General features: G+C 70.2%; 43 protein-coding genes and 2 pseudogenes (2 of these 45 cut by a window edge). 28 read left to right on the forward strand and 17 right to left on the reverse strand.

The window, feature by feature from the left end; genetic code table 11:
- From ACQEVM_RS36330 to ACQEVM_RS36345, 4 genes and pseudogenes are all read right to left on the reverse strand, one after another.
- A protein-coding gene (locus ACQEVM_RS36330) for a COG1470 family protein (RefSeq protein ID WP_433086595.1) crosses the window boundary here: on the reverse strand, nt 1-149 show its 5' portion. Its footprint begins 832 nt before the window's first position; the window shows 149 of its 981 coding nt (coding positions 1-149); it begins with the start codon at nt 147-149; the stop codon falls past the left edge of the window.
- Between the two features lie 60 nt (nt 150-209).
- Nucleotides 210-2,159, reverse strand: coding sequence for an RICIN domain-containing protein (locus tag ACQEVM_RS36335; RefSeq protein WP_433086597.1), 1,950 nt, complete (start codon nt 2,157-2,159; stop codon nt 210-212).
- Nucleotides 2,160-2,513: 354 nt separating this feature from the next.
- Nucleotides 2,514-3,527, reverse strand: a complete 1,014-nt coding sequence (locus ACQEVM_RS36340) for a metallophosphoesterase family protein (RefSeq protein ID WP_433086976.1) — start codon at nt 3,525-3,527, stop codon at nt 2,514-2,516.
- Nucleotides 3,528-3,659: 132 nt separating this feature from the next.
- A pseudogene (locus ACQEVM_RS36345) lies at nt 3,660-4,070 on the reverse strand (RICIN domain-containing protein); the annotation flags it as partial.
- A gap of 287 nt (nt 4,071-4,357) precedes the next feature.
- Between ACQEVM_RS36345 and ACQEVM_RS36350 the strand changes: the two are divergent.
- Nucleotides 4,358-5,353: a LacI family DNA-binding transcriptional regulator gene (locus ACQEVM_RS36350; RefSeq protein ID WP_433086599.1), complete on the forward strand. Its 996-nt coding sequence runs from the start codon at nt 4,358-4,360 to the stop codon at nt 5,351-5,353.
- A 17-nt stretch (nt 5,354-5,370) separates the two neighbouring features.
- Here ACQEVM_RS36350 and ACQEVM_RS36355 read toward each other — a convergent pair whose 3' ends face one another.
- The gene (locus ACQEVM_RS36355; protein WP_433086601.1) at nt 5,371-6,621 is read right to left on the reverse strand and encodes an ROK family protein; all 1,251 of its coding nucleotides are present in this window, start codon (nt 6,619-6,621) and stop codon (nt 5,371-5,373) included.
- Between the two features lie 137 nt (nt 6,622-6,758).
- Here ACQEVM_RS36355 and ACQEVM_RS36360 point away from each other — a divergent pair, with 137 nt between their 5' ends.
- From ACQEVM_RS36360 to dgoD, 5 genes are read left to right on the forward strand one after another with little or no spacing between them, the layout of a single operon-like run.
- A complete protein-coding gene (locus ACQEVM_RS36360; RefSeq protein WP_433086603.1) occupies nt 6,759-7,724 on the forward strand; it encodes an SMP-30/gluconolactonase/LRE family protein in 966 nt (321 codons plus the stop codon).
- Nucleotides 7,721-8,347, forward strand: a complete 627-nt coding sequence (locus ACQEVM_RS36365) for a bifunctional 4-hydroxy-2-oxoglutarate aldolase/2-dehydro-3-deoxy-phosphogluconate aldolase (RefSeq protein ID WP_433086605.1) — start codon at nt 7,721-7,723, stop codon at nt 8,345-8,347. The genes ACQEVM_RS36360 and ACQEVM_RS36365 overlap by 4 nt, the downstream gene beginning before the upstream one ends.
- A complete protein-coding gene (locus ACQEVM_RS36370; RefSeq protein ID WP_433086607.1) occupies nt 8,344-9,285 on the forward strand; it encodes a sugar kinase in 942 nt (313 codons plus the stop codon). Before ACQEVM_RS36365 ends, ACQEVM_RS36370 begins: the two co-directional genes overlap by 4 nt.
- A 51-nt stretch (nt 9,286-9,336) precedes the next feature.
- Nucleotides 9,337-10,089, forward strand: a complete 753-nt coding sequence (locus ACQEVM_RS36375; RefSeq protein WP_433086609.1) for an SDR family NAD(P)-dependent oxidoreductase — start codon at nt 9,337-9,339, stop codon at nt 10,087-10,089.
- On the forward strand, nt 10,086-11,231 hold the full coding sequence (dgoD, locus tag ACQEVM_RS36380; protein ID WP_433086611.1) for a galactonate dehydratase: 1,146 nt from the start codon (nt 10,086-10,088) through the stop codon (nt 11,229-11,231). The genes ACQEVM_RS36375 and dgoD overlap by 4 nt, the downstream gene beginning before the upstream one ends.
- A gap of 99 nt (nt 11,232-11,330) precedes the next feature.
- Here dgoD and ACQEVM_RS36385 read toward each other — a convergent pair whose 3' ends face one another.
- The gene (locus ACQEVM_RS36385; protein ID WP_433086613.1) at nt 11,331-12,236 is read right to left on the reverse strand and encodes a peptidoglycan-binding protein; all 906 of its coding nucleotides are present in this window, start codon (nt 12,234-12,236) and stop codon (nt 11,331-11,333) included.
- Between the two features lie 1,846 nt (nt 12,237-14,082).
- Here ACQEVM_RS36385 and ACQEVM_RS36390 point away from each other — a divergent pair.
- From ACQEVM_RS36390 to ACQEVM_RS36430, 9 genes are all read left to right on the forward strand, one after another.
- Nucleotides 14,083-15,132: a substrate-binding domain-containing protein gene (locus ACQEVM_RS36390; protein ID WP_433086615.1), complete on the forward strand. Its 1,050-nt coding sequence runs from the start codon at nt 14,083-14,085 to the stop codon at nt 15,130-15,132.
- Between the two features lie 125 nt (nt 15,133-15,257).
- Complete coding sequence (locus tag ACQEVM_RS36395) at nt 15,258-16,856, forward strand: sugar ABC transporter ATP-binding protein (RefSeq protein WP_433086617.1); 1,599 nt, start codon at nt 15,258-15,260, stop codon at nt 16,854-16,856.
- Nucleotides 16,853-17,884, forward strand: coding sequence for an ABC transporter permease (locus ACQEVM_RS36400; protein ID WP_433086619.1), 1,032 nt, complete (start codon nt 16,853-16,855; stop codon nt 17,882-17,884). Before ACQEVM_RS36395 ends, ACQEVM_RS36400 begins: the two co-directional genes overlap by 4 nt.
- Nucleotides 17,885-18,290: 406 nt before the next feature.
- A complete protein-coding gene (locus ACQEVM_RS36405) occupies nt 18,291-19,100 on the forward strand; it encodes a DeoR/GlpR family DNA-binding transcription regulator (protein ID WP_433086621.1) in 810 nt (269 codons plus the stop codon).
- A 349-nt stretch (nt 19,101-19,449) separates the two neighbouring features.
- Nucleotides 19,450-20,499, forward strand: coding sequence for a galactose-1-phosphate uridylyltransferase (galT, locus tag ACQEVM_RS36410; protein WP_433086623.1), 1,050 nt, complete (start codon nt 19,450-19,452; stop codon nt 20,497-20,499).
- Nucleotides 20,496-21,455, forward strand: coding sequence for a UDP-glucose 4-epimerase GalE (galE, locus tag ACQEVM_RS36415; protein ID WP_433086624.1), 960 nt, complete (start codon nt 20,496-20,498; stop codon nt 21,453-21,455). Before galT ends, galE begins: the two co-directional genes overlap by 4 nt.
- Nucleotides 21,452-22,585, forward strand: a complete 1,134-nt coding sequence (gene galK, locus ACQEVM_RS36420) for a galactokinase (protein WP_433086626.1) — start codon at nt 21,452-21,454, stop codon at nt 22,583-22,585. The genes galE and galK overlap by 4 nt, the downstream gene beginning before the upstream one ends.
- A 108-nt stretch (nt 22,586-22,693) precedes the next feature.
- Nucleotides 22,694-23,500 carry a DeoR/GlpR family DNA-binding transcription regulator gene (locus ACQEVM_RS36425; protein ID WP_433086628.1) on the forward strand — a complete coding sequence of 269 codons (807 nt, stop codon included), beginning with the start codon at nt 22,694-22,696 and terminating at the stop codon, nt 23,498-23,500.
- Nucleotides 23,501-23,773: 273 nt separating this feature from the next.
- Nucleotides 23,774-25,525 carry a glycoside hydrolase family 35 protein gene (locus ACQEVM_RS36430; protein ID WP_433086630.1) on the forward strand — a complete coding sequence of 584 codons (1,752 nt, stop codon included), beginning with the start codon at nt 23,774-23,776 and terminating at the stop codon, nt 25,523-25,525.
- Nucleotides 25,526-25,609: 84 nt separating this feature from the next.
- Here ACQEVM_RS36430 and ACQEVM_RS36435 read toward each other — a convergent pair whose 3' ends face one another.
- Nucleotides 25,610-27,064 carry an RICIN domain-containing protein gene (locus ACQEVM_RS36435; RefSeq protein WP_433086632.1) on the reverse strand — a complete coding sequence of 485 codons (1,455 nt, stop codon included), beginning with the start codon at nt 27,062-27,064 and terminating at the stop codon, nt 25,610-25,612.
- Between the two features lie 419 nt (nt 27,065-27,483).
- Here ACQEVM_RS36435 and ACQEVM_RS36440 point away from each other — a divergent pair, with 419 nt between their 5' ends.
- The 5 genes from ACQEVM_RS36440 to ACQEVM_RS36460 all read left to right on the forward strand — a co-directional run bounded on the left by ACQEVM_RS36440 (nt 27,484) and on the right by ACQEVM_RS36460 (nt 35,344).
- A complete protein-coding gene (locus tag ACQEVM_RS36440) occupies nt 27,484-28,413 on the forward strand; it encodes a carbohydrate ABC transporter permease (RefSeq protein WP_433086634.1) in 930 nt (309 codons plus the stop codon).
- 4 nt (nt 28,414-28,417) lie between these two features.
- Nucleotides 28,418-29,416, forward strand: a complete 999-nt coding sequence (locus tag ACQEVM_RS36445) for a carbohydrate ABC transporter permease (RefSeq protein WP_433086636.1) — start codon at nt 28,418-28,420, stop codon at nt 29,414-29,416.
- A 64-nt stretch (nt 29,417-29,480) separates the two neighbouring features.
- Complete coding sequence (locus ACQEVM_RS36450) at nt 29,481-30,812, forward strand: ABC transporter substrate-binding protein (RefSeq protein ID WP_433086638.1); 1,332 nt, start codon at nt 29,481-29,483, stop codon at nt 30,810-30,812.
- A gap of 803 nt (nt 30,813-31,615) precedes the next feature.
- Entirely contained in the window at nt 31,616-32,470 is an 855-nt protein-coding gene (locus ACQEVM_RS36455) for an FHA domain-containing protein (RefSeq protein WP_433086978.1), read from the forward strand.
- A 480-nt stretch (nt 32,471-32,950) separates the two neighbouring features.
- Nucleotides 32,951-35,344, forward strand: coding sequence for a M4 family metallopeptidase (locus ACQEVM_RS36460; protein WP_433086640.1), 2,394 nt, complete (start codon nt 32,951-32,953; stop codon nt 35,342-35,344).
- A gap of 101 nt (nt 35,345-35,445) precedes the next feature.
- Here ACQEVM_RS36460 and ACQEVM_RS36465 read toward each other — a convergent pair whose 3' ends face one another.
- Nucleotides 35,446-36,555: a heparin lyase I family protein gene (locus tag ACQEVM_RS36465; RefSeq protein ID WP_433086642.1), complete on the reverse strand. Its 1,110-nt coding sequence runs from the start codon at nt 36,553-36,555 to the stop codon at nt 35,446-35,448.
- Between the two features lie 233 nt (nt 36,556-36,788).
- On the opposite strand from ACQEVM_RS36465, the gene ACQEVM_RS36470 reads away from it, so the two are divergent.
- The 5 genes from ACQEVM_RS36470 to ACQEVM_RS36490 all read left to right on the forward strand — a co-directional run bounded on the left by ACQEVM_RS36470 (nt 36,789) and on the right by ACQEVM_RS36490 (nt 44,298).
- On the forward strand, nt 36,789-36,977 hold the full coding sequence (locus ACQEVM_RS36470) for a hypothetical protein (RefSeq protein WP_433086644.1): 189 nt from the start codon (nt 36,789-36,791) through the stop codon (nt 36,975-36,977).
- A 117-nt stretch (nt 36,978-37,094) separates the two neighbouring features.
- Nucleotides 37,095-38,468 (forward strand): glycoside hydrolase family 27 protein, encoded by a 1,374-nt coding sequence (locus ACQEVM_RS36475; RefSeq protein WP_433086646.1) that lies wholly within the window; start codon nt 37,095-37,097, stop codon nt 38,466-38,468.
- Nucleotides 38,469-38,690: 222 nt separating this feature from the next.
- Entirely contained in the window at nt 38,691-39,422 is a 732-nt protein-coding gene (locus ACQEVM_RS36480) for a hypothetical protein (RefSeq protein ID WP_433086648.1), read from the forward strand.
- A 435-nt stretch (nt 39,423-39,857) separates the two neighbouring features.
- On the forward strand, nt 39,858-43,781 hold the full coding sequence (locus ACQEVM_RS36485) for a hypothetical protein (RefSeq protein ID WP_433086650.1): 3,924 nt from the start codon (nt 39,858-39,860) through the stop codon (nt 43,779-43,781).
- Nucleotides 43,782-43,944: 163 nt separating this feature from the next.
- Nucleotides 43,945-44,298, forward strand: a complete 354-nt coding sequence (locus ACQEVM_RS36490; protein WP_433086652.1) for a hypothetical protein — start codon at nt 43,945-43,947, stop codon at nt 44,296-44,298.
- A gap of 296 nt (nt 44,299-44,594) precedes the next feature.
- On the opposite strand, the gene ACQEVM_RS36495 is transcribed toward ACQEVM_RS36490, so the two are convergent.
- Nucleotides 44,595-45,845: an esterase/lipase family protein gene (locus tag ACQEVM_RS36495; RefSeq protein WP_433086654.1), complete on the reverse strand. Its 1,251-nt coding sequence runs from the start codon at nt 45,843-45,845 to the stop codon at nt 44,595-44,597.
- A gap of 524 nt (nt 45,846-46,369) precedes the next feature.
- Nucleotides 46,370-46,531, reverse strand: coding sequence for a carbohydrate-binding protein (locus ACQEVM_RS36500; RefSeq protein WP_433086656.1), 162 nt, complete (start codon nt 46,529-46,531; stop codon nt 46,370-46,372).
- Between the two features lie 286 nt (nt 46,532-46,817).
- Here ACQEVM_RS36500 and ACQEVM_RS36505 point away from each other — a divergent pair, with 286 nt between their 5' ends.
- From ACQEVM_RS36505 to ACQEVM_RS36515, 3 genes are all read left to right on the forward strand, one after another.
- Nucleotides 46,818-48,071, forward strand: a complete 1,254-nt coding sequence (locus tag ACQEVM_RS36505; RefSeq protein WP_433086658.1) for a serine hydrolase domain-containing protein — start codon at nt 46,818-46,820, stop codon at nt 48,069-48,071.
- Between the two features lie 434 nt (nt 48,072-48,505).
- Nucleotides 48,506-49,159, forward strand: coding sequence for a hypothetical protein (locus ACQEVM_RS36510; RefSeq protein ID WP_433086660.1), 654 nt, complete (start codon nt 48,506-48,508; stop codon nt 49,157-49,159).
- A 72-nt stretch (nt 49,160-49,231) separates the two neighbouring features.
- A complete protein-coding gene (locus tag ACQEVM_RS36515) occupies nt 49,232-50,494 on the forward strand; it encodes a DUF6357 family protein (RefSeq protein WP_433086662.1) in 1,263 nt (420 codons plus the stop codon).
- A gap of 455 nt (nt 50,495-50,949) precedes the next feature.
- Here the strand turns inward: ACQEVM_RS36515 and ACQEVM_RS36520 are convergent, their stop codons facing one another.
- The 7 genes and pseudogenes from ACQEVM_RS36520 to ACQEVM_RS36550 all read right to left on the reverse strand — a co-directional run.
- Entirely contained in the window at nt 50,950-52,056 is a 1,107-nt protein-coding gene (locus ACQEVM_RS36520) for a cytochrome P450 (RefSeq protein ID WP_433086664.1), read from the reverse strand.
- Between the two features lie 534 nt (nt 52,057-52,590).
- Nucleotides 52,591-53,412 (reverse strand): DUF6042 family protein, encoded by an 822-nt coding sequence (locus ACQEVM_RS36525; RefSeq protein ID WP_433086666.1) that lies wholly within the window; start codon nt 53,410-53,412, stop codon nt 52,591-52,593.
- Nucleotides 53,413-53,576: 164 nt separating this feature from the next.
- The gene (locus ACQEVM_RS36530; RefSeq protein ID WP_433086668.1) at nt 53,577-53,831 is read right to left on the reverse strand and encodes a hypothetical protein; all 255 of its coding nucleotides are present in this window, start codon (nt 53,829-53,831) and stop codon (nt 53,577-53,579) included.
- Nucleotides 53,832-54,171: 340 nt separating this feature from the next.
- A complete protein-coding gene (locus tag ACQEVM_RS36535; protein WP_433086670.1) occupies nt 54,172-55,923 on the reverse strand; it encodes a hypothetical protein in 1,752 nt (583 codons plus the stop codon).
- A 140-nt stretch (nt 55,924-56,063) separates the two neighbouring features.
- Nucleotides 56,064-56,412 (reverse strand): annotated as a pseudogene (locus ACQEVM_RS36540) (hypothetical protein); the annotation flags it as partial.
- A 135-nt stretch (nt 56,413-56,547) separates the two neighbouring features.
- Entirely contained in the window at nt 56,548-57,087 is a 540-nt protein-coding gene (locus ACQEVM_RS36545) for a hypothetical protein (RefSeq protein ID WP_433086672.1), read from the reverse strand.
- Nucleotides 57,088-57,458: 371 nt separating this feature from the next.
- Nucleotides 57,459-57,671 carry the end of a hypothetical protein gene (locus tag ACQEVM_RS36550; protein ID WP_433086674.1) on the reverse strand. Its footprint extends 417 nt past the window's final position, so the window shows 213 of its 630 coding nt (coding positions 418-630); its start codon lies off the right edge, out of view — the gene reads right to left on this strand; the stop codon is at nt 57,459-57,461.

Here is a 57,671-nt window from a genome sequence, read left to right on the forward strand (position 1 = left end):
GGGCGTGCCGGGAGTTCGAACGCCGACCGCGGCGTGATCGTGGAATCGGCGGGCTTGACCGACCATTCGCCGTTGTCCGCCGCGCCGGCCGGTGCGGGGGAGAGGGCTGTCAGGACGAGGAGGAGGAGGACGACGGGGGCTGCGCGCATGCGACTTCCGCTTTCTGGGCGTCGCGTGCCGGACGCGTGGCGCCCGGCACGCGGGCGCGGTCAGAGGAGGGTGAGGGTGAGCGTTCCGACGTAGTCGCCGACGGGCGTGTACTTCGGGACGTTCAGGGAGACGGCGGCGTCCGCGGTGAACTCTCCGCCGGTCCGGTCACCGTCGGGGGCGGAAGCCAGGGTCGCCCCGTCCTTTCCGACCTTTCCGGGACTTCCCGCCGAGCAGGTGCCGGGGCTGTCGGCCTTGGTGGTGCACGTGGGTGTCCAGGTGAGGAGGTCGGCGTCAATCTTTCCGCGCGCCCCGGCGAAGTCGGTGACCTTGCCGGTGAGCGACCAGCCGGCCTTGCCACCGCGGAAGTCCTTCACGGCCACGGGGTTGAGGTGACCGGACGAGGCGCCGCCCGAGCCGAAGGCGACCGGGGGGAGCCGAACGGGGTCCGCCGTGGTGGACATGGTGAGCACACCGGCGCTGACCGAGGTGACGAGCCGCTGGTCGGCCGTGCCGGGAGCCGGGGGATCGGTGGGGTCGGTGGGGTGGGTCGGATCTGCGGCGGCGTCGACCTTCCACGCCTGACCGGCTGATCCGTTGCACTCCGACTGGACGATTCCGGCCCCGTCGGCGGTGGACCCGCCCTGGACGTCGAGGCACTTGCCGCTGTGCCGGGCGACGACGCGGACGTACCCGTCGGGGAGGGTTTCGAAGCGCCAGCGCTGGTTGTCCCCCGATCCGCAGTCGTACTGCTTGACCTCGGCCCCGTCGGCGGTCGACTTGTCCGCGACGTCGAGGCACTTGCCGCTGTGCTGGGCGAGGATGCGGACGTGGCCGTCGTTGTTGTCCGTGAATCGCCACTGGCTGTTCAGGCCACCGGCGCACTTCTCCTGGGTCACCGGCGCCTGGTTGTCGGAGACGCTCCCGGGCACGGTCACACAGTCGCCGCTCCGCCGGCCGGTGATCGTGTGGAGGGGATCGCCCCCGGCACCGGAGACCCGGCCGGTCGCCGTGTCGATCGAGACCTGGGGATACCAGGGAAGAGCCATTGTCGTGGCCGTCGGGAACTCCAACGGGAGCCACACGTACGTCGAGTCGTTGACGCGCCTGGGGTCGGCCCCCACCCCCGCCCACCGGTCACCCATGTAGAGGAAGGAGGTGGTCTCGCTGCCCTCCACCGGCAGGACGAATGCCGTCTGTGAGTGGTGACCGTCGTGGTTTCCGACGTCCTTCATCGGCGACCACGGTCCGGCGAGGTCGGTGGCGGTGGCGTACTTCTGCTGGTTCGGGTTCCAGTAGCTGGTCCCCGAGGTGAGCATGAAGTACACGTTTCCGCGCTTGAACAGGGCCGGGGACTCCCGGTGTTGGCCGGGCCAGGGGTTCGCCACGAGCCGTTTCACCTGCGTGTAGTCGTCGGTGAGTTCGTAGACGTGCAGATCGGCGTTCTGGTTGGCGGCGGAGATCATGTAGGCCTTGCCGGCGGCCTTGTCCTCGTACACCGTGATGTCACGGGACATGTGCTCGGCCCCGGACTCGTCCTTCGGTCGGAAGGAGCCCTTCCATGCGTACGGGCCGTCCACCGTGGACGAGACCGCCACCGCGGCCCGCGCCTCGCCGTAGGAGTCGTCGGCCTCCTTGTGCATCCACATGACGAACTGTTTGGTCTTCTCGTTGTAGAGGACCTTGGGGCGTTCGATCACCGCCGAACGGACCTCGGGGTCGGCGTCCTGGGTCAGGACATGACCGCGGGGCTCCCAGTTCTTCAGGTCCTTGGAGCGGTAGGCCGACACGTAACGGAACTTGTTGTCCTCGCCCCGATCCTCGCCGAACCAGTAGTAGAACTCGCCGACTTGAAGCACGCCCCCGCCGTGCGCCTGCACCCCTTGCCCCATGGTGTCCGGGAACTGGGTGCCGGCTTCGTTGGTGACGGGTGCGGCCAGCGCCGCGGGCGCCCCGCCCAGAACCGGGAGGAGCAGGCTCAGGCCCACGAGGATGGATCTCACTCTTCGCATGCAGATCCTCGATGTCGCCGCGCATCGTGCCCGGTGTGAGTGATGGGTCCCGCCTTCACTCACACAGGAACAAACATTTCTGCGCGTGAATCAACAATTGTGCCCAGAGAGTGGCCCACGTATTGGCTGGATGTCAACGACTTGTGCACACATGTGACGGTTCGTGGATGACCCCGGGGCGGAGAGTCACCATCCCCGGGTGAGTCGTCGCGCGCGCGTGACCCTGATCCAAGTCGGCTCCACGGCAAGGAGGTTCGGCTTTCCACGAGTGATGCCGGTGGTTGGGCCCGCGGTGCCCGACGGGAGAGATGCGCGTGCGCGCCCGACGGTTGCCCGGCGACCGCGCACACTTCGTCAGATCCTGGTGGCAAGCGGTACGGAGACCTGCTTCAGCCAGCGTCCCGCCGCGAAGTCGCGGGCCTTGACGACGACACGGTCCCGATGGACCTCGACCTGGAGCCCCTGGTTGAAGACGCCGGGAACCGTGTTCTCGCCGCCCTGACCGTTGTCGGTGAAGCCGGTCTGCACGGCCCCGGTGTTGAACACGGGGAACCCGTCCAGGTTCGCGGTGCCCGGCACCACCCGGCGTACGTGCCAGTCGGACAGGGCCAGGTTCCAGTGCGTGTGCCCACTGAAGAGGAACACGTCACGGTGGCGGCCCAGCAGACCGAGCAACGCGTCGGCCTGGAGGTAGTCGCCCGTGTAGAGCTTGTTGCGCGTACCCGAGACCGTGTTCGGCAGCGGGTGGTGGGTGATCACCATGACCGGCCTGCGACGTCCGGACCAGTACCGCAGGCGCTCTTCCAGCCACCGCAACTGCGCCTCGCTCAGCCATACCTCGTCCCAGAGCTCGGGGTCGTGATAGTGCATGTAGCGCTCGGTTCCGATGCTGAGGACCGGTATGCCGCCGAACGTCGTCTCGTCGTACACCGTGCCGCGCCCCGCGAACCGGTGGAAGCTGCGGAACAGGGAGTCCTCGGTGGTGCCGTTGGGCCAGGTCGACAGGGCGAGTGTCTGCGGATCGGCGTACTTGGGGACGTAGAACTCGTGGTTGCCGATGGCCCAGGCGACCTGGCGCGGGCGTGGACCGCGCTCCAGTACCTGTCGCACCGCCGCGTACTCGAAGTCGTAGCCGCGCGGGGTGATGTCACCGGCGACGGCCAGTCCCGCGCTGTCGGGGGCGGTGGCCGCGATGTCCTTCAGGGCGACGGTCAAGTCACCCAAATCCCCCTGGATGTCGCTGATGACGTTGAAGGTGCTGAGTGGTGAGGCAGCCCGGTCGGGTGTCCGCGCTTCGGCGGCCACCGGCGCTGCCGCGCCGAGGGCGACGGCTCCGGCCGTCGCGGTGAGCAGAGACCTGCGCTTCATGGGGTGGGCCCTTCCGCAGTGATGTGACGCGGGTCGGACAGACCCGCGAGGGGTCCGCACCCGGATATGTTTACGCAACCAAGAAGGCCGTGGGGTGAATGCCGCGCAACGCGAGAGCGCACCGGTCGCACTGTTGACCAGGGTGAAGTGCCCTTTGTCGGTGGTGGACAGCATCCATTGCCGGTGTGGGGGCGACCCCGGAGGGGCCAGGGCGAGCGAGTCGCCCGCGACGGCGAGGACCTCGCCGGTTCTGACGTTCGTCAGCCGGTTGGTGGCCGTACTGCTCCGGTCGGAGGGCCGCGACTTGGTGAGCACCCACTGCTGTGCGCCGTCGAGGCCGTCGGGCGCGCGCTGGACGAGGCAGTCCTCTCCTGCGGTCGTGACGGCTGTCAGCGCCAATCCGCTGTGATCGTTTGACGAGGAGGCGGGGAGGCGGGGAGGCGGGAAGGCGGGGAGGCGGGGAGCCGCGGAGGGAACGGCCGTCGCCCCGGGATCCACGCCGGACGTGCCGGCGGATCGACAGCGTGATGTTTGCGTGAACATCACATGTCGGGGCGAGTGTCGAAGCGGTGGGACGCCATGTCAAGGGAACCGGCGAGTAACGGTGCGAGGCTCCTGACGGGTCCGGGGCCTCGCCCGGGGACCCGCCGGTGGCCGTCATCCGCCGGCTGAACCGCCGGTGGCCTGCTCGTTCCCGGCTGTCCGGCGCTAACATCCGTACGGAGTGCACGCAGTCCCCTTGGAAGCCCCGGTTCGGAGGTCCGGTTCACATGCCGCGCGAAGTCGGATCACGATCACCCAGGTCACGCCCGCTGCGCCAGTCGCCCTCCATGGCCGATGTGGCCGCCATGGCGGGGGTCTCCTCGCAGACGGTCTCCCGTGTGGCCAACAACCGGGAGAACGTGGACGCGTCCACGCGCGAACGGGTGCTGGCCGCGATGAACATGCTCGGCTACCGGCCCAACACGGCCGCGCGGGCGCTGGTCACCGGAAGATTCGGGACGCTGGGCGTCATCAGTTTCGACATCAGCGCCTACGGCAACGCCAGGACCTTCGCCGCCATCACCGACGCCGCTCGCGAAGCCGACCTCTTCGTGAACTTCATGGGGGCCCGTGCCCAGACCGGCGCCGCCGTACGCCAGGCGTTCCGGCAACTGATGGTGCAGTCCGTGGACGGCATCATCCTGATCGAGTCGCAGATCCTCGACACCCCCGAACTTCGGCTGCCGTCGGCCGTGCCCGTGGTCTTCGCCGACGGGGACACCGGCCACCGCTACGCGAACGTGGACATCGACCAGGCCGAGGGGACCCGCAGCGTCGTCGCGCACCTGCTGGGCCTCGGTCACCGCACCGTCTGGCACGTCGCGGGCCCGCGCGACTCCTACGCGGCGCGCCGCCGGGCCGAGGCGTGGCACCGCTCGCTCAAGGACGCGGGCGCCGTCGTCCCGCCGCTGCTGTACGGGGACTGGTCCGCGGCCTCCGGTTACAGCGCCGGACGTGAACTGGCCGCCCGACCGGAGGTGACGGCGATCTTCGCCGCCAACGACCAGATGGCGCTCGGCGTCATGCGCGCCCTGCACGAGGCCGGGCGACGCGTGCCCGAGGACGTCAGCGTGACCGGATTCGACGACGTCCCCGAGGCCGCGTTCTTCCCGGCCCCCCTCACCACGGTCCGGCAGGACTTCGACGCCGTGGGCCGGCACTGCGTCGCGCTGCTCCTGGAGCAGATCGGCGGGGAGACCGGCGGGGAGACCGGCTCTCGGCGCCAGGCGTCGGTGGCGCCCGTCCTGGTGGTGCGCGAGAGTACGGCGGCCCCGGCCGGCTGAGTCGCCGGGCGGCCGTCTCAGGGGGTTCGCGCCTTCGCCTCCCTCGCGGCGCGACGCCCCGCCGCCACGGTGCCGAAGGTGTCGCGGTCGTCGAGGAAACCCTCCAGAGCGAACGTGGCGGCGCCGAGGCTCACGGGGTTGTCCGGCACGGTGCTGAGTCGGCAGGTGAGCGCCTGCAGCGTGGCCGGCAGGGCGTGTTCCGCGATGACGTCACGGGTCTGTCGCAGCAGCGGCTCGCCGAGCCGCTCCGCCACCCGGCCGCCGAGCACGAGGACCTGGGGATTGAACAGGTTGAGGAGGGCGGCCGCAGCCGTCCCCAGGTGGTGGGCGGTCCGTGTCACGGTCTCGACGGCCACGGTGTCCCCCTCCGCCGAGGCGCGGGCGACCTTCGCGACGACGGCGTCCTCGTCGGCGTCCAGGAGGGGGCTGTTCTCGTCCAACTCCCGCACGGTTCGGGCGATGCCCCGCGTGCTGACGTAGGCCTCCACGCATCCGAGCCTGCCGCACCGGCATTCCCGGCCGCCGGGGACCAGGCAGGTGTGACCCCACTCCCCGGCGCTGTTGGTCGCGCCCCGGTACAGCGCTCCGTCGACCGCGATGCCCGCGCCGACGCCGGCCCGGAGGGTCACCACGACGAGGTCGTCGAACTCGCGTCCGGCTCCGAACCACATCTCCGCGACGGTTCCGGCCTTGAGCGGGTTGTCCAGGTACAGCGGCATCGTGAGGCGCTCGGCGAGGAGTGAGCGCAGCGGTACGTCGCGCCAGGACCAGTACGGCGAGAAGACCGACACGCCACCCTCGCGCTCCACGTGGCCGGGGACGCTGACGCCCGCTCCGAGGATGCGGGCGGGCGTGCCCGCGACGTCCGTCAGAGCCTCGACCCCGGCCGCGATGGCGTCGACCACGTCCTGCGGCCGGACATCGGACTGCGGCAGGGGCAGCCGTACGCTCCGCACCACCGTGAGCGCCAGATCGAACAGCTCGACCTGAACGGACGTCTCCGCGACGTCGATCCCGATCAGGGTCCCGCGCTCCGCGTTGACGGCGAGGCGCGCCCGCGGGCGCCCGCCCCTCGAATCCTCGTGACCGGCCTCCGCCAGGACTCCGGCCTCCAGCAGCTCCGCGACGAGGTTGGCCACGGTCGCGAAGGAGAGTCCGGTCGCCGCGGCGATCTCCTGCCGGCTGACCGGGCCCGGGGCGGCGAAGACGCACCGCAGTGCGTCGAAGCGGTTGCGGCGGCGGATGTCCTGCGCCGTGCGTTTGGTCATGGGTGCGTCCTCTCACTCTGCCGGCGGCAGAGACGGTCGTGCTGATGGCAGAGCTTATTCCAGACGTTGGACGATCACTATGTACATGGGTTAGAAGAAGTCTTAGAGTTTCGCCGTCGGAAGTGAGGAGCGACATCATGCAACTGACCGCACTACCGTGCGCACCCGTCCCGGGACGGCTGACCGAAGGACCGGTCTGGCATGCCGGGCGCGGTGACCTGCTGTGGGTGGACATCACCGCGGGCCTTGTCCACCGGGCTCCGTTGGTGGCCCGCGACGACGACAGCGGCCTGCCCGATCTGGGGCCGAGAACCACCCTGAGCCTCGACCGGCCCGTCGGAGCGGTCGCGGTCCGCGCCTGCGGCGGGCTCCTCGTGGCAGCCGGAACGACCTTCCTGACCGTCGACGACACCGGGGTGGCCACGGAGTTCGCCGCTCCGGACGTACCTGACGACGGAACGCCGCGACGGATGAACGACGCCAAGTGCGACCCCGCCGGACGGCTGCTCGCCGGCACCATGGCCGACGACGGAACACCCGGCGCGGGCAGCCTCTACCGCCTCGACCCCGACGGCACCGTGACGACCCTGCTCGACTCGGTCAGCATCTCCAACGGCCTCGGCTGGAGCCCGGACGGCCGGCTGCTGTACTACGCGGACAGCCCGACCCGCCGCGTCGACGTCTTCGACCACGACCCCGTCACCGGCGCCCTCACGGGCCGCCGCCCCCTGGTCGACACCGGCCCCGCCGGCGTCCCGGACGGCCTGGCGGTCGACACCGGGGGCCGGATCTGGGTGGCGGTGTGGGGAGCCGGACAGGTCCGTGCGTACACCCCCGACGGCACGCTCCACGCCGTCGTGACGGTCCCCGCCTCACAGGTGTCCAGCTGCGCCTTCATCGGCCTCGACCTGGACCTTCTGGTGATCACCACCGCGACCGACGGTCTGAGCCCGCAACAGCTCTCGGCCGAGCCGCTCGCCGGCCGGCTCTTCATCTGCCGGCCCGGGGTCACCGGTCTGCCCGTCCCGCCCTTCGCCGACGACCCGGCGCGGATTCCCGCGTCCTCCACCACCCCTCACGAGCCCCGAGGATCCGCATCATGACCGACCTGGCCTCCGCACTCGCCGCCGCCCCCGCGATAGCCATCCTGCGCTCGCGCTCGCCCCGCCACTTCGCCGCCACCGCCGAAGCCCTCCACGACGCGGGCATCCGAGCAGTCGAGTTCACGCTCACCACACCGGGCGTCCTGGACGCGCTGCGCGAGTACGCCCGGTCCAAGCCGGCCGGACTGGCCCTCGGAGCGGGAACCGTCATGACACCGTTCGACGCACAGCGCGCCGTGGAGGCGGGCGCCACCTACCTCATCACTCCGGCCACGTGTCCGGACGTCATCAGGGAAGGACGCCGTCTCGGCGTTCCCGTCCTGCCCGGCGCCCTGACGCCCAGCGAGATCGCCGCCGCCTGGCAGGACGGCGCCACCATGGTCAAGCTCTTCCCCGCCTCCTTGGGCGGCCCGGACTACCTGCGGGCCGTCCGGGCGCCCCTTCCGGACATCCCGCTGGTGCCGACCGGCGGCATCGCGCTGGAGGAAGCCGCCGCCTACCTGGCGGCCGGGGCCACCGCCCTGGGCATGGGGAGCCCCCTGGTCGGAGACGCCTGCGAGGGCGGCGACCTGGACGCGCTCCGCGAACGGGCGGCCACACTGCTGGACGGCATCCGCCCGTGACCGCGCTCGTCACGCTCGGGGAGGCCATGGCCGTCCTGGCCGCCGACCGGCCCGGCCCGCTCGCCTCCGGCGCCTCGCTCCGCCTGGCGTTCGCGGGTGCGGAAGCCACGGTCGCCGTCGGCGTCAGCCGCCTCGGACACCAGGCGTCCTGGACCGGCCGGGTCGGTGCCGACAGCGCCGGCACGATGATCCTCGACGGACTGCGCGGCGAAGGCGTGGACGTCACCCGCGCCCGCGTCGACCACACCGCACCGACCGGACTCATGCTGCGCGAACGCCGCACACCGGACCACACCCGCGTCACTTACTACCGACGCGGACTCGCCGGCTCCCGCCTCGCTCCCGAGGACGTGGACCCGGAACTCGTCACCCGCGCCCGCGTACTGCACGTCACGGGCATCACCCCCGCCCTCGGCGACGCCCCCCGCGCCGCGGTCAGACGGGCCGTCGACCTCGCCCGCGCCGCCGGCGTCACCGTCTCCCTGGACCTCAACTACCGCGCCCGGCTGTGGTCCCGGCAGGACGCCGCGTCCGAACTGCACGAACTCGTCACCCGCGCCGACATCGTCTTCGCCGGACCCGACGAAGCCTCCCTCGTCGTTCCCGAGGCCGAGCCCGCCACCATGGCGCGCACGCTGCTCGGACTCGGCCCCCGCGAGGCCGTCATGAAACTCGGCGCCCGGGGAGCACTCGCGGCCACGGGTGACGGGGACGCCGTCCAGGACATCGTGCCGGTCACCCTGGTCGATCCCATCGGCGCGGGGGACGCCTTCGTCGCCGGATACCTCGGCGGACTCCTCGACGGCGCACCCCTCCCCGCCCGCCTCCGGCTCGCCGCGACATGCGGGGCCTTCGCCGTGGCGTCGCCCGGTGACTGGGAGGGCCTGCCCCGACGCGCCGAACTGGACCTCCTCCACGGCGAAGACGTCACCCGCTGACCGGGTGTGCCCCGGCACTCCGCACCACGACCACACAGGGAAAGACACACCATGAACCGATTCACGGGACGAACCGCCGTCGTCACCGGCGCCTCGTCCGGCATCGGCGCCGCGAGCGCGGTGCGCCTGGCCGCCGAAGGAGCCGCCGTCGTCCTCGCCGACATCGCCGACGAAGCCGGCGCCGCACTCGCGCAGAGGATCCGCGACACCGGCGGACGCGCCGCGTTCGTGCGGTGCGACGTCTCCTCCGAGCAGGACTGGAGCCACCTGAGGGACCGCGCCCGGACCCTGTTCGGCCCGATCGCCCTGGTACACAGCAATGCCTTCACCCACACCCACGCGCCCGCCCACGAGGTGACCGCGAGCGACTGGGACCGCGAGCTGGCCGTCAACCTCAAGGCGCCCTATCTCGCCGTGCGGACGTTCATCGACGACCTGCGCACCACCCGCGGTTCCTTCGTCGCCACCTCCAGCGTGCACGCGCTGTGCAGCCTGCCGGGCTACCCGGCCTACGCGGCGGCCAAGGGCGGCATCTGCGCACTCATCCGGCAACTCGCGGTCGAGTACGGGCCCGAGGTGCGGTTCAACTCCGTGCTCCCCGGACCCATCCTCACCGAGAACTGGGAGGACGTGGACGAGGAGGGCCGCCTGCTCTCCGCCCGGGCCACGGCCCTGGGACGCCTGGGTCACCCCGACGAAGTGGCGGCCGCCGTCGCCTTCCTCGCGTCCGACGACGCCTCGTACATCACCGGCACGAACCTGACCGTGGACGGCGGCTGGGCCGTGAAGAAGGAGTCCAAGTGAAGATCACATCCCTGCGCACCTACCTGGTGGCCCCCCGCTGGTGCTTCCTGCGCGTGGACACCGACGAGGGCATCACCGGCTGGGGCGAACCGGTCGTCGAGGGCCGTGCGCACACCGTCGCGGCCGCGGTCGAAGAACTCTCCGACTACCTCGTCGGCCAGGACCCGATGCGCATCGAGGACCACTGGCAGGTCCTCACCAAGGGCGGCTTCTACCGCGGTGGCCCCGTGCTGTCGAGCGCCGTCGCCGGCATCGACCAGGCGTTGTGGGACATCGCGGGCAAGGCCCTGGGAGTCCCCGTGTGGCAGCTGCTCGGTGGCAATGTCCGGGACCGGGCACGGGTGTACAGCTGGATCGGCGGAGACCGCCCGAACGATGTCGCGCAGCAGGCCGCGGCCCGCAAGGCGGAGGGCTTCACGGCCATCAAGATGAACGCCTCGCCCCAGTTGGAGCTGATCGACACGCCCCGAGCCGTCCGTGACATCGTCGAACGGGTGGAGAGCGTCCGTACGGAGGTCGGTGACGAGTTCGACATCGCCGTGGACTTCCACGGACGGCTCACCCTCCCCATGGCGCGCCGGGTGCTGCCGCTGCTGGAGCCGTACCTGCCGTTCTTCGTCGAGGAACCCGTGGTCCCCGAGATGAGCGCCCACATCGGCGAGGTCGTGCGTTCCACCAGCATCCCCATCGCCACCGGGGAACGGCTCTACTCCCGTTGGGACTTCAAGCAGGTGCTGGACCAGGGGATCGCCGTGGCCCAGCCCGACCTCTCGCACGCCGGCGGGATCTCCGAGGTACGGCGGATCGCGGCGATGGCGGAGGCCCACGACGTCTCCCTGGCCCCGCACTGCCCGCTCGGGCCGATCGCACTGGCGGCCTGCCTCCAGGTCGGCTTCGCCACGCCCAACCTGCTCATCCAGGAGCAGAGTCTCGGGATCCACTACAACGCCGGGTCGGACCTGTTGGACTACCTCACCGACCGTTCCGTCTTCCGGTACGAGGACGGGCACGTCGGCCTGCTCACCGCACCCGGACTCGGCATCGACGTCGACGTGAAGGCCGTCGAGCGGGCCGCCGAGACGGGCCATCGGTGGCGCAACCCGGTGTGGCGCAGGGCGGACGGCTCCCTCGCCGAATGGTGACCGGCGCGGGAGACGCCGCGGCGTCGGTCGCCGGGCACCTGCCGAGGGCGACCGGTTCCCCGTGATCGGACGGGTGCCCTGCCGATCGCTCGGCGTTCTTCAGGGCGTGAGGTACTCCAGCAGCCGTCGCGTGGCCGGTCCGTAGACACCGGGCGGGTCGCCGTGCACGCCGTGCGCCGCCTGGAACCGGGCGACCGCGTTGCGCAGGTTCTGGTCGTATTGGCCCCGCTTGGGCAGGTCCCACGCTCCGATCCGCGCGAGACGCCGCTGCAGGTCCACGACCTCGGGCCCCGAGTCACGTCGGCGCAGCGTCGGCTTCTCGACGGGAGTCGTCGACGTCGCGGGGGAGGGGGTCGCGCCGGCGTCGTCCTCCTCGCGGCCGGTGGACGGTGCGGGACTCGCAGGTGAGGCGGTGGACGTGGGCGTGGAGGGCGCGGGCCGGGCTGCCGAGGGCGCGGTACTCGGCAGGCTGCGCGCGACGGACGGCGCTCCCGGGCGCCCGCTGCCCGGGAGCGAGGCCGGGGGCCGGGGCGGTTCGGGTGTCGCGTCGTGCGTCTCGCCCTCGTCGACCATGTCGAGCCTGCTCGCGGGAGGGGGCGCCGTCACGTCCCGGCTGTCCTGGTCCCGCCCGAGCACGTACGTGCCCGCGAGGGCCGCGGAGCCGATCAGGGTGGCGAGCGCCGCGGTCAGGGGGAGCCGTCGACGCCGACGCGCGGGTTTGTGTGCCCGGTGGGATCCCGGCCTGACCAGGACCACGGGTGGGCCGAACCTCTCGCTGCCGGGCGGGAGTTCGCTCTCGTGGACCATCTGCGGGACGACCCATGCCACCGTGGTCGGGGCCGGCCCGTCGGTCGGCGCCGGTTCGTGCAGGGAGAGGTACGGCCGCACCCATTCCTGGTCGAACTGTGCCGAAGCGCCGGCCCGGCCTGCGGCTGCCATGTCGTGGGCGGCGATGCAGGCGCACTGCAGGACGTCACCGCATCGAGGGCAGAAGGGGGTGCTCACGGGACTCCAGTCGGATTTCCGGGACATGCCGCACGGCCCCTCGGCGCGTGGCGCCGTGCAACTCGGGATGTGTCGGCTCTGCGTCGGGGCGGGAAACCCGACGTCGCGTTTTCTGTGGGACGACCGTGCGGCGAGGGAGGGGAGTGAATGGTGAACCTACTGTGTGTGAAGCGCGAAGATCCAGCCCCATCGGGACCTCAGTTGATAACGATCGGCTAAACGCACCTCAGGGGTCATCCGGGCCTCGTCGCCCGGGAATTGGACCCTGGGCGGGAGTCCGGGAAGGAGGTGTTCCGGGAGCAGGTCGCGGATGGGTCGGTGGTACGTGTGGGCTCGGTGCGATGTGACACGGGGCGATGCCCCGCGTGCTGAAGTGCGCGATCCGCCGTGCGAAAAGCGGCTGTGCCAGGATTTGCCTGTTGACTTCCTTGCATGTGTGTCTGATTCTGTTCGGTGTGAGGTTGCCGCCGGGTGGCTCCGGGCCATCCGGCCGGGGTGCGCCCGACCGTCCTCTGCGGGCAGCCTGCCCGCCCTCCGAGACGCGGCGCTGAAATGTACGGGGGATCCACGTCATTCGACATCCGATCGTTCGGGCATTGCGTGCGTGGTGGAACTCATGGAACCGGAACCTCGGCTTGAGGAATTCCGGCGATTCGCTCTGCGCGTGAAGAGAAACGCAGAAGATGCGAACCGCATTACTGCGGTGCGGATATCGAGATTCTCGACGGAAAGAACTATCGGTCAGGGCGTCCTGTCCTGAACAATGGGGCGACTTTCCACTTCCCACCCAGGACGTTCCCCACGTGTCGACGAATCATCACTCCGCCGTGAGTCGGATGACCGACCGGCAACCGTGCGACGCCATCCGCATCGCGGACCGGGCCGCGCCCCCGGCGGAGGCCGAGCCGCGACGGCGTCACTCGTCCGGCTCGGGAACCTCCGGCTGCCGGTGCGGCGCCGGCGGCCCCGCCGCGACCGTACGCCGACGCCGGCAGGGGCGCCGTGGCACGGGCACCGTCCCCGCCGCGTCGGTGGAGAGCACGGGTTGTCCCCGGCGGCCACCGCCGAGTCTCTGCAGCCTTTTCGCGCCTCGGAGCACGTCCCGGCCGTCCATTCCGCCACCGGTCCGTGTCCGGAGGCGCAGGAGCCCCCTCTCGTCGAGCCGCCACTGCTGCGCCGGCGCTCCGTCGTGACAGCCGGTGGTGATCACGTCGACGCCGTTCGCGAAGGCACCGCGGCGGCCGGCCGGATCGAGCCCGTAGCGCACCGGGCCACGCCGTGACCTCAGGCGCCCTCGGGGCTCCTGTCGTCCTCGTTCGCACAGCCGGCTGCCGGGCAGCGCTGGAACCGATCCTCCGCGCGAACCACGCACGGGAAGCAGTAGACAAACAGAGTCGAACATGAAGCAGCGGATATCAACATGCGTCAGACGTTGGTCAGCGTCCTGTTGGCGAGGGCCACGTCCGACTCGACCCGCTGCTTTCGGGGAGGTCAAAGGACCGCAGTTCAAGGGGTGGAAGGGTTGTGGGCCGAGTGAGTCGCGAAAGGTCACGGGGGCGCATCGATCAGAAACCCAAGGTTCACACTGTTGACTTATGAAGGAAACAGCGCTTTTCTCTGTTGCATCAAGTTTGAAAGAGACCGACTGTGAAGGATTCCTCGTGCGGGAGTCGGTCTCTCCATCGGTTCATCGTCGAGCGAGGCCGGAACGGCTCTCTCTCGAACAACCTCGTCCGGCCCCACAACCTCCGGGTGGCGAACGCAACGAGGACCGACCCCTTCTCCACCCCCACGCACGTGCCCCACTGGTCGCCCCTGTGCGACCCGTCCAAGCAAAGGGAACGACATGCTCACTCACCACCACCGCCGACCGGTAGTCGTACTGGCTCTGGGTCTGGCCTCCGTGCTCGCCCTGTCCGCGTGCTCCAGTGGCCAGGAGACGACGGGCGGGAGCACGGACGTGGGGAAGGTCGACGGGAAGCTCTCCCTGACCTATCTGCAGAAGCAGGGCGACCAGGAGTACTTCATCGGCGAAGCCGCCGGTGCGCAGGCGAAGGCGGCTCAGCTCGGCATCGATCTGAAGATCGTGAATCTCGGCAACGATGCGAACAAGACCGTGAGCGAGGCCCAGGCGGCCATCTCGCAGAAGAGCAACGGGCTGATCGTCGTCGTCCCCGACCCGGCCGTCGGGCCGCAGGTGGTGCAGCTGGCGAAGGACGCCAAGGTGGCGCTGCTGACGTCGGACGACCAGATCTGCAGCACCGGCCCCGACCCGTCCGCCTGTGGCGCCGACGCCCTGGTGCCCCGCATCGGCTTCAGCGGGCAGCAGATGGGTGGCGAGGTCGGCAAGCGGGCGGCCGAGGAATTCAAGAAGTCCGGGTGGAACCCGGCGGAGACCCGGACGATCTCGGCCTGGAAGCAGGACGTCACCGTGTGCACCGACCGCGTGAACGCCTCGAAGAAGGCGTTCACCGAGGGCGCCGGCGCACCGGTCCAGAACATCGACGTGCCCACGGACAACTCTCCGACCGGCGCGCAGGACAAGATCGCCGCGACGATCACCGCGAACCCCTCCGTGAAGAACTGGGTGGTGTGGGGCTGCAACGACGAGAACGTCCAGGGCGGAGTCACCGCGCTGGAGAACGCGGGCTTCAAGGCGGACAACGTGATCGGCGTGGGCCTCGGCGCCTACCTCGCCTGCAAGAACTGGAGCTCGGGCAAGCCCTCCGGGATGAAGGCGGCGCTCTTCATCAACGGCAAGGACGTCGGCGCCCTGGCCGTGCAGACGATGTACCACAAGCTGAAGGACGGCAAGGAGTTCCCCAAGGAAGCCTTCGCCCCGACCAGGATGGTCGACGCCTCCAACTGGAAGGAAGCGGGAGTCACCTGCGGCTGAGGCCGCCCCCGGCCAGTGTGGGTACGGCCCCGCCGCGGCGGCGCCGTACCCGCCACCCGTCCCCACCACCGCCGACCAGCAGCGCCGCTGGACCGGCACACGTTCCCCCAGCTTGCGAGGCCCCCATGACCACAGCCGGCACAGAGCCACCGACTGCCGCCGCCTCCGCCCAGGACCGCGGCGAAGAGATCGCCGTGGAGAACATCACCAAACGCTTCGGTCCGGTACAGGCGCTCAGTGGCGTCACGCTGACCTTCCCCCGGGGTCAGGTGACCGCCCTCATGGGCGAGAACGGCGCGGGCAAGTCGACCCTGTTGAAGATCCTCACCGGTGACCACCAGCCCACCGAGGGCACCATCCTGTGGGACGGACGGCCGCGGACCCTGTCCTCCCCGCAGGAGGCCCACAAGGCCGGGATCCGCATCATCCCGCAGGAACCCGAGATCATTCCGCACGTCTCGGTCGCCGAGAACGTGTACGCCGGCGCCCTGCCGCGCGGCGCCGGACGCCGTCTCGATCGGGCCGAGCTGCGCCGCCGCATCACCGCCGACCTGATCCGACTCGGATTCGAGAAGGTCATCCACCCCGATCAGCTGGGCTCCGAACTCACCGCCGCGCAACGCCAGCTGGTGGAGATCCTGCGGGCGCTGACCGGCGACGCGAAGGTCATGGCCTTCGACGAACCCACCTCCTCGCTCTCCGAGAACGAGGTCGAGGCGCTCTTCGCCCTGATCGGCCGGCTGCGTGACCAGGGCATCGCCGTCATCTACGTCTCCCACCGCATGAAGGAGATCTTCCACCTCGCCGATCGCATAGCCGTTCTGCGCGACGGCGCCGTCGCCGGTGTGCTGGAGGCCCGCAACACGAACGAGGGGGAGGTCGTCCGCCTGATGGTCGGCCGTGACCTCTCCGCCCTCTTCGTGCGCCAGGACGTCGCCCGCGACGAGGTGGTACTGCGCCTGGAAGGCGTCACCACGGACGACGTCGCCGACATCGACCTCGACCTTCGTGCCGGAGAAGTGGTCGCCCTGGCCGGCCTCATGGGAGCCGGACGGTCCGAGTTGGCCCTCGCCCTCGCCGGCGACCAGCCCATCCGGTCGGGTCGGATCTCCGTGAACGGTCGGCCGCTGCGGCTGCGCAGCCCCAAGGACGCGATCCGCGCCGGCATCGGGCTCGCCCCCGAGGAGCGCAAGGCCCAGGCGCTTTTCCTCCACCGCTCCATCCGCGACAACATGTCCCTGGTGAGTTTGGACCGCCTGCGTCGCCGGCGCTTCGTCCAGAGCCGTCAGGAGAAGACACTGGCGCAGGAATTCTCCGACCGGCTGCGGGTGCGCACGCCCTCCATCGAGCACGAAGTGCGCAAACTGTCGGGCGGCAACCAGCAGAAGGTCGTCCTCGCCCGATGGCTGCTGCGCAAGCCGAAGGTCCTCATCCTCGACGAACCCACGCGCGGCATCGACATCGGGGCCAAGGCCGAGATCTACCGCATCATCGCCGACCTCGCCCGGGAAGGGGTCGCCCTGCTGGTGATCTCCTCCGAACTGCCGGAGGTCCTGGGGCTGGCCGACCGGATCGTCGTGATGCAGAACGGCCGCATCACGGGCGAACTCGACCGCTCGCAAGCCACCGAGGAAGCCATCCTCAATCTCGCCATGGCCGACGACCTGGCTCCCGTCGCATCCGACCGACCGCTCACAGACTCCGCCGATGGAGACGCTCGATGACCACCACCCAGACGCCGGCCACCACCGAGAACATCCCCGCTCCGGCGCGGAAGACCACGGGAGCGCTGCTCTCCTCACTCGGCGGTCAGAACCTCAGCCTGATCGGCGCCCTCGTCCTCGTCCTCGCCCTGTTCGGGTTCCTCAACGACAACTACCTCAGCCTCTCCAACATCCAGGTCATCGGAGAAGCGGCGACGATCACCGGTCTGCTCGCCATCGTGCAGACCGTCGTGATCATCTGCGGGGGGCTCGACATCTCCGTCGGGTCCCAGGCCGGCCTGGCCTCCGTCGTGAGCGCCATGGTCTTCACGTCCGCCGGATCCAATCCCTACCTCGGCATGGCCGCGGCGATCGGCGTCGGAATACTCGTCGGCGTCGTCAACGGCGTCGCCATCGTCTACGGACGCGTCAACCCCACGATCGCCACCCTCGCCGGCCTGGCCGCCTACAAGGGCGTCGCGCAACTCGTCTCCGGGGGCCGCGCGCAGGGTTACGTCCTCAACGATCCCTTCTTCGTGTTCCTCGGCCGCGGCAAGATCGCCGGCATACCGGTCATGATCTGGATCCTGGTGGTCGTGGCACTGGCCGTGCACGTCCTGCTCAAGTACACGGACATCGGCCGCAACATCTACGCGATCGGCGGCAACGACACCGCGGCGCGCCTCGCGGGCATCAACATCAACAAGTACCTGGTCGCGGTCTACGCGCTCATCGGTGTGGTCGCCGCGGTCGCGGGCATCCTCCTGACCGCGCGCACCGGTTCCGGGCAGCCCGTCTCCGGCAGCGAGGGACTGGAGCTGAAGGCCATCACGGCGGCGGCTCTGGGCGGCTGCGCGCTCAAGGGCGGCAAGGGCGGCATCGGCGGAACCCTGTTGGCCGTCGCGCTGCTCGGCGCCCTGGAGAACGGCCTGACCGTCCAGGGGATCAACACCTTCTGGCAGAACGTCGCCCAGGGCGCCCTCCTCGTCGCGGCCGTCGTCATCCAGCAGCGCCGCAGCGGTGAACGCGCCGTCGGGTTGCCCCACTGACCCTGACCCGACCCACGACGAGGCTCGCTCCGTTAAGGGGTCGGGCCTCGTCGCGCATCCCGCCCACGGATGGTGGAGGGAGAAAGGGGACGGCGGACTGCCTTTCCCTATCGAAACGCAATCAACCACACGAGGTGCAGGAGAGGACCGGTGGTTGCATTTCGGTACCGTCGGGTCCTTTCCTCGCCATAAAGCACAAGTGACGGAACGAAAGTGCGGGGAACGGCCCCGGGAAGTACCTCGCCCGGCCCTGTTGGGGCAGCTCAAGCGGGTGCGCGAGCGGCAGTTCCGGCCTGCGGTGTGAAAGTTCTGCGCAGTCCGGCCGACAACCCCTTGCCCAGCCTTATTGTATGCAGTGTACAATTGATCTCCGTCCGGAATTCGCTAGAGATCATCGGGTGGGATTGTGGCAGAGTCGGCACCGCTGGCGGCCCAACGGAGGGAACTGATCCTCGACACCGTGCGCCGGAAGGGGGCGGTGCGCGTCGCCGCGCTCGTCGACCAGCTCGGCGTCTCCGACATGACCATTCGTCGGGACCTGGACGTGCTGGCCAAGGCCGGATCGGTCGAGAAGGTCCACGGCGGGGCGGTGAGGACGTCCGGCACCACGGGCGACGAGCCCGGCTTCGAAACGAAGTTCACCCTCAAGTCCGCGGCCAAGGCGGCGGTCGCGGACGCGGCCGCCCAACTGGTCCGGCCCGGCAGTGTCGTGGCGCTCTCCGGAGGAACGACGACGTATGCCGTCGCCCACCGTCTGCGGGACATCGCGGGGCTGACCGTGGTGACCAATTCCCTCCCCGTGGCGGACCTGCTGCGGCCGACCGGGACGGACGACGGGTCCGCCGGGCCGACCCTGCTGGTCACGGGCGGTGCGCCCACGAAGTCCGCGTCACTCGTCGGACCGCTGGCGGATCAGGCGATCCGTTCCCTCCAGGTCGACCTCCTGATCGTCGGTGCCCACGGCGTCTCCGAACGCGCCGGCGTGACCACTCCGAACCTCGCCGAAGCGGAGACCAACCGCACCCTGATCTCCGCCGCCACGCGGCTGGCCGTGGTGGCCGACCACAGCAAGTGGGGCGTCGTCGGCCTGAGCCGATTCGCCGAACTGTCCGACATCGACTACTTCGTGTCCGACGACGGCCTCGGCGAGCAGGCGCGCACCGCCCTCGGCGAGCAGGTCGGCCGTCTGATCCTGGCGGACACCCGGGGGGCGTGACCGCGCCCCCACACGCACGGGGGGACATCCGCCGCGGCCCCGTAGCCGGGCCGGCGCGACATCGCCCTTTCCGTGTTCACACGCCGACGTTCCGAACGGCTCCCACGCGGCCGTCGTGGGCTCCACATCGGGGTGCTCGTCAACCGTGCACCCCGCCGCGCGCGCACGCCGTCATGCGGTCGGCGTTCACCATGGCCCACAGTGACCCCTTTCTCCGCTCGCGCCGAGCGACACGCGCGCCTCGCACAAATAAACAACAGCATTCAATGTTGACTTGCGTTGAGTCGTGTTTATTCTTGTGTGCGTGTGGCTCTGAGGGCCGCCGTACTTCGAGAGACGGGCACGTTCGGTGAAGAGAACCACGACGAAGCTCGCGGACGGCCGCGAGCTGATCTACTACGACCGCGACGGCAGCGCCGATCGCGACACGGTCGACCTGCGCCCGCTGGAGCCGGTCGACAGTCGGCCGGAGCTACGGCTGGACCTGGCGACCGGCGACTGGGTCACGATCGCCTCGCACCGCCAGGGACGCGTCCACCACCCGCCGTCCGACGCGTGTCCGCTGTGCCCCTCCTGGGACGGGCACCACAGCGAGATCCCGGCGGCCCGGTACGAGGTCGCCGTGTTCGAGAACCGCTTCCCCTCCCTGGCGGGACGCATGGGGCGCTGTGAAGTCGTCTGCTTCACTCCGGAGCACGGGGCGAGCTTCGCCGATCTCACCGAGGACCGGGCCCGTCTCGTACTCGATGCCTGGACCGACCGCACCGAGAATCTGTCGGCCCTGCCCGGCGTCGAGCAGGTGTACTGCTTCGAGAACCGCGGCGCGGAGATCGGCGTCACCCTCGCCCACCCCCACGGGCAGGTCTACGCCTTCCCCTTCGTACCGCCGCGTACCGCCAAGATGGTCGCCGTCGCGGACACGCATCGGCGCGTCACCGGCGGAAACCTCTTCGAGGACCTGCTCGCCGAGGCCCGCGCCGCCGCCTCACGGGTGGTCCTGGCCGGAAAGCACTGGACGGCGTTCGTCCCGTACGCCGCCCGCTGGCCCTACGAAGTGCACGTCTACCCCCATCGCCGGGTCCCGGACCTCACCCACCTCACCGAGGCGGAACGCGCGGAGTTCCCCGGCATGTACCTCGAACTGCTGCGCAGGTTCGACCGGTTGTTCCACCGGCAGGAAGACGCCTCGCCGCCTCCTCCCACCCCGTACATCTCCGCCTGGCACCAGGCACCGAAGACCGGAGGGCAGGAACTGGCCCTGCATCTCGAACTGTTCACGGTGCGACGGTCGGCGAGCAGGCTCAAGTTCCTCGCCGGGGTCGAATCCGGCATGGAGTCCTTCGTCAACGACGTCGCCCCGGAGTACGCGGCCCGGCGGCTGCGGGAGGTCGCTTCGTGAGCAAGTACCTCGTCACCGGCGGCGCCGGATACATCGGCAGCGTGGTCGCGGCACGTCTCCTCGCGGCCGGCCACCGCGTCACGGTGCTCGACGACCTCACCACCGGCGTGTCGGAGGCCGTCCCCGAGGGTGCCGACTTCGTACGCGGCTCGGTCGCGCAGGCCGCCACCCTTCTGGACCCCGGGTACGCGGGGGTGCTTCACTTCGCCGCGTCCTCACAGGTGGCCGAGTCCGTGCGCGACCCGGAGAAGTACTGGCGCAACAACGTGGCCGCTTCACTGGAGCTGATCGCCGCCATGCGCCGCGCCGACGTACGCACCCTCGTCTTCTCCTCCACCGCGGCCGTCTACGGCGAACCCGAACGGGTGCCGATCACCGAGGACGCCCGGACCACACCGACCAGCCCCTACGGCGCCACCAAACTCGCCGTCGACCACCTGATCACGGGAGAGGCCGTCGCCCACGGTCTGGCCGCGGCGTCACTGCGGTACTTCAACGTCGCCGGCGCCCATGCGGGCCACGGCGAACGCCACGACCCCGAAACGCACCTCATCCCGCTCGTCCTCCAAGTGGCCCGGGGCCGGCGCCCGCACGTCGACGTGTACGGCGACGACTACCCCACCCGCGACGGCACCTGCGTACGCGACTACATCCACGTCGCCGACCTCGCCGAGGCCCACCTCCTGGCCCTGGCCGCGGCCCGCACCGGCGAGCACCTGGTCTGCAACCTGGGCAACGGCGAGGGCTTCACGGTCCGGGAGGTGATCGACTCCGTCCGGCGGGTGACGGGCCGCGCGATTCCCGCGCTCGTGCGCCCCCGCCGTCCCGGTGACCCCGCGGTGCTCGTCGCCTCCGCCGCCCTCGCGCGCGAGCGCCTCGGCTGGCGACCGCGCCGCACCGATCTGGATGCCATCATTGCCGACGCCTGGTCCTTCGCTCAGGAGGAGACCCCGTGAAAGAGGCCTTCCGACACATCCACGGGGCCTCACCGGACGGGATCTGGGCAGCACCGGGCCGCGTCAACCTGATCGGCGAGCACACCGACTACAACGACGGCTTCGCCCTGCCCATCGCCATCCCCCAGAACACCCTGGTCGCGGCGCGACGCCGCGACGACGGACGGCTGCGGCTGCACAGCGCCCAGGGCGACGGCCCCGTCATCGACCTCGATGTCGCCGACCTGAACCCCGGAGCCGTCACCACGTGGGGCGCGTACCCGGCGGGAGTCGTCTGGGCACTGCGCGAAGCGGGACACGAGGTCGGGGGCGCCGACCTCCACGTCGACAGCACCGTGCCCACCGGCGCGGGCCTGTCGTCGTCCGCCGCCCTCGAATGCGCGGTCGCCCTCGCCTACAACGACCTGTACGGACTCGGCCTCGACGCGCCGACGCTCGCCCGGATCTCACAGAGGGCGGAGAACGGCTTCGCCGGTGTGCCGTGCGGCGTCATGGACCAGATGGCCTCGGCCTGTTGCACCGCCGGCGCGGCCCTTCACCTGGACATCCGCGCCGGGACCCACGAACAGGTGCCGTTCGCCCCGGAGCTGGAGGGGTTGCGCCTGCTCGTCGTGGACACCCGCGTCAAGCACGACCTCGGCGACGGTGCCTACGCCGCCCTGCGGGCCGGGTGCGAGCAGGCCGCCCGCCTGCTCGGTGTCGCGGCACTGCGAGACGTCTCCCCGACGGACCTGCCCTCCACCCACAGGGTGCTCCCCGCGAGCCTGGTGCCCTTGGTCCAGCACATCGTGACCGAGAACGCGCGCGTCGCGGAATCGATCTCCCACCTCCGGGCGGGACGCGTCACGGAGCTGGGTCCGATCCTCTCGGCGGGACACGCCTCACTGCGTGACGACTTTCGGATCTCGTGCGCCGAGAGCGACCTCGTGGTCGACACGGCCCTCGCACAGGGAGCGCTCGGAGCGCGCATGACCGGCGGTGGCTTCGGCGGCTCCGTCATCGTGCTCGTGGACGAGAGCCGTGCGCAGGCGGTGGGCGCCGCCGTCACCGCGGCGTTCCGTTCCGCCGGGTACCGGGATCCGCACCTCTTCCCGGTGTCCCCGGCCTCCGGTGCCCGGCGCATCGAATGAGAACCGGTGGAGCCCGGGACCCCTCGACGTAGACTGTTCGTTTGTGAGGATTGCCGTGTGTCCTTGACACCACACACGGACGGCGCGCAGAGGAGCGGGGACGACAACGTGACGGAATCAGCACCCCTTGCACCCCATCGGAGGGCCCTGATCCTCGACATCGTGCGCCGCGACGGGGCCGTGCGCGTCGCCGAACTCGTCGAACAACTGGGCGTTTCCGACATGACCATCCGCCGGGACCTCGACGTGCTCGCCCGCAGCGGCTCACTGTCGAAGGTGCACGGCGGGGCGATCCGGGCCTCCGTCACGACCGGGGACGAGCCGGCCTTCGAGACCAAGGCCGGTCTGGAGTCACGGGCCAAGGCGGCGGTGGCCGAGGCGGCCTCCGCCCTCGTCAAGCCGGGAAGCGTCGTCGCCATCTCCGGAGGGACGACGTCCTACGCGGTGGCCACCCGACTCCGGGACATGCCCGGCCTGACCGTCGTCACCAACTCCCTGCCGGTCGCAGAACTCCTTCGACCCACGGGGGCGGAGCCCGGCGCCACGGACCACACGCTGCTCCTGACGGGCGGCTCTCCCACGAGGTCGGCCTCCCTGGTCGGTCCCCTGGCGGACCAGGCGATCCGCTCCCTCCAGGTGGACCTGCTCATCATCGGCGCCCACGGCGTCTCCGAACGCGCCGGCGCCACCACCCCGAACCTCGCGGAAGCCCAGACCAACCGCGCGCTGATCGAATGCGCCACTCAGATCGCCGTGGTCGCGGACCACACCAAATGGGGAGTCGTGGGCCTGAGCAGGTTCGCCACCCTCTCGGAGATCGACTACTTCGTGTCGGACGACGGTCTCGACGCCGAGGCACGTGACGTCCTGAGCGACGCGGTGGGCCGGTTGATCCTGGGAACCACCCAGCCGTAGCCCGGTCGGCAGCCGGAGCCGGAGCCGGAGCCGGAGCCGGAGCCGGAGTCCAGTCCGTAGCCGTAGCCGGACCCGCGCCGGACGCCCCCGCCGCGGGTCGGGCCGCGTGCCGGTACGCCCCCTTTGCCCAAGCCCCGACGCACTCGTGCGGGCCGCCCTCAAGATCACGCGTCGGGGGGACTTGTCACGCCCGGCATGTTTACGCAAACATTCAGGGGTGGCGAGAGCCCACGGCGCGAGTCCCGCGCACCCGTTCAGCCGAGGAGCACGCGCATGCCTCTTCTCCAGATCGACGACGACGGATTCCGGCTCGACGAAGAGCCCTTCCGCATCCTCTCCGGCGGCCTCCACTACTTCCGCGTCCATCCCGACCACTGGCGCGACCGGCTGCGCAAGGCCCGTCTCATGGGGCTCAACACGGTGGAGACCTACGTGCCGTGGAACCTCCACCAGCCGCGCCCCGACGAGTTCCGCATGGAGGGCGGCCTCGACCTGCCGGCCTTCCTCGATCTCGCCTCCGCCGAGGGACTGTACGTACTCCTGCGTCCCGGCCCGTACATCTGCGCCGAGTGGGAGGGCGGAGGCCTGCCCTCATGGCTCCTGGCCGATCCGGACATCCGGCTGCGCAGCCGCGACCCCCGGTTCCTCGCCGCGGTCGACGACTACTTCGGCCGGCTCCTGCCCCCGCTGCGGAGTCGGCTCGCCACCCGGGGCGGCCCGGTCCTCGCGGTGCAGGTGGAGAACGAGTACGGGGCCTACGGCGACGACACCGCCTACCTGGAGCACCTCGCCGACTCCCTGCGCCAACGCGGTGTCGACGTGCCGCTCTTCACCTGCGACCAGCCCGCCGACCTCGAGCGCGGCGCCCTGCCGGGTGTGCTCGCCACCGCCAACTTCGGCAGCCGGTCGGCGCAGCACCTCGCCACCCTGCGCACCGCCCGGCCGTCCGGCCCGCTGCTCTGCACGGAGTTCTGGATCGGCTGGTTCGACCGGTGGGGCGGCAACCACGTCGTCCGTGACGCGGAGCAGGCTTCCCAGGAATTGGACGAGCTGCTCGCGACCGGGGCCTCCGTCAATTTCTACATGTTCCACGGCGGCACGAACTTCGGCTTCACGAACGGCGCCAACGACAAGCACACCTACCGACCCACCGTCACGTCCTACGACTACGACGCCCCCCTTGACGAGGCCGGCGACCCGACCGAGAAGTTCGCCGCCTTCCGCAAGGTCATCGCCAAGTACGCCCCCGTTCCGGCGGAACCCCCTCCCGCTCGCGCGGCGAAGTTCCGCCGGGAGGAGGTGGCGCTGACCGAGAGCATCGGTCTGCTGGACGGTGCGCCCGTACTCGGGGACGCGGTCGCGTCGAGCCGGCCCCTGACGATGGAGGAACTCGGACAGGACCACGGCTTCGTGCTGTACGAGACGGAACTGCCGGACGCCGGCCCCGCACTGCTCGTCCTGGAGCAGGTGCGCGACCGGGCTCAAGTCTTCCTCGACGGCCAGCCCGTGGGGGTGTTGTCGAGGGAGTCCCACGAGCACGCCCTCACCTTCTCGGTGCCGCGCCCGGGCGGCGTCCTGACCATCCTCGTGGAGAACCAGGGACGGGTGAACTACGGCCCGGGCATCCACGACCGCAAGGGGCTGCTCGGCCGCGTGCTGCTGAACGGGTCTCCGCTCGACGGGTGGACCAGCCGACCGCTGCCGCTCGGCACGTTGGAGGACCTCCCGTTCGGTACCGCTCCGGACACACCGACCGGCCCGGCCTTCCACCGCGGCACCTTCGAAACGGACCGGCCGGCCGACACCTTCCTGTACCTCGACGGCTGGACGAAGGGCAACGCCTGGATCAACGGCTTCGCCCTCGGCCGCTACTGGTCCCGGGGCCCCCAGCGGTCGCTGTACGTCCCCGGCCCGGTACTGCGCACGGGAGTCAACGAGGTCGTCGTACTCGAACTCCACGCCCCCTGCCAGGCCCGGACGGTCTCCTTTCGCGAGACACCCGACCTGGGCCCCGTCGAGGACTGACCGCCCCGACGGACGCGTGCGGCCGTGTCCCGCGCCGGGGCGGGACACGGCCGTGCCGGTGATGTCGGAGCGGGAGCGGGCGGGTCAGACGGCCGAGCGGCGCCACTTCTGGTTGTCGCCGCCGTTGCACGTCCACTGGACGAGAGGCGCGCCGTCCGTCCGGGCCTGGTTGGTGACGTCGAGACACTTGCCGCTGTGCTGGGCGACGAGCCGCATGCCGCTCGGGCCGGCCTGAGCCGCCTTCCACCGCTGGCCGGGCGCGTCGCCGCACGTGGTCTGTACGACGGCCGCGCCGTCCTCGGCGGACGCCCCCTGGACCGCGAGGCACTTGCCGCTGTGCCGCAGCATGATCCGGACCGTTCCGGCCCCCGCGCCCTGGAACCACACCTCCTGGTTGACGCTTCCGGCCGTGCAGGTCCACTGGACCAGGGCGGCGCCTTCCTCCACCGACCAGTCGGCGGCGTCGGCGCACTTGCCGCTGTGTGCGGCGGTCAACGTGTCCCAGTCGCCGGTGCCCCTGACGGTGCCGGCCTCCGCCGCGACGATGATCTGCGGGTAGTAGTCCATGGTCAGGGTGGTCCTGGTCGGGAACTTCAACGGCAGCCAGACGTACCGGGAGTCATTGACCGTGCCGCCCGTCGCGTTGCCCCAGCGGTCGCCCATGTACAGGTACCCGGTGACACCGGACACGCCCTCGACGGGCAGCACGTAGGCCGTCTGGGAACCGTAGGTCCTGCCGTCGCCCAGGTCCCGCAGCCCGCTCCACGTGCCGGTGATGCTGTCCGCGGTGCCGTACTTCTGCTGGTTGGGGGACCAGCCGGTGGCACCGGACGTCACCAGGAAGTAGACGCCGTCCCGCTTGAACAGCGCCGGCGCCTCGCGCCACTGGCCCGCCCACAGCTTCTGCACCCGGGTCTCGACCGCGGTGTAGTCCGCGGTGAGCCGGTAGACGTGAAGGTCCGCGTTCTCGTTGGCGGCGGAGATCATGTAACCGGTGCCGTCGGTGTCGACGAAGGTGGTGATGTCCCGGGACATGTATCCCAGCGGTCGGAAGCTTCCGCGCCAGGAGTAGTCACCGTCGACCGTGGAGGAGACGGCCACCGCGGCTCGGGCCTCGCTGTAGTCGGTGGCGCTGCCCTCCTTGTGCATCCACATGACGAACTGTCCGGTGGTCCGGTTGTACACGACCTTGGGGCGCTCGATGTTGGCCGACGCCAGCTCCGGATCCGACGCCCGGGTCAGGACGTGGCGGCGGAACTCCCACGTCTTGAGGTCGGTGGAGCGGTACGCGGACACATACCGGAAGCTGTTGTCGGCATTGCGGTTCTCGCCGAACCAGTAGTAGTACTCGTCCACCTTGACGACCCCTCCACCGTGGGCGTGTACCGGGCTGCCGGCGGGATCGGTGAACTGTGTCGCGTTGGTGATGGTGACGGGGGCGGGTGAGGCCGCGGCGGTGCCGAGGCCGCCGAGGAAGCTCGCGAGCAGTGCTGCGAGGAGGGTGAACAGGGCTGTCAGGTGCGGGCGTTGACGTCGCATGGGTGCCTTTCGCCGGCCGGCGGGTGGGGGAGACGCTGCGGGTGCGCGCTGGGTCCCGCGAGGGGAAGTGTCGATCGCGGGCCTGTGAAGCCGGTGTGCCGCCCTTGTTATGTTTACGTAAACATTGGGCGACTGGCTGTGAGTCTGGGAGTCGGTCCCGGGCCTGTCAAGCGTTCGGACACGAATCGTCACTCAGACGTGCGGATGGCCAGGTCGCCAACGCGAAACCCGTGCCGGTTTCAGGCCTCCTCCGCTCCTGCGGTGCTTGACGCTCCTCGGCGGAGGGTGTCACCATCTCGCTACCGATGATTACGTAAACATTTCTCATCAGGCCCTGCCCCCATGCGGCCATTTCCGGCCCGGAGGCCGTCTCCTTCCTCCGCTTGCAGACCTGTCGGTCACCGACACAAGGACCCACCATGACGCTCCTGCCGTCAGCGGCGAAAGCAGTCTCTCCCTCCCGTTCTCGACCCCGTACCTCACACGCACTCAGGAACGCACTGGTCGGCTGGGGGTTCGCCGGACCGTTCGCAGCGGTGTTCGTGCTCGTCTTCCTGGCCCCCATCGGTTACGCCTTCTACCTCAGCCTGATGCGTGACCGGCTCATCGGGGGCACCGCCTTCGTCGGGGCGGACAACTACGTCCAGGCGCTGACCGATCCGCGGTTCTGGGAGGGATCCGCCCGGGTCGGGCTGTTCCTCCTCGTCCAAGTGCCGATCATGCTGGGGATCGCGTTGCTGGTCGCACTCGCCATCGACAGCGGCCGGTTGTACGGGACGGCCTTCTTCCGCATGGCGGTCTTCCTGCCCTACGCCGTCCCGGCCGTGGTGGCCGGACTGATGTGGGGATTCATCTACGGGCCCAGATTCGGCCTGGTGGGCAACTTCAACGAGGCATTGGGCCTTTCCCTTCCGGATCCACTCTCCCCCTCGCTGATACTCGCCTCCATAGGCAACGTCGTGACCTGGGAGTTCATCGGATACAACACCTTGATCTTCTACTCGGCCCTGAAGGTTGTCCCGCGATCCCTCTACGAAGCGGCCGCGATCGACGGCGCCGGAGAGTGGCGCATCGTCACCGCGATCAAGTTGCCCGCCATCCGAGGCGCGGTGGTCATCGCGACGATCTTCTCGATCATCGGCAGCTTCCAACTGTTCAACGAGCCCAGCATCATGCAGAACCTCGCCCCCAACGCGATCACGACCAGCTATACCCCGAACCTCTACACCTACTCGCTGGCCTTCTCCGGACAGCAACACAACTACGCGGCGACCGTCGCCATCGTGATGGGCGTCCTCACCGCGATCATCGCCTACGCGGTCCAGCTCCGCGGCATGCGGAAGGGCTGAGTACATGATCACGAACCCGGCCGACGCACTCTCGGACACGGTGGAACCCGCCGTCCGTCCCCGCGCGGTGTCGGACGCCGCGGCCGAACCCGGACGAACCCCGGCCGCCCGGCCCCCGAGGGGACGGCCCCGTCGCACAAAGCACCCCCACACGCCGCTCAACCCCAGACCGAGCGTCCCGTTGACCCTGGTGACCGGACTGGTCCTCGTCTACACCCTCGTTCCCCTCGCATGGCTGGTCATCAACGCCACCAAGGACCAGCAGGACCTCTTCGACTCCTTCGGGCTGTGGTTCGGCAGGGACTTCCGGCTCTGGGACAACATCTCCCGCACGCTGACCTACGACGACGGTGCCTTCGTCCGCTGGACGCTGAACACCCTGCTGTACGTCGCCACCGGAGCGGGCGGCGCGACACTGCTCGCCGTACTCGGCGGATACGCGCTGGCCGTGTACGAGTTCCCCGGCCGCCGAGCCGTGTTCGCGGTCGTCATCGGCGCCGTGGCCGTCCCCGGCACGGCACTCGCCGTGCCCACGTTCCTCATGTTCAGCGGCATGGGATTGGCCAACACCCCCTGGGCGGTGATCATCCCCTCGCTCGTCTCGCCGTTCGGGCTGTACCTGATGTGGGTGTTCGCCACCGACGCGGTGCCTTACGAACTACTCGAAGCCGCCCGCATCGACGGGGCCGGCGAGCTGCGCATCTTCTTCACGATCGCCCTGCCCCTGCTGATGCCGGGCACCGTGACGGTGCTTCTCTTCTCCATGGTCGCGACCTGGAACAACTACTTCCTGCCGCTGATCATGATCAAGGATCCGGACTGGTACCCCCTCACCCTGGGGCTCAACGCGTGGAGCGCCCAGGGCCGGACCGCGGGCGGCGAGCCCGTCTTCGACCTCATCATCACCGGATCCCTGCTCACCATCGTGCCGATCGTCGTGATCTTCCTCCTGCTCCAGCGCCACTGGCAGTCGGGCCTGACCGCGGGCAGCGTCAAGGAGTGACGCGTCCGGCCCCGACGCCCGCACCGACCCCCCTCATCCGCACAGCGAATCAGGAGCACCACCGATGAGAACGAACAGCCGCCGCCGGACCTTCGCCGCCGTCGCCGCGACGTGCGCCTTGGCCCTCGGTGCCACCGCCTGCGGGTCCTCGGACCCGGCGTCCGGGAGCGCCGTCAAGGACGTGGCGTCCGCACTCGAAGCCGGAGGCAAGGTGACGGTGTGGGCGTGGGAGCCCACGCTGAAGAAGGTGGCCGCCGACTTCGAGAAGAAGTATCCGAAGGTGGACGTCGAACTCGTCAACGCCGGCACGGGCGACAAGCAGTACACGGCGCTGCAGAACGCCGTCGCCGCCGGCTCGGGAGCCCCCGACGTGGCCCAGGTCGAGTACTACGCCGTCGGCCAGTTCGCCATCGGCAAGGCCCTGGAGGACCTCGCTCCCTACGGCGCGTCCTCCCACGACCAGACCTTCACCACCGGGCCCTGGAACGCGGTGCGGTACGACAAGGGGGTCTACGCCCTCCCCATGGACTCGGGCCCCATGGCGCTGTTCTACAACAAGAAGGTCTTCGACCGGCACGGCGTCGCCGTCCCGACCACGTGGGACGAGTACGTCGAGGCGGCGCGCGCCCTGCACAAGGCGGATCCGAAGCTCCACATCACGAACGACACCGGGGACGCCGGCGCCACGACCAGCCTGATCTGGCAGGCAGGGGGGCGTCCCTACAAGGTGGAAGGCACCGAGATCGGCATCGACTTCAACGACGCCGGCACCGCGCAGTACGCGCGCACCTGGCAGAAGCTGCTCGACGAGCGGCTGCTCGCACCGGTCAGCTCCTGGAGCGACGAGTGGTACAAGGGCCTGTCCGACGGCAGTATCGCGACGCTGTCCATAGGCGCCTGGATGCCCGCCAACTTCGCCTCGGGCGCTCCCGCCGCCTCGGGGGACTGGCGCGTGGCACCCCTTCCGCAGTGGACTCGGGGCGCCAAGGCGGGTGCAGAGAACGGCGGCAGCTCTCTCGCCGTGCCCAAGGCATCCAAGAACAAGGCGCTGGCCTACGCCTTCATCGAGTACGCGACCACGGGGGCCGGCGCCACGTCCCGGGTCTCCGAAGGCGCCTTCCCCGCCACCCGGGCCGACCTGGAGTCGAAGGCCTTCCTGGAGACCTCCTTCCCCTACTTCGGTGGTCAGCAGGCCAATCAGGTTCTGGCGGACGCGGCCCGAAACGTCGGCACGGGCTGGTCGTACCTGCCCTTCCAGGTGTACGCGAACTCCATCTTCAACGACAACGTCGGCAAGGCGTACGTCTCGTCGACGACTCTCGCCCAGGGGTTGGACGCCTGGCGGAAGGCAAGTGCCACGTACGGGGCCGACCAGGGGTTCAGCATCAGGAAGTAGCCGGAATCGGCGGCGCGGAGGGCGGCACGCGTGCAGTGGCACGCACCGCCCTCCTTTCCTGTCCTCTCCTCCCTGATCGCCCGCGGGCGCGTCGGCACGGACCGGCCGACGCGGGACGCCAGGAGAGCCCGTGCGGGCCGGGCGGCAACACGCCCCGTCAGCAGGAAAGTTGGCGCGCCGCGCGCCGCGTGCCTCGCTCCGGTGTGCACCGTCCAGCCTCGGCCGCGAGGGGATGGCTACCTGTCAAGCCACAAGCCCCTTGGGGGTATTCGTTTGTACCTGTTGAAATATGGTCGAGTTGACGGGTAGTCTGGACAGCTGGTCGCTTCCCACTGATGGGTCACCTCCATGTCGCCCTTCCGTGCCCGTACCTGCCCTTCGCACCGCCGTCGAGACGTGGGGCGATGCGTTTCCACCACCACGAGGATGGTTCATGTCCCACTCTCACTCCCGCAGCCGTCGCCGCCTGGTTGGTGTGGTCCCGGCCGGAGGGGGTGTGGCCAGGGAGGGGTCTCCGTGGGCGTTGAGCGCGGCCCGGGTCACGGGACGGTAGACGCCGCCGGTGTGTGTGGCGTACCGGGTGGCGGGTTCGACCCCCCACACGGACGCCTCTACCTGACGTTGGCCGACCCCGGCGAGTGTGAGGTTCCGACGTACGCGTCGCCGAATCCGGGCGCGGTGGCGGCGCCACACCGTGACACCCCGGCGCACGGAGTTCCCGTACGGCCGGCGTGCCCCTCGTGGTCGGAACCCGACCCGCGAGGCGCGCCGCGATGACGCAGGGAGAAGGAGGAAGCGTGGCCATGCCGACCTGCCCCTACGGGCACCAGTCCGCCTCCGAGGACTGGTGCGAGGTCTGCGGCCACCGCATGGCTGCCGCCACGAGCGCCCCCGCGGCGCCTGCTCACGGCTACGGCCACCCTCCTGCGGCCGGTGAGCCGCTCCGGCGCGAGGACGACTGGCTGCTGCCGCCTCCCGCGTACGAACAGCAGGCGTACTACCAGCAGTCCTTCCAGCAGGAGTACGAGCAACCGCACCACCCGCAGCCGCACTACGAGCACCAGCAGCCCCCGCCACAGCAGTCGGAGGACCGGCAGTACCAGCACCCGCAGTTCCAGCAGTACCCGCACTACCCGCAGTACCCGGAGTCCCAAGTGCAGTCGCACGATCAGACGGAGCCTCCGCAGCATCACCAGCAGCAGTACTACGGATCCCAGGGCCAGGCCCCGTCCCTGGGCGGCGCGTGGAGCGCGACGATCGGCCCCGACCGCTCGTACTTCATGGCGATGATGCAGCGCAGCGGCCCCGAGGCGGCCGGGTTGAACATGCCCGCGTACTCGCCCGAGCAGCATCTCGCGCTCTCCGGCGGTCAGATCACCATCGGCCGGCGGCGCGCCTCCTCGGGCGAGTCCCCGGACATCGACCTCTCGGTGCCCCCCGAGGACCCGGGCGTCTCCCACCAGCACGCGGTGCTCGTCCAACAGCCGGACGGGAGTTGGACGGTGGTGGACCAGAACTCCACCAACGGCACCACCGTCAACGGCGGTGAGGAACCGATCCAGCCGTACGTCCCGATCCTCCTCGGCGACGGCGACCAGGTCCACGTGGGCGCCTGGACCACGATCACCGTTCATCAGGGTGTCGCGGGGAGCGGCTGAAGGGGCAGCTCGGGGTAAACAGGAACGGATGTTCCTGACGTCCCTTCCCGCTGATGCTCTTGAGTGCGGCCTGGTGCTTGACGAAGCGGCCTGGTGCTTGGCGAGAGGCCTCCGATCGCGGACCCGGGCCGGTGCGCACGGCTGTGCCGAAGGTGGACGACATTCTTCGGCGGCCGTTCCGGACAGAACCTCTCGACCCGCGCAGGTACGTCGACATCGGAACGTTCGGTTCAGGCCGATCTGTTGGTCGGCAACATGATGTTTACGTGAACATGCCAGACTTGGCCGTCGTGGGCGAGCGGTTGCCGACGTCATCGCTTCTGCCCGTGCCGGAGTTCCGTGCCACCGCGCACCACTCCTCCGCCCGGACGGATCATTCCCGGTCCGCCTGGACCGCTCAGGCCGACGACTGCCGGCCCCTGCGCATCAGGAGTCACGTTGAGACGTACTTTCCGTCAAGCGGCCGCGACGGGCGCGCTGATGTCAAGCGCCGCACTGATCGCGGTCGGGTTGCCCGCCACCGCCACCGCCACCGCCACCACCACCACCACCGCCACCACCGCCCGAGGCGCCACCGCCCCCTCCGCCGCGCAGCCCGCCACCGTCGCAGCGCGTGCGGGCGCCATGAACGTTCGGCTGACCGCAGCTCAGAGTGCCGCGCTCTTGGCCGATGCCGCCGACTGGCAGAACACCGCGAAAGAGTTGGGGCTGGGCGGCCGTGAGGCGCTCGTACCCAAGTCCGTCTCCAAGGACGCCGACGGCACCCTGCACACCCGCTACGACCGCACCTACGCCGGACTGCCCGTACTCGGAGGGGACTTGGTGGTCCATACGAATCCGGCGGGAGGTGTCAAGGGCGTGACCAGGGCGAGTACCAGCACGATCTCGGTCCCGTCCGTCACGGCCCGAAAGCCGGCTGGCTCCGCACGGTCCGTCGCCGAGCGTCAGGCCAAGGCGGGCGGCATCACATCCGCGGAAGCCACGTCTCCCCGCGCGGTCATCTGGGCGGCCTCGGGTCAGCCGGCCCTGGCCTGGGAGACCGTCGTCGGCGGCCACCAGCGGGAGGGGACACCCTCCGAGCTGCACATCATCACCGACGCGAACACCGGCGACAAGATCTTCGAGTACCAGGCAGTCATGAACGGCATCGGCCACGGCCAGTACAACGGGCAGGTCGCGCTCGGCACCTCGGGCTCCGCCGGGAACCACCTCCTCAAGGACGACACCCGTGGAGGCAACAGAACAACCGACCTGGGGCACGCCGCCGCGGACGAGGAGCCCGGCACGCTGTTCACCGACGCCGACGACGACTGGAGCGACGGCAGCCCGGGCGACAACCAGTCAGCCGCGGTGGACGCCCACTACGGCGCCCAGTTGACCTGGGACTACTTCAACGACATCCACGGCCGCAACGGCATCCGCAACGACGGCGTCGCCGCCTACAACCGGGTGCATTACGGGAACGCGTACTCCAACGCCTTCTGGTGGGACTACTGCTTCTGCATGACCTACGGCGACGGCGCCTACAACAGCAACCCTCTCACCTCGATCGACGTGGCCGCGCACGAGATGTCCCACGGGATCACCTCCGCCACCGCAGGCCTGCGCTACGGCGGGGAGTCCGGCGGACTCAACGAAGCCACCTCCGACATCTTCGGTGCCGCGGTCGAGTTCTGGGCGGACAACCCTTCCGACCCCGGCGACTACTTCGAGGGCGAGAAGATCAACCTCAACGGCGACGGCACCCCGCTGCGCTACATGGACAAGCCCTCCAAGGACGGCGACTCGGCCGACCACTGGTACCCGAACATCAACCAACTCGACGTCCATTACTCCTCGGGACCGGCCAACCACTGGTTCTACCTGGCCTCCGAAGGGAGTGGGGCCAAGCTCGTCAACGGCGTGCACTACGACTCGCCGACCCACGACGACAAGCCCGTCAACCCGATCGGTCGCGAAGCCGCCGCGAAGATCTGGTTCAGAGCGCTGACGACGTACATGACGTCGAGCACCGACTACGCCGCCGCACGCACCGCGACCCTTGAGGCAGCCGCAGATCTGTACGGGAAGAACGGAGTCGTCTACAACAACGTCGGCAACGCCTGGGCCGCCGTCAACGTCGGACCGCGCATGATCCAGGGCGTCACCCTGACCAACCCCGGCAATCAGGTGTCCACGACCACCGCGCCCGTCGACCTCCAGATCCAAGCCGTCACCAGCCACCCCGAGGCAACGCTCACCTACAAGGCCACCGCCCTGCCGGCCGGCCTGACCCTCGACTCCTCGACGGGCAAGATCACCGGTACCCCCACGGCGGACGGCAACACGGCCACCACCCTCACCGTCGAGGATTCCGCCCAAGCCCTCGACACGGTCTCGTTCACCTGGCTCGTCTACACCCCCGGCAACTGCACCACCACACAACTGCTCGACAACCCGGGCTTCGAATCGGGGGCGAAGGCATGGAACACCAACAACGACCCGTCCCTGATCACCAATGACAACTCCTGGCTGCCCTCGAGAACCGGCTCGTGGAAGGTCCTGCTCGGCGGCAACGGAAGCACGACCACGGAAACCATCACACAGGCCGTCTACGTTCCTTACGGCTGCAAAGCCACCGCCACCTTCTGGTTACGCGTGGTCACCCACGAGGAGAGCCAGACCGTCCCGTACGACAAGCTGAACGTCCAGGCCAACGGCGTGCCTCTGGCGGCGTACTCGAACCTGAACGCGAGTGCCGACTACGTGCAGGCGACGATCGACCTCGGCTTCGTCGCCGGCCAGTACGTCACCCTGAAGTTCAGCGCCACGGAGGATCTGGCCACTCCGACCTACTTCCTGATCGACGACACCGCACTCACCATGCACCCCTGATCCCCTGCACCCCAGAACCCCAAGACCCCGGCACCTCGCGTCCGCCCCACGCTCACGACCCGGCGTGCGGCGGACGGGCCGCCCGGTCGCGCTGCCGACCGCTACGGGCGGGACCGGCGGCGTGACGAGCGCGCGGTGTGGCGCCGCCGGAGGAGGTAGGCGCCGGCGGCCAGTGCCGCGACGCTGACCACGCTGGTGGCGATCACACCGGTCACGCCGGTGCTCGGGAGCGGGATCCCGTCGGCGTTCGCATTCTGCCCGGTCGCTCCGGCAGCGGCGCCGTCGGTGGACGTGGACGTACTTCCCGTGGGTGCGGCACCGGCCTGCGTGGAGGCGGATGGGGATGCCGAGCCGGTGGGGGTGGGGCTGGACGACGGGGTCGGGGCGCCCGAGGGGGCGGCGGTACCGGGGGCGGTGGGGGCGGTCGGGCTCGGGTTCGCTCGGGATCCGGGGGCCGTGCTGGTGATGGAGATGTCGTCGATGTAGAGCACCGCCTCGGCTGCTCCTACCCGCTTCTCCGGTCCCTTCTCCGGCCGCCAGTTGGGTCGGTAGGCGCCGATCCTGAAGTGTGGCGGTTCGCCGCGGTGGTAGTTGTTGGCGCCTTGGTGCGAGCCGACGGTGACCCCGTCTCGGGTGACGGTGATCGAACCGGGTGTGCCCGCAGAGGACCACGTGATGTCGAAGGTCCATCGGTTCCAGTGGCCCGGCCGTGCCGCGCCGAGCGGGATGACGGACTCCTGGATCTCGCCGCCGCTCATCCAGTGGACCTTCAGCTGCCAGTTCCCTCCGTGTACCGACAGCGCGACGACGGGCTTGATGCCCTCGCCGTCTCCCTGCGTGCTGAACCACTGGGCGACGATGGTGTCGAGGTCCCGCTCCTGCCAATCACCGGGAAGGTAGTTGCCGAAGCCGAAACGGTGGCTGCCCGCGTCAAGACCCTTGATGACCAGCTCGGACTTGAACGAGCGCCCGTCGTTGGGGAGGTTGACACGCGCGGCCTGACCCGATCTCCCTCCGGGCGCGGGCCCGACCAGAACGCGGCCGAAGCCGTTGATCGCCATGAACGGCAGCTTCTGGGAGGGGGATTCGAAGTCGTACGAGACCGCGTCGGCTGCGGCGGCGGGGGAGGCGGCGCCCAGGGCAACGACGATCAGGGTGGCGGTGCACGTGGTCAGGAGACGAGCAAGGGACGGCAGAGGTGCGGTGTGCATGGGCGTTTCCTTATGCGGGGCAGAGACTTCGACCAGTGGTCGAAGGGCGAGCAACGGTGAGGACGGGGTTCGGCCCTGGGGGTCGGGTGGGAACTTTCGGTGGCTGCACTCCACGCGCCGACCACGCATGACGGATCGCAAGCAATCAGAAGGACACGAATTTAAACGTGTTGGCACATGACATCTTCAACGGGCAGTCGAGTCAAGGGCGTTCGGAAGGGTGAGATCCGGTCGTGATCTTCCATCGTCCCGACCTGCGGGCCACCGCGATCCGGCGCGGCAGCAGGCGCCCGGATCCCGACGTGGCGGCGCAATCTCGCGGCATCCGCGCCCATTCCTTCGCGGATCCGGCCGGGACGGCGGGGCGAGAGAAGGGGTTGATTATCAGTCAGGAACTGTTCTGGTCACAGGCCTTGACGTAGACGGGTGGGTAGCCCTTCGATGGCATCGCGAGTCGGATCCTGTTGGATTTGGTTTCATTTTGTTTCCACCCCTCCCCTCTCGCGCCCTGCCCTCCCCGCCCTGCAAGGAGTCCCCCCATGTCCCACCGCAAGCCCCGTTTCAGACGCAGGACGCTCTCGGCCACCGGTGCGCTCATGCTCCTCGCGAGTGGCGGAGCCGTCGCGACCACCGCTGAGGCCGCCGTCTCCCCGGCCGCCGGCACTCCGCACTCGCTCTCCGCGGGCGCCGCCGGGTCCTCGCTCGCCGTGACGCCGCCGATGGGGTGGAACCCCTGGACCCGCTACCGGTGCTCCGACTCGATGAACGAGAAGACCGTCAAAGCCAACGTCGACATCATCGTCGCGCGCGGCCTGAAGGCCGCCGGCTACGAGTACGTCAACCTGGACGACTGCTGGGCCGCCCAGGAGCGCGACGCCGAGGGCAGGCTGCAGCCCAACCTCGTACGGTTCCCCGGCGGCATCAAGGCGCTCGCCGACTACGTCCACTCGAAGGGCCTGAAGTTCGGCGTCTACTCCAGCGCCAGCGTGGCAACCTGCCAGGGCGTGGGACCGGGGAAGAAGGGCTTCCCCGGCTCGCTCGGACATGAGGAGACCGACGCCGACACCTGGTACTCGTGGGGAGTCGACTACCTCAAGTACGACTCCTGCGGCGGCGGCGCGTCCACACCGGCCGACCCCGACAACAACGCGCGCTACCAGGCCATGAGCGACGCCCTGAGAAAGGCCGGCGAGAGGCACGGCCGGCAGATCGTGTACTCGATCTGCAACCCGACGGGCAGAAGCGCCTTGTGGGCGCCCAAGATGAGCAACCTGTGGCGCACCACCGGAGACATCGGGAACTTCTACAGCTCGATGCTCGCCAACTTCCACGAGAACAGTGCGTTCCCCGCCTCCGCGAGCCCCGGCCACTGGAACGACCCGGACATGCTGCTGACCGGCAACAGGGTCACCAACGACGCGGCCAGGCCCGGGCTGACCCCGGTCGAGGAGCGCACCCAGATGAGCCTCTGGGCCATGATGGCAGCCCCGCTCGTCATCAGCACCGACCTGCCCGCACGGGATGCCGAGGAGAAGGCGGGCCTCGGGAAAGGGACGTTCGACGTCCTCACCAACAAGGACGTCGTCGCCGTCGACCAGGACCCCCTGGGCAAGCAAGGAAAGATCGTCCAGCAGACGGTCCTCGCGAGCTCCCCGAAGCGCCTGGACAACCGGTGGGCGACGGTGATGTCCAAGGAACTGTCCGACGGCAGCCGCGCGGTCACCCTCACCAACGAGAGCGACACCGAACGGGCGATGGGGACCACCGCGCTCCAGGTCGGCCTGCGGGGCGCCAACAACTACACGCTCGTGGACCTCTGGACCAAGACGGTCACCATCAAGACCGGCTCCTACTTCAACTTCACCGTCCCGGCGCACGGCACCATCATGATCAAGGTGATTCCCACCAACTAGCAGGAAAGAGAGGGGCGTTGGTGCCACTGCCTGCCTGGACGGCCGTGGCACGCCGGCGGCCGGCCGCATGATGTCCGGCGAGGAAGGCGTTCCCGCGATGACTTCGGCGGTGCGGCCACGCCGGGTGAGCGGCTCGGCCGCTGTAGACGGCCGCAGTTCGACGTCCGTCCGCAGCAGAGTGGGAGTCTCCTGCGCCAGTCGCCGGACACGCACCTCCTGGTCGTGACCCGCGGCTCCTCCGACGCGCAGCTCACCGCGGAGCTCGGCGCGGGTGGCCACACGACGTCCCACGTCTCTGCGGACGTCGGCTCGCCGGCCGGCGTCCGCTCGGCTGCCGACGAGATCCGCGTCCGGCTCGACCGCGGTGACCTGCCGCCGCTGCGCGGCTTCGTGGGCAACGCGGGCATGCAGTACACGAACGCGCTGACCGAGGGAGCCGACGGGTTCGAGGCCACCTTCGCCGTCAACGTGCTCGCCAACCGCCTGTTCGTCCGGCTGCTCCAGGACCACTTCACCGCTGCTGCACGGATGTACTCGACGAGCAAGCCGGCCGTGGTCTGCCTGGTTCACGCGTACGCGCGCCGGCTGCCGGTCGGGGTCGCCGCCGTCGCCTACAACCCGGGCTCCTGGTCCGGCCGCTTCGCCGCCTGTGCTGCACCGCCGACATCCGTGTGGCCGCCGCTCGTGTCCTCCGGATACCGGGATGCCGGCCGGCCGGTTCACCCACCCTGGACGTCGAGACGGTCCGTCCGGGCCCAGGAGCCGGGGCGTGCCCATCCGGGTGGAAGGAACGGCGTGCGCTCGGATCGTCTTGCGTGGCATCGGCAGTTCGGTCGATCCCGGATCGCCGTGGACGGTGGTCATCCCCCGTGCTCGTGGAACGCCGAGGACGGCTTCTCGGACCGTGCGCATGAGGATCCTCCCCACAGGACTGCCGACGACTGCCGACCCTGAGTGCTCCTCCAGCACGCTGTGGGGAGCAGGGCAAGCGGTGTCCAGGGCTGCCGCGTAGGGCGCGAAACACCTGTAGGAAACGATTCCCCAGGCCTTCGGCGCCGCCGCCCGCGAACCGTCCGGCGTGCACCCGGCTCCCGGGGAAGCCGTCCACACGTGTCGTGCGCCGACCACCCCGCACAGGCCCGCGGCCCCGGGCGCGGGGCTTGGGCAGGTGCCCGATAGGGCGGGGCCGGCGAGACGAACGGGAGGGCTGTGACCTGGGATGACGGAAGGGAATGGCTCAAAATCGGCCGGTGCAAGGCCCCCCGGAACTCCGGAGCAGAGCGTTCCGGCCCCGTGCCCGCGGCGTCGGGGGAGGGTGGTCCCCGCACCTCTGCCGCGCGTCCCCACCACGGAGGCCCGATGGACCGTACGCCCGACCACGGAGGCCCGATGGACGATACGCCCACCCCTCCCTCACCACCGTCACCACGCGAGGAGTTCGCCGCCGAGTTGACCCGGCTGCGCGAGAAGGCCGACCTCACCGTCCGCGCCGTCGCCGCCCGCGTCGATGCCCCGGGGGCCCACAGCACCCTCGGCGGCTGGTTCGCCGGCCAGAACCTCCCCTCGATCGGTTCCCTGCCGCTGTTCCGGCAGGTCCTCAAGGTCTGCGGGGTGACCGGGCCCGAGGAGATCGACCGCTGGCTGGAGACCCTGGCCGAACTGCGGCGCACCCGCGTGCCGCGCGCCGCCCGCGGCGCCGTGCCCTACCGGGGCCTGGCGGGCTTCGAAGAACGGCACGCCGCCTGGTTCTTCGGCCGTGACCGGCTGCGCGACACCGTCGTGGAACAGCTCCTCGCCCCGGACGCCGACGTGCCCCGGCTGCTCGTCGGTGCCTCCGGTTCCGGCAAGTCGTCCCTGCTGCGCGCCGCGGTGCTGCCCGTGCTGCGTGCCGAGCACGGCTTCACCCCCTGCCTCCTCACGCCCGGCCGGAACCCGCTCACCGCGCTGGCCGACGCCGTCGACGCGCTCACCGGCGCCGAGGAGGCCGAGGAGGCCGCGGCGGGCGCCCCCGACGTGGACGCGCTCATCGCCCGCGTGCGCGGCTTCGCCGCAGACCGGGCGGCCGGACGGGTGATCGTGGCCGTCGACCAGTTCGAGGACGTCTTCACCGTCTGCCGGGACGTCGCCGAGCGCGAGCGGTTCCTGCGCTGCCTGACCGCCCTGCCCCCGGCCGGGATTCGGGTCGTCGGCTGTCTGCGGGCCGACTTCTACCCCGACGCCCTCGGCGAACCGGCCCTCGCCGCAGCCCTCCAGAACGGCCAGACCGTCGTCGGCGCGCTGTCCGAGGAGGAGATCCGCGCCGTGGTCACCGGACCCGCCGCCATGGCCGGGCTCGCCGTGGACGAGGGCTTCGTCGACCTGCTCCTCGCCGATCTGCGGGACTCGGGAGCCGGAGCCCTGCCCCTTCTCTCGCACGCCTTGCTGACGACCTGGGAACGCGGCCGGGGCACGGCTCTGACCATCGCCGACTATCGGGCCGGCGGCGGCATGTCCGCGGCCGTCTCCGCCACCGCCGAGGAGGCGTACGCCGGACTGACCGGCCCGCAGCGGAGCCTGGCCCGCGTGCTGTTCCTGCGGATGGTCGCGGTCGGGGACGGCGGCCCCGACACCCGGCGGCTCCTCCCGCTTCCCGAAGGCGCGGGCATCGTGGACCTGGCCGGTCCCGGGAACCCGGCCGACGGGCACCGCGCCGGCGAGGTGTACGACGTACTGGAGCGCTTCGTCGACCGGCGGCTGGTCACCCTGGACGCCGACGGGGCGCAGATCACCCACGAGGCACTGCTCACCACCTGGCCGCGGCTGCGCCGCTGGGTCGACACCGACCGGGCCGGGCACCTGGTGTGGCAGGAGCTGACCCGGGACGCGGAACGCTGGCTGGCCCAGGACCGCGAGCCCTCCCTGCTCTACCGCGGCGCCCGGCTCGCGGTGGCGGCGAGCTGGGCCGAACAGAGCGGTCGCGGACCGGAACTGACCGTGCGGGAGGCTTCGTTCCTCGCGGAGAGCCGGGCCGCCGAGGAGCAGCGGGCGCTGCGCGAACGGGAGCGGACCCGGCGGCTTCGGCAGCTCCTCGTCATGCTGTCGGTGCTCGTCGCCCTCTCGGGCCTGCTCACGGGCGTGGCGGTCGTCCAGCGGCGGGACGCGGAGCGGCAGCAGGCGGTGGCACTGTCACGTCTGGTCGCGGCCCGCGCCGAACGACTGCGCGGCAGCGACCTGGCCTTGGCCGCGCAGCTCAGCCTGGTGGCGTACCGTACGGCGCCCACGGCCGAGGCCCGGTCCGCCCTGATGGACGCCTCCGCCCTGCCGGCGGTCACCCGGATCCTCGCCTTCCGGGGCGTGGTCCAGGCCGTGGCGCTCAGCCCGGACGGGCACACCCTCGCTGCGGGCGGGCTGGACCGGCAGGTAGCGCTGTGGGACGTACGCGACCCCCGGAGCCCGAGAGAACTGGGCACGGCTCCGCAGGAGTTCGGGGACACCGTGTACGCCCTGGCCTTCAGCCCCGACGGACGGCGGCTCGCCGCGGGGGCGGGGGACGGGAGCGTCCGGGTGTGGGACACGTCCGCGACCGGCCCGGCCCGCGTGCTCACCGGGCCGCGATCGGCGGTGTACGGACTGGCGTTCGCACCCGACGGGCACACCCTCGCCGCGGCGGCCGCCGACGGCGGGGTCTACCTGTGGCCCGAACCGGCCTCCGCCGCGACGACGGCGGGCGGCGCCCCCGGGGCGGCCGGGGGAGCGGACACCGCGCCGGTGCGGCTGGCCGGGTTCACCGGAGCCGTGCACGCGGTCGCCTTCCGGCCCGGCGGCGCCACCCTGGCGGCGGGCGGCGCCGACGGGTCGGTCCGGCTCTGGGACACCTCCGCGCCGGGCGCCCCGACCCCGTACACAGCGGTATTGGCCGGAGCGGCGGGCCCCGTGTTCGGCCTGGCCTTCACTCCCGACGGGGCACGGCTCGCGGCGGCCAGCCAGGACCGCTCCACCCGCGTGTGGGCCGTGCCCGGCGCCCGCGGTAGCCCGACCGACCCCGAGGTGCTCGGCGGCGCACCGGCCGTGCCCGACGGCCCGGCCAGCTACGTCAACGCGGTGGCGTACAGCCCGGACGGGCAGTGGACGGCCACCGGCAGCGCCGACAACCAGGTCCGCCTCTACCCCGCCGGCTCCCGCACCCCGGCCGCCGTCTTCCCGCACCCCGGCCCCGTCACCGCCCTCTCCTTCCTGCCCGGCGGCCAGAGCCTGGTCACCGGAGCGGCCGACGGGGCCGTCCGGCTGTGGCAGGTGCCGTCCCGCCCCCTGCGCGGTTTCCAGGGGACCGTCAACGCGATCGGCTTCAGCCCCGACGGGCGGCTGCTCGCCGTCGCGGCCAAGGACGTGCAACTGTGGGACGTGAGCGACCCGTGGACGCCCCGGCCCGTGGGACCGCCGCTCACCAACACGACCGCCTTCTCCGGGACGGTCTCCTTCACCCCGGACGGCCGGACCTTGGCCGTGGGCGGCCGGGAGGGCAAGGTCTGGCTGTGGGACCTCACCCGTCCGGAACGGGCCGTGCCGTACGGGGAGCCGCTGGCCGGCGGCACCGGAACCATTCAGTCCGCGGTGTTCGACCGGAGCGGCGGCGCCCTGGCCGTCGGCAGCGAAGGCCGTACGGTGCGGCTCTGGGACACCCGCGAGCCGGCCCGCCCCCGGCTGTCGGCCGAGCTCACCGAACCGACCAACTACGTCTACTCCGTGGCGTTCAGCCCCGACGGGCGGCGGCTGGCCGCCGGGACCGTCGACAAGCAGGTCCTGCTGTGGCGGCTCCCCGGGCCGGACGGCGCACCCGCGCTGGAGGCGACCCTGCGCGGCCCCGGCAGCTACGTGATGTCCGTGGCCTTCAGCCCGGACGGCCGCACCCTGGCCGCCGGCACCGCCGACCGGGACGTGTGGCGCTGGGACGTGGGAGGCGGGAAACCGGTCGCCGCCGGACCGCCGCTGACCGGGCCGAGCAGCTACGTCTACGCGCTCTCCTTCCACCCGACCGGCGGCACCCTCGCAGCCGCCAGCACCGACAGCACCGTCTGGCTCTGGAACACCACCGGAGCCGCCGCGCCCGCACCGAAGGCGGTGCTGAGCGGGCTGCGCGGCAAGGCGTACGCGATTGCCCACAGCCCCGACGGGCGCACGCTGGCAGCCGGCGGATCGGGGCCGGAGGTGCTGCTGTGGACGACCGACGAGGAGACGGCCGGCAGCCGGATCTGCGAGCGGGCGGGGTCGGAGATCACCCGTCAGGAATGGGCCCACCTGGTGCCGGGACTGCCGTACGCACCGCCCTGCCGGTGAGGGCACCTGCGGCTGTACGGAGTTGTACGGACCGCCGTCCGGACACGTCCGACCTGCGGCTGCGGCCTTCCCGACGGCGTCCGGGGCCGGCTTTCTGATGGAGCGCCACCGGATCGGCCGGGGCGCCGCACCACCATCGCAACCACCTCCAGGGAGAACGACCATGCGCAAGACGACCACCCTGCGGTCCCGCGCCGGAATCACCGCCGCCGCGGCCGCCGTGGCCCTGACGGGCCTGATCGCCGGCGCCGGCGGCGCCGAGGCGGCGGGCAGCTACATCTCCTCCAACAGCGGGGGAGCCAACGTGCGGACCTGCGCCAGCACCGGCTGCGGCTCGCTCGGCTACCTGGGCAACGGCTCGGGCGTGTCGATGCAGTGCTGGGTCGACAACCAGTGGGTCTACCCGCCCAGCTCGAACTACGCCTCCAACCGCTGGTTCCGGGTCTCCAGCGCCGTCGGCACGGGCTACGTCCACTCGTCCCTCGTGGGCAGCCAGACCAGCGTCGGCCACTGCTGAGTCGGCCCCGGCACAGCGCTCCGCGCCGCCCCTCCCTCAGGGAGGGGCGGCGCGGAGGGCACTTGCGGGGCCCGACGCGAAGGCGGTCCCGGGCAGCACGCCGAGCAGGCGACACCGGCGAAGGGCGCGTCCGGACGGATCGCTGTCCTGCCCCCGCCGGATCGGTGCGCCCGGCCGTCCGGCCGTGACGGCGGCCGGACGCACCGGTGACCGGATCCCGGGTCCTGTCGGTCGTGGCAGGGCCGGGAGCCGGTCATCGTCGCGGCAGCGGGTTGTTCGCCGGGTTGCCGGCGGGACTATTCGCCCTGGAGCCTGGTCAGGATCCACTCGCCGAGTTCCTCGGTCATCAGCGTGTGTCCCTCGTTCTCACTGGCACACATGAAGGCGTCGAGCTCGCTGTCGGCGGGGTCGATCTTGCTGTAGAGCGTGTCGTGGTCGTCGATGTCGCCGGCCGCCACTGCGCTGACGCTCGGGACGAACGTGCTCGTGTTGTAAGTGAGTTCGGCTGGTTGGCCTTCGAGGAGCCCGGCCAGGAAGGCGGCGGTCCCGAAGTTTCCGGGGTGGCCCGGGAGGTTGTGCGCTTCGGGGAACAGGCCCCCGGGGGCGCCGTCGATGTCGGGCAGGCCCCTCGTGGTGATCGTGATCTCGGCGGCTCCGGCCTTCTTCAGGACGGCGACGATCTGCTCTCCCGTGTCCTGCGTGTCCAGACGGGTGCCCGTCAGCTCCTGACCGGTGGTGCGCACCGCCGTCACGCCGGCGGGAATGTTGTTTCCGGCGCCGGTGCCCGTGCCGTTGCCGACACCGAGCAGGCGTACGCCCTCGGGCCAGCCGCCGACCCGTTCGAGTTCGGCGAGGAAGTCGATGCGGGCCTGGTCCTGACGGGCCTCGGCGCCGACGGTACCGATGTGCCAGCGCAGCAGTTGCCGGGCGGCCGGGCTGTTGACCAACACGGAGAAGCTGCCGAGGAGTTCGCCGAAGCCCGGGATCGAGCCCCAGTTGTCCTTCACCCAGTGTGCGAACGCCTGTACCCCGATGGGCAGCCAGGCGCCACGGTGAGGCGTGTCGTAGGAGAGGTAGGTCGAGGTCTGGGGGTCGTTGCCGTCGTGCTGCATCCTCGCGAGGGCGTAGCGCGTGACCAGCCCGCCCATGCTGAAACCGCCGACCGTCAGTTTGGCGGTCCCTTCGCGGTCGTCGATCGCCTTCTCGATGCACTCGATCGCCACGCCGGCGTTGTCGATGATGGACGCGGACCGCTCCTCGAAGCCGAGGAGAACCAGGTCGAAGCCGGCCTCCCGCAGCTTGGACACGAAGGGGTACGCGCCGTTCTCCAGGGCGTTCCACAGGGCGTCGGGATCGCTCTTCCCGGCCGAGAAGCCGTCGGAGAGGATCACCGGCTTCCTGACCTGGCTCTGACCTGGCGAGCTGTAGAACACCCAGGCGGTGCCCCCTTCCAGTGGCCACGTGGCGTCCCATGGGGACGTCCTCGGGTACGCCGGCTGAGCGCCCGGCATGGCGTTGTCCCAGATGCTCACAACAGACATGGACATGAATCCAGCTCCTCCGTCTCGTGGTGCGGCCAGGCTGCGCCACCCGTGAGGCCGCCGCTTTCAGGGCGAAAGCAGACCCATGATCGCGACGCTCGGATCCCGCTACCAGCGAATCCACACCAGGTCACTCTTTCGGCCAATCGCCCTTTCCGTGCAGGTCACAGGGCCGGCTGGGAAGAAACGATGATGCGGGTCGGAGCATTCGGCCGGGCGCGAAACACGGCTCGGAAACGGCCTCGAGCGCCCCCGTCATGACGGGCATGCCGTGATGCCGGGCTCCGCGAGGAGCTGCCGTATGGACGTGCGGAGCAGGAAATCCGGTGCGGGTGTCGGGGCGCGCGGACGGGCCGGTGGTGTCCTGACCGGCCGGCCGCTCCGATGGGCGCCGGCCGTCCGGGGCCACGAGGGCGTACGGAGCCCGTGCGACTCCTACCGGTCCGAACCGGCCGGGGCCATGGCCCTCGCGGACGGCCGCTCGCCCGAGGAGATCGGCTTCGACCTGCCGGCCCCGGGCAGCGGACCGGTCACACCGAGTACTGCTGCCACAGCTTCACGGCCGTCTTCGGGTTGGAAGCGGAATTGGACTTGTTCGCCACCAGGCAGCGGTACTGCTTGCCCTGGTAGGAGACCCGGTCGTTCTGCGCGTACTGCCGGTTGACTTTCCAGTCCGAGAATCCTGCTGCCATGTCGCGTTACCTTTCATCGGGCCGACCCAATGTCGGACCCGCCGAATCCTCGCACGTCGGAGCCTTGCCCCGCCCGGAGCGGGCCCTGCCCCCGCCTGCGGCACCCTGCCTGCCCCGGCGCCCATACCCGGCCCTGTGACTCGGGGCCGCCGAGCGGGTGAAGGGTGCGGGGGTGGAGGTAGCCCCACCCCAGAGCAGGTGGCTGACAGGCTCCCCGGCTCATGCCCCGACCGAAAGACTGGACCCACGGAGAAATTGTCGCCCACCGGCCTCGCAGGAGCCCTTCTTGTACGAGCACACGCGCGCAGCAGACGGATCACATTCGCCCGGGAGGAGGGTCCGAGGCAGGACCTGGGCGCCGAGGTTGCGGCTCGCCGCCGTCGGGATGGTCGCGACGGCGGTGATGACCGCCGGCTTCACCCTGCCCGCATCGGCGGCGGGCACCGAGGACACCGGTCGGGCATCGACCGCAAGCGGCGGCCAGCGGGCCACACAGGCGGCCTTGGACGGGGTGGTCCAAGGCGGACCGCCCGGTGCGGTCGCGCTCGCCCGGCAGGGGCGCGACGTCTGGGCGGGCCGCGCGGGCACTGCCGATCTGGCAACCGGACGACAGCCGCGGGCCGATGACCGATTTCGGGTGGGTTCGATCACCAAGACGTTCGTGGCCACCGTCGTCCTCCAGCTCGAAGCCGAGGGCAGGCTGAACCTGGACGACACCGTGGACCACTGGCTGCCGGGCGTGGTGGAGGGCAACGGCCACGACGGCACGAAGATCACTGTGCGCCGACTCCTCAACCACACCAGCGGCATCTACAGCTACACCGACGACGCGGACTTCAAGCGCAAAGCGTTCAGCACCGACTTCCTCCAGCACCGCTACGACACCTGGACGCCGCAGCAGATCGTCCGACTCGCCATGACCCACCAGCCGACCTTCGCCCCCGGCACGGGATGGAGCTACTCCGACACCAACTACGTCCTCGCCGGCATGGTGATCCAGAAGGCCACCAGTCACTCGTACGCCCGCGAAATCGAGCAGCGGATCCTGCGCCCCCTCCACATGGACGCCACCACACTTCCGGGCACCCGGGCCGGCGTGCCGGGCCCCAGCGGACGAGCCTACTCAAAGCTGACCGGGGAACTCGCCGGGCCCGCAGAACCGAACAGCCCCGTATACGACGTCACCGAGCTCAACCCGTCCCTCACCGGCGCCGCTGGGGAAATGGTCTCCAACGCCCCTGATCTCAACCGCTTCTACCAAGCCCTGCTCTCCGGTCAGCTCCTCGACGGACGTCAGCTGGCGAAGATGACCACGACCGAGCCGATCGAGGGGATGCCGACCGTCTCCTACGGCCTGGGCCTGATGAAGATAAAGCTGTCCTGTGGCATCGACGTATGGGGGCACAACGGCGGCATCCAGGGCTCTATCTCGCAGGCCATGGCGACCACCGACGGCGGCCACGTACTGTCATTGAACTTCAACGGCGACTGGAACGTTCACGAACAGCGAGTGGTCGAAGCCGAGTTCTGCGGCGCCTGATGCTCGGCGCGTAGGCCGCGTAGGGCCGCCGCGGGCCGGCGTAGGGCTGCTGAGCCGCTTCAGCGCCGCGGCCGCCCTGCCCCAGCAGGTGCAGTCCGCCCCCAGCGACGTCGCCCAGGCCCTGCTCCTGCCCGGCACCGTCGCAGGAGCGCTCGGCCCCGCGGCCTACGTCGCCGTCCCCTCATGGGACCGACCCGCTGGGCCTCGCCCCGGATCCGGCACGCGCTCCCAGGGCTTCCGGAAACCTCACCCGGATCACCCCTCGAAGCCAAACCTGGCGGGCGCGATGCGAGCCGCCCGCAAGGGTGAGTACATCGACTGGTCGGGGTGGCAGGATGTGTCCCCACAGAGCGGGCGAACGTTGCCCGATGCAGTGCCCCTTCGGCGACGACACCCCGGCTGCTGGAGTCATCACACGTGAACGAAGGACCCGTATGGCTCGCCCCTACACCCCCGGACCGAAACAGTTCGTCTTCGCTGTCGGTGATGGCAACGACCAAGAGGTCTCCGTGGGTGACCCTCAGGAAGCCTACGTCGCGTTCTCTGCGTTCTTCCGTGACCGAGATTCCGACACCTACACCATCAGTGATGAACCGGCGGGGCAGAGTTTGCTCCTCATGCCCGGGCAAGGTGTGATCTCCCGGATCAGGGATGCGGACCAACCCCGGTCGGAATACCTCAAGGTCGACAGGGTCACTCGCTACCTTCCGAGCGCGATGCTGTTCTTCGAGAACGGATATGCCGGTCTTGACCGCTTCGGCCAGTGGTTCCCCGACCTCCCCGACCTCGACGCGTCACCGGAGACTCGCGGTGTCGTCCGCGCCGCCACGATCACGACGGACGCAGCGGCGATCGAAGAAGTCGCTCGGATCTGGGCTGATTCGGGCTGCGTGGACCCGAGCGACCAGTACTACGTCTTCTTCGACTCGCATGATGTCGACGATGACCGAGCCGAACGAGCCGAACTGCTGCAGTTGATCGACTTCCTCGGTATCGAACGAGTGGACGCCCCGGCCGAGGCCGCCGGAGGCGAAGTCTGGGTGCGCACCGACACACGCCTCGACGTCGAATTCGCACGGTGGTCGTGAACAGACGGTGCCGGATGGGGCTGCGACGTCGCCGTGATGCCGGCCGGTGCCGTGGCGGGAAGGACTGAATCCATGAGAGACATCGTTTTCACGCGCAACAGCGGCTGGATCCCGAATGTGATCCGCGAGGACGGCGAGCTGAAGCTGACGCTTGGTGCGGGGGCCGACGCCAATCACGAGCCTCGCACGTTCACGTTCTCGATCAGCGAAGCCCATCTTGCGGTGATCCGGGAGGACCTGGCCAGACACCTGCTGCTGTGGAGTGCGGTCCTTCCGCTGTGCGACGCCGCCGGAACCCGGGGCCGGCTCGACGAGAACGCCGCCGTCGCGCTCCTGGACCCGATCCTCCTTGCCGCGCCCGCGGACGTCGACGCGCTCTTCCAGCGCATCCGATGGGACAGGAGCCGGCTCATCGCCCACGGGGCCGACATCGTTCTACTCGAGCGCGGGCAGGTATGCGCGGCGATGCGCGCGGCGACGGAGACGTCGAACGGGCAACGCGCTCAGGAGTACCACGCGGACCGCCGGCGCGCCGAGCGTGGAGCAGTACTCGGTCCACTCGACGCCGCGATCCTGAGGTACACGGGCCAGTATCTGCACGGTGCGACGGTTCCGAGGCGGATACCCGATGCCGTCGACCCCGCGCTGCTGCCCGAGGTCATGCGGGTGATCGCCACTGCGGAGCAGGCGTGCGCCGGGATGCGGATCGGCCGCGATCCGCGACGGGGAAACCGCGCCACGGACAGGCGCGACTGGGATCGAATGGAGACGGCGGTCGAGGCAGCCGTGCGCCGTGCACACCCTGGGCTCGTCGAGGACGCGGTGCGTACCGTGAGCTTCCTGATGTGCTCGGAGGCCGCGGAACGCTCCAGGAGCACTCCCATGGAGGATGGCGAGGAGGCTGCCGGTCGCCGCGCCGACTTCGGTGGGAGTGTGGGCAAGACGGCCCTGTCGTTCACTGACGACAAGGGCGTCGAGAAGAAGTGGGTAACGGACAGTCCCCGCACTGCCGCCGCGGAGTTCTGGGCGTTCGTCGGCGATTGCTCTGCCGCGGACAACGAAGTGTTCACCATCGAGGACGAGGAGATGGGCGAAGGGATCCAGCTCCACTTCTACGCGGACTCCATCGCACGGATCATGACGCTGCGCAAAGGTGACGGCAGTTCTGATCCGAAGTACCGGGTCGAGTACAGCCTGGTCGACGGGATCGGCGGGTACCGGAACCTGGTGAGCGCTTTCGTCCGGGGCGGCTACGCCTCACTCGAACAGCACGGTCCCTGGATGTCGGATGTCGCCGAGTTCGAGCGCGCGCGTCGGCGGCGCGCCGCCCGGTAGTCCCAGCGGGAGCCGCGCACGCGCCGGCGGAAGAATCCGCGAAGAGCGGGCACGGGTCTTGCCGCGGGTGGTGTTGTGGCGACGTATCCACCGCTTGAGGCACCGGGTCGGAAACGGTACGCGGACGTGGTGGCCGCGCGAGAGGTTCGCGCACGGCCACCAGGCCCGGTTCATCGCTATGCCCGCAAAGCCTCTGTCAGAGCTTCGGACCGTTGAACGGCGATTCCCGCGATCAACATCGTCGTGTAGGCGTGGTCGGGCAGACTGCCCGGGAGATCCGTGCGGAGCATGGCCTCATTGCTACACGGTGTGTTCATCAGGTCGGGCACAGGCACACTCATGCCCTGATAGGACACGCTCGGAGCATCCACTGCGGTTTCCTTTCTCTGACGGAGAGTGATACGACCGTCCGGTCCGGGTACGACCGGGCGGTTGACGTGTGGGTCTGGTGACTCTCACACGCGTTCGCGGGGGTGTAGTTGAAGGTGTACGGCGTCGAGGCCCAGCGCCACGGGGGCGGTCAGCGTTCGGTGGAAGGACGGGGCGGGGCCGGTGAGCCGGGCTCCGTAGGCCGGGTCGGTCAGGACCTGGCACAGCCGCTGGGCCATGGTGATGGCCAGCTGGGCGCCGATGCAGTAGTGCGGGCCGCCGGAGAAGCTCAGAGGCAGGGCTCGTTCGTGGGTGGGGTCGAAGGTGTCCGGGTCGGTGTACCTGGTCTGGTCTCGGTTGGCTTTGGTGACCATGAGTCGGAGTCGATCCCCGGCCTTGATGGTGTGGCCGTCGATCTGAACGTCTCGGAGTGCCTGCCGAGGCACCAGCTCCACCGTGGGCGGGACGTACCGCAGGGTCTCCTGGACCACCCGTGAAACGAGGCCGGGGTCCTGGTGGGCGCTGCCGGCCAGGCCCGGCCGGGAGAACAGGAGGTACGTGGTGGTGGCGAGGAGGTGGGCGGTGGTCCACAACCCGGCGAGGTAGAGGTTCCACAGGTTGACCACGACCTCCTCCATGCTCAATGCCTGAGCCGGGTCCGGGTCATTCACCAGCGTGCTGAGCAGGTCGTCGCGCGGCCGGGCACGGCGGTCGTCGGCGAGTCGGCTGACCACTGCGGTCAGGCCGGCCATGCCCGTCTCCGCTTCCGTGAGCGCGTCGGGAGACCAGTGCGGGGTCCTGTAGAGGAAGATCTTGGAGATTTTCCTGGCCAGTGTGTCGAATTCTTCCCGGTCCTGCTCCGGTACCCCGAGGGCTGTCGCCACCGTCATCCTGACCAGCGGAGCCGCGATCTCGTCCAGCACCTCGACCTGGCCCGTGGCGGCCCGCGCGTCGACCAGGTCTCGCGCCATCGTGGTGATCCGCGACCCGAGCCGGTCCACTGCGGCAGGCAGGAACGCCGGCGCCAACGCCCGGCGCAGCCGACGATGGCCGGGCCCGTCCAGCAGCAACAGTTCGTGCGATTCGAGCGTGCGCAGCAGGGCTTCGGCCCGCGGGTCAGGCTGTTGACCGGGGTCGGTGCTCGGTATCGGCGACACCACCCTGATACCGGGGTGCTTGAGTATCGTCAGCATCTCGGAATGGCCGGTGACCACCCACGCTTGCAGGTCGGTGCTGAAATACAACCGATCGTTCCGTTGCCGAAGATCCGCCTCGATCGCCATTGGCATCCTCCGCGTTCCGGCGAGTCCGATGCTCCACAGATGTGCGACCCGTTGATGATCGTGCTTCACCATGTGCAGGTTGGCAAGGAAATGGCACGAAAGGGCATGAACACTGCCCTGAGTACCCGGTTGGCAAGTGGAAGGCCTTTTGGCACCACCATTCTTGCGAGCGGCCGAGGCCATCCGTCCAGCTCGGGAGCATGATCGGGTGGCGATCTCGGCTCAGTGACCGAAACGGGTGACGGACCGGGTCTCCCTGCTCGTCGTCGCGGCCCGGGTCGAGATCGCCCTGCCCTGACCGGGTGCCCGCCCGGTGGGCACAGGCATGCCGGACGGCGTGGTCAGCGGCCGACAACGACCGGGACCATGGTGCGGGTCGTCGCCGCGAAAGGCGGCCGGGACCCGGAGGTCATCGACACGGTGCTGCACCGGCGTTGGGGTGGGTCAGCCCCGCCTGACGGTGATGCGGTTGTCATCGAAGTGCTGCCAGTCCGCCACGAGGTGGAACCGTTCGTGGTTCTTCAGGTCATCGAGGTTGACCTGCGAGCGAGGGGTGCCGCGTTCGAGCCGGGCCTCGTCCTCCTGGATCATCCGTCCGAGCGCGTAGCGGACGTCGTCCTCACTGACCTCCGATGCCCGGGCCAGCCTGTCGACAGACGTGAACAGTTCGTCCGGCCGGCCCAGGTCGTCCGTGAGGTGGTTGAGCAGAGAGCTCTCCGCCGGGCCGCGTTCCCAGATGCGGCGCATGGTGGCGATCCTGTCCCGCTCGAGGTCCGTCAGGTCGAGGACGGCCTCGGGGCCCGGGAGGGGGTACTGCATGGACCACACGCCGTCCTGCACTGTGGCGATGCCCAGCGCGAGCATGCTGCCCGCGAGTTCACGGAGGGTCGTGGGAACCACCACACCAGCAGCACGGAGCAGCCCCTCGCACCTGGCTTGGTGTTCTGCGGCATCCGCGCGGAACTGTTCCTTCTCCTCGTCGGTCTCCAGGTACTCCAGTTCGTCGTCGTCCATCCACACGACGGGGGAATCGAGAGTGCCTCCGTTCCGGCCGAAGAAGGCGCCGGGCTCGCCGTTGAAGAGCTGCTGCACGACCTCGTCCAGGCTGCCCCGCAGTCCGCGAACTGTGGCTGTGCCGAAGAGCATGCAGAGCATCATTGCCTGGTGCTGGGGCAGGTAGCTCGGCCATCCACTGGGGAACCAGTCGTTGGGCATGGACAGGGAGCCCTCGCCACTGTCCTGACTCGTGTCCTGATCGACAGACATGGATCTCCTTGGGAAAGCTGCTGGGAAGACGGGGAGCACGGGTGGGAGGTTCTTGATCCGTTCGGCCAGAAGGCGGGCGAGCGGGCCATCCTGGTGGTCGTCGAGGTCCGGGAGCCACTGGCTGACTTTCACGTACAAGCCGAGGCCGTACAGAGCGGGGCCGCTCAGCCCCGGTGACCACCGAGCCGACCTGCGCTGCCGATCGGAATGCCGGCGATGTTCCCTCCGATGGCACCCGCACCCTGTGTGGTGGTCCCGTTCGCGTGGGCCCCGTTGTTGCGGTTGGCACGGTTGACGCCGAACGCCGGCGACAGGAAGTCGCCGATTCCACCGGCGGACGCGGGTGCTGCCGTGGCGATGCTCGCGCCGATGGCTGCTGCGGTGAGCCCTGGAGCTGTAACGGTCCTGGCGTTGTTCACGGCTGCTGAACGAGCTGCGGCACGCGCGGGTCACGCCAGTGTCGTCCGCGCCGACCAACCGGTGCACCTGCGCCGCACCGAGGCTCGGGGGCACTGCCTCGGTCGACGATCCGCGGAGGAACCTGCTGTCGGAGACCGCGGTTGCCCGAGGTGGGGCCGGAGGGGTGCGCACGCCCGTGCCGTGGCGGAGGGCGGGGAGCCGAGGCCGCATCCCGGAGTGGGGCCGCCTCGTGCCGGCCGGCCGTCGATGGCCCGCCCGCCACCGCATGGACGAGGTCGAGGATCTCGCGGACATCCGCGCAGTCGTTCAACCGCGCGGACACCGGCGCGCGGATGACCGTCATGGGGCCGGTACGCCGCCCACGATGGCCGACAGGGCGGTACGGGTCGCACGGCAGAGCGCCTCATCGCTCAGGATCCCGCCGCCGTAGCGGCGTTCGGACCGCATGACGTGCGTGAGCCGGGGCGCGGCAGCGGCGGCGGGCTCCCCGATGGCACCCAGGACGGCGACGACTCGCAGCAGGAAGGGGTCCGCCCGGTGCTCCGAGAGCGAGTGCAGTGCGGGCAGCAGCGTGTCCACGGCGGGAGCCGCGTCCCCGGTCAACCGCCACCACGCCTCGGCCGCACCGAGGCGGGTCCAAGGACCGAGGCTGTCGAGCAGCGGTCTCACGGCGTCCGCGTGCCGTACCGCGATCGGGCCCAGGTCGGCCAGGTGGGAAAGGACCGGCCCGCCGCGCTGCGTTCGGACTGCCGCGGCTGTGACGTCCAGGGCGATCGTGGGGTCACCGGTGACCTGCCAGTGTGCCCATGCGGCGCTCTGGGCGCCGTGCCAGCGTTTGGGTTCCCGGTCCTTGCTCCGGTGCAGGCGCGGGGGCCGCAGGACCCCGGTGGCGAGGTCGGCGAGCAGGTGCGCTCCGTCGACCGCGTCGGGGCCGATCCGGCCCAGCGCGACAGCGGCTCCCCGGGCGAGCGGAGTGTCGAGCAGCCGCAGCAGCTCCGGGACCGATGCCGCGGCAGCGGGACCCCAGTGCGTGACGAGGGGCAGGAGGTTCTCCGGACGCCTGCCGGTGAGCTGCACCCGCAGCGACGGCAGCAGGCAGGGGGCCCATGCGCCGGGCAGGTGGTCGCCGGTGGGTAGCAGGGTGCCGGACCATTTCAGGTACCACGGCAATACCCGCAGGTCGGCGACGCCTGCCAGAGCCCGTGCGGCGCAGTCGGCGACCTCCCCTTCCTGTTCCACGAACGTGAGCAGGAGATCGGTGTGGCCGGCGATCGACGAACCTGCGGAGGCCACGGCCCGGGAGGCCGCCTGACGGGTCGCGAAATCGTCGCAGTCGAGGGCGGCGACGACCGTTTCCCACGCTCCGTCCGCAGGCCGCCGCCACGTCCGCAGTTCGCGGACCGCCTCGGCGACGGTCGCAGGGTCAGGGGTACGCGGGGGCAGGGATGCCGTGGTCAAGGTTGCCCCGGCCCGGTCCGGCGTTCCGTACGCCGTCAGCCGCCCAGCCCGGGCGGCGAGTGCCACGTGGGCATCCGGGTGCGCGGTCCACTGGTCGAACCAGGTCCCGGGACGGGGCGTGCCGAGCGCCGCGAGGATCTCGCCCGCTGCCAGGAGTTGCCGGCCCAGTGCGACGGGGACCGGTTCCACCAGGGCCTGAGCGCGTAGCGCCGGCAACACCGCCGGATCCGGGTCGCGAACCTGCTCCACCGCCCGCGCCGCGCAAGCACGGACCTCGGCACTGTCGTTGCCGAGGAGAGCGGTCGCGGCCCGCTGACCGTCGATCAGCACCGTCCGCATTCCCGGGGCGTCCTGGAGAGAGTTCAGGCGGTGCCAACGGGCGCGGTTCGCGATCTGCTCGAGGACTCCGGCCACCTGCTCGGGGCCCAGATGCGGCAGCATCTCCAGCAACCGTGGCAGCAGGGCCACCACCAGTTCCGACCTCCACCAGAGCAAGCGGTGCTCCAGCGTCTCCCACGCGGTGTGTCTGCTGTCAGGCGACATCAGCGCGCCGAGCAGTTCCGGTATCTCCTCCTGGCCTTCAGACACTCTCTCCAAGACGTGCCAGGCCGTCTCGTCCCCCGATTGGTTCATGATCGGCAGAGTAGTGCCCGGTGGCCACCACAGCGGTGCGGGGTGGGCTACGGCTGATTGCCGATGAACAGCACGGCGAGCACGGCCCGCGGCCATCCGTGCCTCACGGCCATCCGGCTCGACCGGCCCCCGGTCCGGGGTCACCGAGGACGATCCGAGCGATCTCCCGGTGGTTCGGGCCTGTCGGTATCGGCGATGCGGTAGCCGACCCCTGCTCTGGTCGTGATCACCGGCGGCTCTCCCAGTTTGCGGCGCGGGCGGCCGATCGGGTCGAGTTCGAGGTCGGCGGCCCGCAGGACGCGGGTCCGGGCGGTCGGCCTGCGACGGGCCAGGGAGCGGATGCGCAGGACGAGTTCGGTGCTGCGGCCGTGGAGTTCCATGTAGCCGATTTCGTCGATGCACATAAGATCGAGGCGGCCATCGCGGTCTCGGTGCCCAGGGCGTCAACAGGTGGGACTTGCCGGTGCCCGAGTCTCCGATGAGACACAGACGCGACGCCATCCACCAGGCGTACCGCGACGGCATGGAGGATCATCTCGGCGCGCTCGGCCCCGTTCTCAACGCGATCGGGCTCTGGACGACGAAGCACATCGACGCGGGTGCTCGGTCGCGGTCACCGTGCCTTCATGCGCCTGCGCCTTCGGGGGCCGCAGGTGCAGGGGGTCGCTCGATGGTGAACGCGCGGGTGACCGGATTGACCCGGGCCGGCAGTACTGTCCCCTGCGTGGCACTGCCGAACCGGTACTTCGGGACTTCGTTGCCGCATTCGAAGGGTTCGAAACCGGGGCCGCTGATACGCATCAGGAGCCGGACCTGGTAGTGGTCGTCGTTGGTCGGCGGGGCCGAGGCGACTGCCAGAACCAGGGCGCTCCCGTCGACGCCGAGGGCGGCGAGCTGGAGCGTGGCCCGCCGCTCCTCGCGGGCGAAGAGGATTGTGGACAATCCGACCCAGGCGACGAACGCGGCGACCAGGGCGAGGCCGACGCCGACCCACGACCACCCACTGCCGGCCTCGTCCAGGGCGGCGGCGGTGCGGACGGTGACGCGTACGAGGACCCCTCCCGCGCCCAGGAACAGAACCGAGCCCACGGTGCACGCGATTGCCGTGATCACCGGGCCCTTGGGGTCCAGCAGGACGGGTTCGTGGGTGTGGGAGCGGGCCATGCCCGCACCCTAGCCAAGAGACATGGCATGCGCAGGTGCGAGGCCGGTTTGACCTGATGAGCCGCCGGGCCACAGTGACCCGCGCGTCCTCGCCCTTCAACGCATGCGGCCGGCGGTCATCGATGGCACCCGCCACTGCCCGGCAGGTATCACATGCGTTCTGCCGTTCCGGCAGCCGCCAGAAGTCGGACGGCGACATGCCGGTTTCCTGAAGACCGCACAGCGTCCTCTCGAAGACGCCGAAGGCGTGGGGGAGACGTCGGCGGGAAGGTCGTCCGCGAAAGCCCTCTCCCAGCGCATTTCCAGGGCAGGTACGGCGGACGCGAGATCTCGAACCACTCGCCGCCCATCCGAAGCGGGCCGCGGCCCGGTTACCCGGCCTCACCCGTACCGGTCTGCTCCGCGGCCCTGCGCCGCAGTACGCCCTCCACACGAGTGCGCCACAGCCTCAGCGGCTCCGGCACGCCGACGCCCACGAGGGGCGTGCCGTCCGGGGCTCCCTCGTGGCCCCGACCCGCCTCCTGGTTCCTCTCGTACAGGGTCACCAGGTGCGCGAGCCCGGGCATGTCCCGGCGGAGCCGGTC

Source organism: Streptomyces sp. CA-243310, from assembly GCF_050936775.1.
GTDB lineage: Bacteria > Actinomycetota > Actinomycetes > Streptomycetales > Streptomycetaceae > Streptomyces.

Coding starts and splice junctions, on each gene's coding strand:
- ACQEVM_RS36335 (WP_433086597.1), bottom strand. CDS start 2,159: ATGCGAAGAGTGAGATCCATCCTCGTGGGCCTGAGCCTGCTCCTCCCG.
- ACQEVM_RS36340 (WP_433086976.1), bottom strand. CDS start 3,527: ATGAAGCGCAGGTCTCTGCTCACCGCGACGGCCGGAGCCGTCGCCCTC.
- ACQEVM_RS36350 (WP_433086599.1), top strand. CDS start 4,358: ATGGCCGATGTGGCCGCCATGGCGGGGGTCTCCTCGCAGACGGTCTCC.
- ACQEVM_RS36355 (WP_433086601.1), bottom strand. CDS start 6,621: ATGACCAAACGCACGGCGCAGGACATCCGCCGCCGCAACCGCTTCGAC.
- ACQEVM_RS36360 (WP_433086603.1), top strand. CDS start 6,759: ATGCAACTGACCGCACTACCGTGCGCACCCGTCCCGGGACGGCTGACC.
- ACQEVM_RS36365 (WP_433086605.1), top strand. CDS start 7,721: ATGACCGACCTGGCCTCCGCACTCGCCGCCGCCCCCGCGATAGCCATC.
- ACQEVM_RS36375 (WP_433086609.1), top strand. CDS start 9,337: ATGAACCGATTCACGGGACGAACCGCCGTCGTCACCGGCGCCTCGTCC.
- ACQEVM_RS36390 (WP_433086615.1), top strand. CDS start 14,083: ATGCTCACTCACCACCACCGCCGACCGGTAGTCGTACTGGCTCTGGGT.
- ACQEVM_RS36395 (WP_433086617.1), top strand. CDS start 15,258: ATGACCACAGCCGGCACAGAGCCACCGACTGCCGCCGCCTCCGCCCAG.
- ACQEVM_RS36400 (WP_433086619.1), top strand. CDS start 16,853: ATGACCACCACCCAGACGCCGGCCACCACCGAGAACATCCCCGCTCCG.
- ACQEVM_RS36430 (WP_433086630.1), top strand. CDS start 23,774: ATGCCTCTTCTCCAGATCGACGACGACGGATTCCGGCTCGACGAAGAG.
- ACQEVM_RS36435 (WP_433086632.1), bottom strand. CDS start 27,064: ATGCGACGTCAACGCCCGCACCTGACAGCCCTGTTCACCCTCCTCGCA.
- ACQEVM_RS36440 (WP_433086634.1), top strand. CDS start 27,484: ATGACGCTCCTGCCGTCAGCGGCGAAAGCAGTCTCTCCCTCCCGTTCT.
- ACQEVM_RS36445 (WP_433086636.1), top strand. CDS start 28,418: ATGATCACGAACCCGGCCGACGCACTCTCGGACACGGTGGAACCCGCC.
- ACQEVM_RS36450 (WP_433086638.1), top strand. CDS start 29,481: ATGAGAACGAACAGCCGCCGCCGGACCTTCGCCGCCGTCGCCGCGACG.
- ACQEVM_RS36455 (WP_433086978.1), top strand. CDS start 31,616: ATGCCGACCTGCCCCTACGGGCACCAGTCCGCCTCCGAGGACTGGTGC.
- ACQEVM_RS36460 (WP_433086640.1), top strand. CDS start 32,951: ATGTCAAGCGCCGCACTGATCGCGGTCGGGTTGCCCGCCACCGCCACC.
- ACQEVM_RS36465 (WP_433086642.1), bottom strand. CDS start 36,555: ATGCACACCGCACCTCTGCCGTCCCTTGCTCGTCTCCTGACCACGTGC.
- ACQEVM_RS36475 (WP_433086646.1), top strand. CDS start 37,095: ATGTCCCACCGCAAGCCCCGTTTCAGACGCAGGACGCTCTCGGCCACC.
- ACQEVM_RS36485 (WP_433086650.1), top strand. CDS start 39,858: ATGGACGATACGCCCACCCCTCCCTCACCACCGTCACCACGCGAGGAG.
- ACQEVM_RS36490 (WP_433086652.1), top strand. CDS start 43,945: ATGCGCAAGACGACCACCCTGCGGTCCCGCGCCGGAATCACCGCCGCC.
- ACQEVM_RS36495 (WP_433086654.1), bottom strand. CDS start 45,845: ATGTCCATGTCTGTTGTGAGCATCTGGGACAACGCCATGCCGGGCGCT.
- ACQEVM_RS36500 (WP_433086656.1), bottom strand. CDS start 46,531: ATGGCAGCAGGATTCTCGGACTGGAAAGTCAACCGGCAGTACGCGCAG.
- ACQEVM_RS36510 (WP_433086660.1), top strand. CDS start 48,506: ATGGCTCGCCCCTACACCCCCGGACCGAAACAGTTCGTCTTCGCTGTC.
- ACQEVM_RS36515 (WP_433086662.1), top strand. CDS start 49,232: ATGAGAGACATCGTTTTCACGCGCAACAGCGGCTGGATCCCGAATGTG.
- ACQEVM_RS36520 (WP_433086664.1), bottom strand. CDS start 52,056: ATGCTGACGATACTCAAGCACCCCGGTATCAGGGTGGTGTCGCCGATA.
- ACQEVM_RS36525 (WP_433086666.1), bottom strand. CDS start 53,412: ATGTCTGTCGATCAGGACACGAGTCAGGACAGTGGCGAGGGCTCCCTG.
- ACQEVM_RS36535 (WP_433086670.1), bottom strand. CDS start 55,923: ATGAACCAATCGGGGGACGAGACGGCCTGGCACGTCTTGGAGAGAGTG.
- ACQEVM_RS36545 (WP_433086672.1), bottom strand. CDS start 57,087: ATGGCCCGCTCCCACACCCACGAACCCGTCCTGCTGGACCCCAAGGGC.